Here is a 57,671-nt window from a genome sequence, read left to right on the forward strand (position 1 = left end):
GAGGAGCCGCGGCTGTCGTTGCGGTAGAAGCCGGAGCCCTTGAAGACGATGCCGACGGCCGAGAACACCTTCTTGAGGCGGCCCTGGCAGCTGGGCGCCCGGGCCCGGCGCCGGCGCGTGCAGGTTGCCGTGACCGGCCGGAGCGGTCTCCGTGCGGGACAGATGGGTCTTGTCCACCTGCCGCGCCATCATCCGCTCGACCATGCCGGGCATCATCCGGGACTCCAGCACCATCGACCGGCCCATGGGCCCGACCACGACCTCCCGGCGGGGCACCCGCACCAGGTCCACGACGGCCCGCGCGACCCGCTCGGGGCTGTAGACCGGGGGCATCGCGACCGGCTTGCGGCCGGTGTGGTTCGCGGCGTGCTCGAACAGCGGGGTGTCGATCGTCGCGGGCAGCACGGTGCACACGTGGATGTGCTTCGCCTTCTCCAGCAGCAGCTCCTGCCGCAGGCTCGCCCCGAGCGCCCGTACGGCGTGCTTGGACATGCCGTAGGCGTGGGTGTACGGCTGGCTCACCACGCCCACGATGGACGAGACGTTCACCAGCGTGCCGCGGCCCTGCTCCCGCATCACCCCCAGCGCGGCGCGGGCACCGTGGACGTAGCCCATGACGTTCACGTCGAGCACCCTGCGGATGTCCTCCAGGGGAGTCTCCTGGAAGGGCCCGAACACGGTCACGGCCGCCGCGTTGACCCACACGTCGACGCGGCCGAACCGCTCCACCGCGCGCCAGGCGAGGTCCTCGACCGCGGCGGCGTCCGTCACGTCGGTCGGTACGGCGAGGGCCTGGGCGCCGCGGTGGCTCTCGCACTCCCGCCGCACCGCCTCCAGCGCCTCCTCGTTCCGCGCGGCGAGGACCACCGCGCAGCCCTTGCGCGCGAAGGCGAGGGCGGTGGCCCGCCCGATACCGCTGGACGCTCCGGTGACGACGACCACGGAATCACGTACACGCATGTCGGCCTCTCCTCGGCGGGCGGGTGGCTGGGTCGCCGGGCGAGTACCCCCCTCGCGCCCCGGTCACGCGGCGCCTCGGCGGGCCGCCCGCGGGTCGGGACGGCCGGCTCGCCCGCGTCCGCCAGGTTGTGGGTCCGGTCGCGGTTGGGGCGTCGCGACAGGGGGGTACTCGTGGGCCGGACGAAACCCACGGAGCTTGGGAGGTGAGGGGCGTGACAACCTCTCCGAGGTCGTCGATGGAGACCCATCCCGACATCATCGACATGCGCAACCGCCACGAGATGGCGGAGCGCGCCACCAGCACGCCCAGGGCGCAGGCCATCGAGGCGATGGCCCTGCTCACCGGGGTGTACCTGGCGGCCTCCCCGTGGATCGCGGGGTTCAGCAATCTGACGACACTGGCGATCACGAACCTGATCGTCGGCATCGCCTACGCCGTGCTCATGAGCGGCGGTTTCGGCCGTGCGTACGAGCGTACGCACAGCATGGCGTGGGCGGCCTGCGCGCTGGGCGCGTGGACCATCGTCGCGCCGTGGGTCGTCGCCGGCGACGTCAGCACGCCCAGGACGATCTGGAACAACATCATCGTCGGTGTCATCGCGATGCTGCTGGGCCTGGCGGCCAGCGCGGCCTCCGGTGAGCGGCGGTCGTCGCGGGGCCAGGACCGTATGGCCTGAGCGCAGCACCGCGACAACCGATCCCGTGGCAGGGCGACGCGCTGGACCACAGACGGTCGGGATCCGTGACCGGATCCCCGGACGTGCTGCCGGTCCGGCGCGTCCGCCGTGACGGGAGCCGGCCGGCGTGGACCCCGTCGAGCCGGCGGCGGGACTCCGCCCCCGCGCGCCGCAGGGGCATACCCGCGCACCGCCTGGGAACTCAGTGCACTGCACAGCCGAGCCGAGCATCCGCCCAGGGCCGGTCCTTTCCCCTGGACGCGGGCGCCCGGCACATCCGGGAGTGACGTGATCTTGGGCATACGAGTGTGGGAAGAGACCGATGTCCACCAGCCGTACGCGAAGCGACACGCGCGCCGACGCGTGAACCGGTACCGCCGACGACGACCCGGTGCCGCGTGGACGGGAGGCGGTGCGCCATGTGCGGTCTGAGCGGCGAGATCCGCTTCGACGGCCGGTCGCCCGACACGGCGGCCGTAGCACGCATGACGGACCGGCTCGCCGACCGCGGCCCCGACGGGCAGGGCGCCTGGACACGCGGCGCGGTCGCGCTCGGGCACCGGCGACTGAAGATCATCGACCTCTCGGACCGCGGGGCGCAGCCCATGACGGACGCCCGGGACGAGGTCACCGCCGTCTTCAACGGCTGCGTCTACAACTATCCGGAACTGCGGGACGAGCTGCGGCGGCTCGGCCACCGCTTCACCTCCACGTCCGACACGGAAGTCGTGCTCAACGCCTACCTGGAGTGGGGCACCGCGTGCGTGGAGCGCTTCCGCGGCATGTTCGCCTTCGCGATCGTCGAGCACCGCACCGGCCGCGTGGTCCTCGCCCGGGACCGGCTCGGCATCAAGCCCCTCTACCTGGCGCGGACACCGGGCCGGCTGCGGTTCGCCTCCACGCTGCCCGCCCTCCTCGCCGCCGGAGACGTGGACACCTCCCTCGACCCGGTGGCCCTCCACCAGTACCTGAGCTGGCACGCCACGGTCGCGGCGCCCCGCACCGTCCTCAACGGCGTGCGCAAGCTCCCCCCGGCCACCGTCCGGGTCGTAGAACCCGACGGCAGCCACCGGGACCACCGCTACTGGCAGCCCTCGTACACCCGCCGCCCCGAGCACGCCGGCATGGGCGCCGACGAATGGCGTGACGCCGTCCTGGACGCCCTGCGCACGGCCGTGCGCCGCCGGATGGTGGCCGACGTGCCGGTGGGCGTCCTGCTCTCCGGCGGCCTCGACTCCAGCCTGATCGTCGCCCTGCTGGCCGACGAGGGCCAGCGCGACCTGAGGACGTTCAGCGTCGGCTTCGAGGCGGAGGGCGGCGAGAAGGGCGACGAGTTCCGCTACTCCGACCTGGTCGCCCGCGAGTTCGGCACCGACCACCGCCGGCTGATGGTGCCCTCCGAGCGCGTGTCGACGGCGCTGGACGCGGCGGTCGCCGCCATGAGCGAACCCATGATCAGCCACGACGTCGTCGCCTTCCACCTGCTGTCCGAGCAGGTCTCCCAGGAGGTCAAGGTCGTCCAGAGCGGGCAGGGCGCCGACGAGGTGTTCGCCGGCTACCACTGGTACCCGCGGCTGGCCGAGGTCCCCCGCGAGGAGGAACCGGAGCGGTACGCCGAGACGTACTTCGACCGGCCGCACGCGGACATGGCCCGCATCCTGCGGCCCGAACTCCTCCTCGACGAGAACGTCTCGGCCCGCTTCGTACGGGAGCACATGGCGGCGCCCGGCGCGCAGACCGCCCTCGACGCGGCGCTGCGCCTCGACACGCACGTCATGCTCGTCGACGACCCCGTCAAGCGCGTCGACAACATGACCATGGCCTGGGGCCTGGAGGCCCGCGTCCCGTTCCTCGACCACGAACTGGTGGAACTCGCGGCGGCCTGCCCGCCGGAGCTGAAACTCGCCGACGGCGGCAAGGGCGTGCTCAAGGAGGCGGGCCGCAAGCTGCTGCCCCATGAGGTCGTCGACCGCCCCAAGGGATACTTCCCGGTGCCGGCCATCCGGCACATGGCGGGACCCGTCCTGGAGCGGGTGCGCGAGGCGCTCCACGCCCCGGAGGCGAAGCAGCGCGGGCTGTTCCGCGACGAGTACGTCGCCGAACTCCTCGCGGCACCCGACGAGCACCGCACCAGGCGCGGTGCGAACGCCCTGTGGCAGACGGCTTTGCTGGAGATATGGCTACAGACCCACGGCATCAGGTGACCGGCGGCCACCACGACATCCAGGCCGGCGCCCCGGACACGCGGACCGGCGACCAGGGGGGCGTCGGGCTCGGCGACCACGGGAGCGCCCGGTCCGGCGACCAGGGGGGCGTCGGGCTCGGCGACCACGGGAGCGCCCGGTCCGGCGACCAGGGGGGCGCCCGGCTCGGCGACCACGAGGACGCCCGGTCCGGAGCCCGGGGCACGGGGGCGGCGCCCCGCCCGGCGCCCGCCCGCGCCCCCGCGGCCAGGCTCGGCCCGGAGTCCGCCACCCCGCTCGACCCGGACCCCTCCGGGACACTCGGCCCGGACCCCGCCGCGACACTCGGCCCGGACCCCGCCGCGACACTCGGCCCGCAGTCCGTCACCCCGCTCGGCCCGGAGCCCGCCACCCGGCTCGCCCAGGCACCCGTCCGGCTCGCGGACGGTCCGGCGCCGGACGCGCACGACGCCGCTCACACTCTGGTGCCGGCGCCCGCGCCCGCCCCCGAGCTCCTGCCGCTGCCCGACGCGGGCGGCCCGCGGGACGCCGTCACCCGTCTGCGCGCCCACGGCTGCTGGTACCCCTCGGCGAACCCCCAGGGCACCGAGACGGCCTTCATCTGCGACCGGGGCGGCGTCCCCCAGCTGTGGGCCGGTCCGGTCGACGGCGACGCGGTACGGCTGCTCGACGCCTCGCCGGATCCGGTCGTCGAGGTGTCCTGGTCGCCGGACGGCCGCTGGATCGCGTACACCACCGCGCCGGGCGGCGGCGAGCACACCCGGGTGCTGTGCGTCCGGCCGGACGGCACCGGCCGCCGCATCCTGGCCGGCGCCGACCCGGCCGGCTCCGCGCACCTGGGCTGCTGGGCACACGACGGCTCGGCCGTCGCCGTCACCTTCGCCGCTCCCACCACCGGCGGGTACGGCGGTGTCACGGGACAGTTCCCGGCGGACGACGGACGCACCGGCGGCCGGCTCCCCGCCCCCGTCACCCGGCCACCCGCCGACTGGGCGGAGCGGGACGGCCACGCGACCCTCCTCGGCCCGGCCCCGGACGGACCACCGGCCGGCACCGCACCGTCGACACCCTCCCCGGCGGCCCGCCCGGAAGGCGGCCTGTCCGTCTACCTGATCGACCCCGACGGCCTGGCCTCGCCCGTGCTCCTCACCACCGAGACGCACGCCGCCTCCCTCCGCGCCTGCGACCTCAGCCCCGACGGCACCCTCGCCCTGCTGCGGCGCGGCCCGCGCGGACGCCGCGAGGCGGTCGTGCTGCGCACCGCCGACTCGGTGACGACGTTCGCCCTGCCGGTCGCCGACGGCGACCCGTGGATCGGCCGGTTTTCGCCCGAGGGCCGGACCCTGTGGCTGCGCAGCAATGCCGACCGCGAGTTCGCGGCGCTCCTCGCCGTCGCCCTGGACCCCGACGGCCGGCCGCTCGGCGTGTCCGTGCGGGCCGAGCGCGAGAACAGCGACCTCGAACTGCTGGCGCTGGACCACGACGGCCGTACGGCCGCCCTCGCCTGGAACAAGCAGGGCGCCAGCGAACTCGAACTCGTCGAGACCTCCCCGGCCGGACGGACGGCCCCCGACGCCGACGCCACCGGCCCGGCACGCCCCCTCCCGCTGCCCCACGAGGTCGTCACCCGCGTGACCGCCGCCGGCACCGGACGCCTCCTGCTCGCGCTCTCCGGCTCCCAGCGCAAGCCCGGCGTCTGGTGGGCGCACGAGGGCGTGTCCCTGCTCCGCACCCCGTGGTCCTCCCTGGACGAGGACGCCGTACCGCCGGGCCGCCCCCCGGTACGCCCGGTCCCGCTGCGGCTGACGGCCCGCGACGGCCTGCCCCTGAGCGGCTGGTACTACCGGGCACCCGGGCGCTCACCCGACGAACCGGCACCCTGCGTGATCCATCTGCACGGCGGGCCGGAGGAACAGGAACGCCCCGTGTTCCACCCGCTCTACCACGAGCTGACCGGGCGCGGCCTGGACGTCTTCGCCCCCGACGTGCGCGGCTCCCTCGGCCACGGCCGGTCGTTCGTCGACGCCGACCTGGGCGCGGGCCGCTTCGCCGCGCTCGACGACGTCGCCGACTGCGCCGCCCACGCCGTCACCGCCGGCCCCGCCGACCCGACCCGGCTGGCCGTGATGGGCCGCTCCTACGGCGGCTACCTCACCTTCGCCTCGCTGGTCTGGCACCCGGACCTGTTCCGCACCGGGGTCGCCGTCTGCGGCATGTCGGACTTCCTCACCTTCTTCGCCGGCACCGAGCCGTGGATCGCGGAGTCGGCGGCGCACAAGTACGGCCACCCCGAGCGCGACCGGGAGCTGCTGCGCGCCCTGTCACCGATGACCCGCATCGACGCGCTGCGCGCCCCGCTGCTGGCCGTCCACGGCGAACACGACACCAACGTGCCGCCCGGCGAGTCCCGGCAGTTCGTACGGGCCGCACGGGAACGCGGCGTCCACGCCGAACTCCTCACCCTGCGCGACGAGGGCCACGACTTCCTGCGCGCGGACAACCGGCGCCTGTTCCGGCGGGCCGCCGCCGACTGGCTGGAGCGGCACCTGCAGTGAACGGCACACGGGTGAACCGTGACCCGGCAAGGGGAGTCAGCCGGGCCCCGGCACTGGCGGGAACGTGCCCCCGCGCCCACGGGAATGTGCCCCGGCACCCGCGTGAACGTGCCCCGGGGCCCACGGAAACGTGCCCCGGCACCCCCGTGAACCTGCCCCGGCACCCGCGTGATCGTGCCTCGTGGGGCCCGCCGGTTCAGTAACCGCTCTCGCGGACGATCAGGTCGACGGCGGCCCGCGGACCGCCCGCGGCGAGCGCGGCGCGCTGCCGGTCCGCGCCGGTGCCCTGCTGGAGCAGCCGGTGGACCAGCGCGGTGACCTCCCGGGTGTCGCCGGAGGCGTCCAGCGCCGGGCCGATGTGCCGCAGCAGCCCGCACAGCACGTCCCCGGCGCGGCGCGCGCCCTCCGACGGGTCGATCAGGGTGCCGCTCAGGCCGTGCCGCGCCGCGTGCCACATCGCGCCCTGCAGGTACTCCGGCGGGCAGTCCGGCACGGGCTCACCCGCGGTGGCCTGCGTCAGGGCCGTCTCCACGAGCGCCCGCACGACACCGGCGAACATCACCGCCTCGTCGGCGCGCAGCTGTACGTCGAGACAGCGCACCTCGATGGTGGGGTAACGCTCGGAGAGCCGCGCCTGCCAGTACAGCTGGCCGGTGTCCGAGATCAGCCCGCAGTCGAGCAGGCGCCGCACGCGCCGCTCGTAGTCCTCCAGGTCCCGGAAGACGGGAGGCAGGCCGGACACGGGCCAGCGGCCGAAGATGACCGTGCGCCAGCTGGCGAAGCCGGTGTCGTGGCCGTCCCACAGCGGGGAGTTCGCCGACATCGCCGTCAGCGTGGGCAGCCACAGCCGCAGCCTGTTCAGCACCTGCACGCCCGCTTCCCGGCTGGGTACCGCCACGTGGACGTGCATGCCGTTGACCAGCTGCTCGGCGACCAGTTGCGGGGCCTGCGCGAGCATGGCGCGGTAGCGGGCGTGGTCGGTGACGGCCACGGGGTGCTGCGCGTCGCGCAGCGGCGGCGTCGCCACGGCCGCGATCCGGCAGCCGTGCGTCTCGGCCGCGGCGGCCATGGCGTGCCGCAGCCGCAGGAGATGCCCGCCGACCTCGTCGAGGCTGCCGCACACGGGTGTGGCCACCTCGACCTGTGCCTGGAGCAGCTCGCACTGCACCTCCCGCCCACCCGTCAGACGAGCCACGTCCGCGGCCACGCGCACCTTCTCCGCGAACGGCACCGGCACGCCCGTGACGGGGTCGAGCAGCAGGTACTCCTCTTCCACACCGATCGTCGCCATCGCTCGCCCTTCGCTCGGCGCCCGAGTGCCACCCCCCACCGCGTCGCAAACGAAACCGGCCCGGCCGCTCCGGGCGTTTCCGCCGGCCGGGCGAGGGGGACTCGCCGGACCGTGGTGGCGTACGTCGCGGAGCAGCGGGTACGGCTGCCGGTGCTGTGGGCGGCCTGGCGGACGCAGACCTTCCTGAACTGGTCCTTCCCGGCGCAGGCGGTGCAGGCACTGCTGCCCGAGCCGCTGGTCGTGGACGCGTACGACGGCGCCGCCTGGGTGGGGCTGACACCGTTCGTGATGGCGGACCTGCGCCTGCCCGGCGTACCGGCCGCGGCGCCGGCGCTCCCGGCGTTCGCGGAGACCAATCTGCGGACCTATGTCCGCTACCCCGGCGGCCGGGACGGGCTGTGGTTCTTCTCCCTGGAGGTCGCCTGCCCGCTGATGCTCGCGGCCCGCGGGATCGGCGTGCCGTACCACCCAGGGAACCTGAAGGTCGCCAGGAGGGACGGAACGGTCGTCTACTCCGGCCGCAGGTGGACGGGCGGTGCCTCCTACCGCGTGGTCGTCCGCCCCGGTGCCCCGATCGCCCGCCCGACCGGGCGGGACGTGTGGCTGACGTCGCGCTGGCGGGCGTACTCCCGCCGGCTCGGTGTGCTCTGGGAGACGCCCGCCGAGCACGAGCCGTGGCCGCTGGCCACCGCCACCGTCGAGGAGCTGGAGGAGACGCTCACCGCTTCCGCGGGCCTGCCCGCCCCCACCGGCGAGCCCGTCGTGCACTTCTCGCCGGGGGTCCGGCACGTCCGGCTGGGGGCCTCGCTGCCCCGCCCGCCGAAGGGAGCAGGCCGATGAGCCGGAAGAACCAGGTGGACGGGACGCGCCGGCTCCGCTTCGACGGCTGGATCGCGGGCCTCGGCACCACCTCCGGCACCCGGCTGGTCCTCGGCCACTGGCAGCGGTCACCGTTCGGCACCTTCAGCGACGTGATGCTCGAGCGGGCGGACGGGGAGCGGCTGCTGCTCGCGCCCACGCCCGAGACGGCGGACTTCGTCGCCGCCACCTACGTCTTCGACACCGTCCGCGTCGTCCCCGTGCGGGTCGGGGTGGCGGACGACACCTGGACCGTGGCCGCGGGCCCGCTGGACCTGCGTTTCGTCACCGGGCGGCGCCGGCCCCTGGGCCTGCTGCTGCGCGCCGTACCCGACACGCTCGCCGGGCGCCCGGCGTGGAGCGCGCTCATGGACGGCCCGGCCCGGCTGCTGCTGCCCGGCGTGCGGACGCGGGGCAGCGCCCGCGAGGGGCGCCACGAGTGGTACGGCGCGCGGGACCTGCGGTCGGTCCGCGAGGTGTCCGCCACCTTCGAGGGCGCCGACCTCGGGGGCACCGCGCCCGTCGCACCACCCGTGCGGTTCGGCTTCGGCTCGGTGCCGAGGAGACCCTCGCTCACCCGGGTCACGACGACGGTGGCCGTCGCGGCGAAGGGAGCCCGAGCGGAGCGTGAGTGATCACCGGCCCCTGGGTACTCGGCGGGCCGTGCCACGGAGGGAGACGCCTTGAGAGTCACGACAGCGCGGAAGTCCGCGACCGGCCTCGCGCTCGCGCACGGCGCCTTCAACGTCGTGGGCGGCCTGTGGCCCCTGGTCCACCTGCGCAGCTTCGAGTGGGTCTTCGGACCGAAGACCGACGACTGGCTGCAGATGACGACGGGCGGACTGCTGGCCTCCGCCGGCCTCGCCCAGCTCGCGGCGGCATCCGACCCCTCGGGCGGCCCCGCCCATGCCCGCCGCGTCGGCCTGGGCACCGCCCTGACCCTGCTGGCCGTCGACCTGGTCTACGTCCCCAAGGGCCGGATCCGGCCCACGTACCTCCTCGACGCCGCCATGCAGACCGGCTGGATCACCGCCTGGCTGCGCACCCACCGAAGGGCCTGACCCACCGGCCGCACACCGGCACCCGATCTCTGCACCCCCACACCCCGACACGGAGGACCGGTCATGACCGAACACACCCCGTCGCAGGCCGAGGGCGAGCCCGAGCCGACGACCGCCGCGAACGGCGAGCCGGAGACCACCGGCCACCGCGACGCGCCGCGCACCACCCCCTCACAGGCGGAGGGCGACGAGGACGACGAGGACGGCGAGGACGACGAGGACGCAGACTCGACCGGGACCGGGACCGGGAGCCGGACCGACGACGCGGAGTGGGAGGCCGGCTGGTCCGGTCCCTGACCGGCGAGATCAGCGAGACACTCCCTGGCGCCCGCTCACCTCACGATCCGGGGTGGGCAGGCGCACCTCCACATGGCCGTCGACGATCCGGGCGTCGAACGCGGGCTGCGGAGCGGTGGCCGGGCCGCGTACGTTCCAGCCGTCCGAGAGCCGGAAGACGCTCCCGTGCCACGGGCACCGCACACACCCGTCCTCGATGGTGCCCTCGGACAGCGGCCCCGCCAGATGGCTGCACCGGTCGGCCAGCACGTGCAGCTCCCCGCCGGACTCGCGCACCACCAGGACGGGCACGTCGTCCACGCTGCGCCGCACCGCCTGCCCGGCCGGGAACTCGGCCACGGCCCCGATCCGGTGCCAGCCCGGCGAGACGACGTGCGGAACCTCCTCGGCGTGGTTCGCGCCGGACGCCTGCCGGTAGGCCAGGTGGCCGCCGAGCAGGCCGCCCGTCGCGACAGCCGCCATTCCCAGGAAGCCGAGGCTCCGGCCGGCGCCCGCGCGGCCCTTGACGCGGCAGGCGAGCGAGGCGGCGTACAGTCCGACGGCCGCCGTGTTGGCCAGCGCGTGCACCAGGCCGACCCGCTGCTGCGGCCGGTGCAGCTCCGCCCAGTCCACGGCCCCCGCCAGCGCGGCGGGCACCGCGGCCGCCAGCCCGACGCCGATCAGCAGCCCGGCCTCCCGCGAACGCCCCGGACGCAGGTCCAGTACGCCCGCGGACAGCCAGCTGCCGATCGGCACCTGCACCATCAGCGGATGCACCGGATGCCCGAGCCACCTCCCGTGCAGCGCGTCCCGCACACCGCCCAGCGGCAGCGCCCGCACCCCCCGGCCGACCGCGTCGATCACCGCATCGGCGCGCCCGTCCCGCTCCAGCCCGTCCAGCACCCGCAACAGCCGGTTCTGACCCATTCGACGACGTCCCATGATTCCCATGAGACGCAGGGTCCCCGACAGCGCCGACCCCAAAACGGGCCGAACAGGCGGTCAGAGCCAGTCCCGCCGCTTGAAGACGACGTACAGGCTGGTGCACACGACCGCCATCAGGAGGACGGCGAAGGGGTAGCCGAACGCCCAGTGCAGCTCCGGCATGTGGTCGAAGTTCATGCCGTAGATCGTGCCGACCAGCGTCGGGGCGAAGAGGATCGCCGCCCAGGACGAGATCTTCTTTGAGTTGTCTACCTGGTGGCGCTGGCCTGAATCGATGCGACTGTGCCATCCCTGACCTGCGGATAACTCTTTCAGCGTCTTGCGGTATCCTGCTGCGTTACGCGGCCGGTTTTTCCTACCCGCTCCCCAGGACCGTCGACACTCCCCAGATTCTCCCCAGGGAGTGACGTTGTGGCGGGCCTGGTGGCATGGGGCGTTATGCCACCGGAGGCGCTGCCAAGGGCTGGATGAGTGACTGCCTGCGAGGGCAGGGCCGAAGCCTGGTGCTGAGCGGATGAGCGCAAGGCGTGAATCTGACTCTGCCTGAGCAGGCTTAGGTTCGACCCGCCGTTGGAAGTCGACGCCTTTCCGATGACGGATCCGCTGGTCACCCTGCGTGCCCTTGCTGGCGAGCAGCAGTGGCGTATGAGCGACCGGGTGATCCATGTGTGCGAGCGTCTTGTCGCGCATGTCGCGACGACCGGCGAAGAGCTCACGGTAAGACGAACTTCTCAGTGAGATGGGTGACGGGAACCCGAGACCTTGCACCATGGATCCTGACAGTAAGAAGTTGCTACGTCCGCCTGCAGAGAGCGGTGCGTGTCAGAGTCACCCCGAACCCAGCAAACCGCCATAGGTCGCTGACCGTTCCTCAGCTCGCAGAACTCCTCAACGGCCGCACGAATGTCGGGGATTGGAAGCGTGTTACAAGGCTCGAACAGCCTCCAATCTTCGAAATTAGCGACAACGTCCTGGTTCGACACCGGAGGTTCCGGATTTCTAGAAATCCAGACACTTCTCGAGATATCCTGTTCCACTCGAACTTCAGAACCCTCGGGAACCAGCCACTTCAAGGCGCCGTACTGCGTAAGCGGATTTATCGAGACCTGAAGATAGCTGTCAAAATACCGATCCGAGGCCATCGGGTCTCTATGCGGCGCCAAGAGTACGAACTTCGCAAGAACGCCACCCCTTGACCGTCCAACCATTCCCGAGTCTCGGTTGGATCCGCCCCCCATCAGCTCATCAATCAGACGCCTGAGAGCAGCTTCTGATACTGCATGATATGTTGTGTCGCCAACGAAAACGGTCAGAATCATCGAAATCCCCAAACGTTCGAGGGCGAGCCTATGGCGTCGACCTCTCCTTTGGATAGCTTACCCTCAGGAGAGGTCGACCAGATACTACCCCATTGCTGATCAACCACCGCCGAGCATGGTTACGCCGTGCCAGCCTTCTTCGGTGCGCCACACGGCTGTCAGGCTAGACCCTCTCGGCAGAATTGCCGATACCCCGACCATGCATGAATAGGGTCCAGAGCAAACCCCATCAGGTTTATTGATCACGACCGTTGCCCTCGTAATGCCGTTGCTTCTCATGGCCAACGCTATCTTGGTTTCGACATGAGAGGCTGCCGCGAAGCCCCCCGCAGGATCGTGAGGCAGGCCGGAATCTCTGATCGCATCCCTAACTTGCGAGAAAGAACCGTTTTCGCCACTTGACACGGGGGCGCCAACTCTGTTTCCAGCATCATCAACGACTTGACCAGTCGTGATTTTGCTGTCTGCCAATTCATCCGCGATTTCATTCAGCGGATCGCAGTTATGAACTAGTACCGGCGTGGCTCCCGCCAGCACATAGTACGCGTGGATGTCAGTGATGGTGAGGTCGTGCGTCTGCTGGCGTTTGTCGAAGTGGCGGTTGCCCGTGAGTTCGACCGTGTCGCCGGACGGGGTGCGCAGCTTCATCCCCGGTTCGAGGTCGCCGGCCTGGATCCACTCTTGCTCGGACTCGACCCAGAAGGGGTGCGTGGTCGTGGCGACCAGCATCTGCTCGGCACCGGAGTCCGTCTTCACCGTGAGGTCGGAGAAGTGCTTGTCGTCCTCGGTGACGATGGTTCCCGCGACCTCGCGGACGGTGGTCTCCCCGGTCTCCGGGTCAGTGACCGTCACCTTGTCGCCGAGTTCGATGTCCTCGATCGGCTTTGTGGAGCCATCGGCCAGGAGGACCTTGGTGCCGGGTAGGAAGCTGTGGCACTTGTCCTTTCTCAGTTTCCTCAGCGCATCTGTGGCCTTCTTGCGAGCCGCGGCCAGGCCGTCCTTGGCCTTGGTCAGGGCCTTGCTTGCCTTGATCGAGTCCTTGATTCCACCGATCAGATCACCGACGAGACCCACGACCCGCTTGGCGAGCTTGACGCCCTTCGCCCAGTTCCAGGGCATGCCGTACTTCGCCATGATCTTGCCGGCGAGGCCGCCGGCGAAGCTGCCCGCGATGTTCAGCAACGTTTCGCCGCAAGCACCCACGTCACCTGTGGATATGCAGTCGAGGGCCGCGTCGACGCCGAGGATGTCTCGGACGATCTTGACCAGTTCCTTGCCGGCCGCCTGGACACGCTTGTTGGCCGACGACTGTTGCTTCTGGGCCTGGTTGACCTCGTTCTGCGCCTCGGTGACCTTCGCCCCTTCGGAGTCGGGCGCACACAACATGCCGCAGTCCGGCGAACACGTCGACGGGAAGAGGCTGCACGTGACTTCCGACACCAGTCCGCTCGGGTCGGACAACGTGACCGGACTGTTGTTGGCGTAGGCGTAGCCGTTGATCTGCTGCGGCTGCGTGTAGTCGATGATCGGGTCGACCGAGATGAACTTGCCGATAGCCGAGTCGTACTCACGCGCTCCTAGGTGTGTCAGGCCGGTCGACGCGTCGATCGTGCCGCCGACGAACCCCTTCTCACCCGGCCAGACGCCGGTGGCGCTGCCCCGCTCGAGGCCGTACGGGTCGAAGCGGCGCTGGGAAACCGCACCCGTTGCCGCCTCGATGGCGAGTTCGCCCGTGCCGTGGTGGTCGGACGCCAGGAACGACAGATTCCCATCGTCGGTGCGGACCGCGACGGTCTGGCCGGCGTGCGAGTAGTACCGGGTGGCGGACTTCTTGGTGCCGTCGGTGGAAAGCTTCAGCTCCATGCCGGGCAGGTACACCGTGGTGCCCGAGGAGTCCTTGCGCTGAATCCGGTTGCCTGAGGCGTCGTACAGGTACGTCGTCTCGGAGCCGTTCGCCTCCTTCACCTTGGTGAGCCGACCTGCGTCGTCCCACTCAAGTATTTGGGCGTCGCCGCCTATCGTCCGCTTGGTGGTCGCCCCTGCGTCGTTGTACTCGTAGGTGTACTGCTTGTCGCCGGTCGGGGTTTTCTCGGTGATCTTGGTGACCTGGTGCGGCCCATCGCCCAGGGCGCCCGCGCCGCCGTACTCATAGCTGCGCGTGACGTCCTTGGACGCGTTCAGTCCGGTGTCGTGGACGGTATCCGACGTCCGGTTTCCGATGGCGTCGGTGACATACGACTTCCAGTAGGGGGCCGCACCACCTAGCGCGCTGGTGCCCGGGGCCGCCTCGCAGGCGTTCGGGCGGGAGCCATCGACGGGCGTGGTCGAGCCGACTGTGCCGGAGCCGGTCGCATTCGCCGCTGAGGACGCAGGCGTCCATGCCTCGGACAGTCGCTGCTGGCTGTCGTAGGCGAAGCACTGCACATCTGGAGAAGAAGCGTTCGCCGTGTCCGCGATCGACAGGACGTTGCCGGCCTGGTCGTAGGAGTACGACGACTGCTTCGCCGGCGCCGTCGCTCCATAGACGTCCACGGTGGAACGGGTGAGGCGGTCCGTGCCGGTCTCGTAGTCGAAGGTCTGCCACACCTTCTTACCGGAGCCGGCGTACAGCTCCAGTTGCTGGAGTTGGCTTCTCCTTGAGTAGACCGTGTTGGTGACGTACGGGGTCGTGCCCGTCATCGTGGTCGGACGCTGCAGCGCGTCGTACCCGTAGGTCACTGCCTCCGCGGACAGTCCGCCGGCCGCGGGCAAGCCCGTCGACTGCAGTGTGCCGTCGCGATTGAAGGTCGACGTGAAGACGTAGGTGCCGGCCAGGGAGCCCTGCGAGGCGGGCACGGAGTACGCGGTCTTCAGCGGCTGGTAGAACTCGTCCATCGACTGCACGACCGACGCGAAGTACTCGGTCGGGGAGACATAGCTGAGCTCGGCGTAGGGCTTGCCGAGCCAGCCCGCCTTGTCGTAACGGGTCTCGGTCAGCTTCGTCCCGGTGCCGACGTCACCGGTCCAGGTGCTGGTGACGCGGCCGAGCGCGTCGTAGGACGTGGAGGTCTTCTTGTTCCGGCCATCGTAGGAAACGATCGGCCGGTCCAGCTCGTCGTACTCGATGCGGGAGGTTCCGGCGTCAGGGTCGACTGAGGTCTTCTTGCGGCCGAGCTGGTCGTACTCGTACCGCCACACGGTGCCCTTGGCGTCGGTGACCGTCTCCAGCTTGCCGGCATGGGTGTAGGTGTACTTGGTCGTGTCGTACGGGGTCAGAGGGCTCGGGGACGCTCCCTTGTAGTGCCGGATCTCAGTGGTTCTGCCCTCAGCGTCCGAGACGATCGTCGTGGGCACACCGCCGATCGGCGGGTCGACATGCGTGAGTTCACCGTCGTATGTGGTCGTGGTACGCCACTGCTCGGCGCCCCCAACGGCGAAGATGTCCGCCGTAGTGCGGCCGAGGCCGTCGTACTCGACCCGGGTCTGCGCACCGACCTCGCTGTTGGCCACGGGCAGCAGTTCGCCCTCGGCGGCACCGGACGCGTTGTATGTGGAGTTGGTCTTTTTGACCTGGCCCGCGCCATCGTAAAACGTGTCCGCGACCATACGGGTGCCGTCTGGGCCCTCGGTCTGGATCTGGCGGGGACGCAGCATGCTGTCGTAGAGCTGGTACTCGGCACCGTAGGAGCCATCGCTCTCGATCTTCTCGGTCTTTATCGAGGTGACCTTGTCCTTGCGGACGTTGTACGAGTACTTGATGCTCGGTGTCTGCGTCTTCGCGCGATCGGGAAGCCAGACGGAGATCAGCCGGCCGAGGCTGTCGTAAGCGAGGTCGGTTCGCCTGCCGTTCGGATCGGTTTGACCGGTGGACAGACCCCACGCGGAGGCGTAGTCAGTGGTCGTGACGTGACTGAGAGCGTTTGTCAGCTTGGTCTGCGTGAGCAAGCCGTTCGTCTGGACGTAGTCGGTCCGCGTCGAGTTCTGCTTCGCGTCCTTCTGCACCAGCGGACGGCCGAAGTCGTCGTACGTCGTGGTGCCAGTGACCTGGTACGTGGCGGTGGTGCCGTCGTGCGAGGTCATGCGCTCCGTCTTCGTCGCGTCACCCTTCGTGGGCGCGGCGTCGAAGGCGAGGTTGTCGTACGAGGTGCGCTCGTCGGCCAAAACTTGAGTCTTGCGGTTCGGAGTCTCTGCGCAGCGCACGCTGAGAGATTCGCTACGCGAGGGTAGCGTCAGGATGTTTTTGGCGGTGTTGTCCGCATACCAGAGGCGTGTGCAGGTGTCGTCGTCCGTCTTCGACACGTCGGCCTGGTCGTCGATCTCGGTCGCCCGGCCGGTGCCGAGAGCCGTCTCGTACTTCGTGGTCGACTTCGTCTCGCGCCACGTGCCGTTGGACAGTCGGCTGTACCCGCGTTCTGTGTCCGCCTTGACGATGTTGGCACGCGTTGTGCCCCAGCTCTTCGTCTGCGTCGCGGTCGTGTGCTTCCACGGCTCGCTGATCGCCTTCGAGATCAGCTTGTCACCGTCGTAGGTCGCGACTTCCAGTTCGTGTCCGGTGAACTCCTCGTGATCGGTGTAGCCAACCCCGGTGGAGTCCGTCACCGTCACGGTCCGCGTGCCGCCATTCGGGTCCGCGTCACCGTTCATGCCCTGCATGTACGTGTAGTCGACGCGGGTCTTCTGGTGGTCGGCGCTGCCGGAAGTCACGGTGACCTTGCCGTAACCCTGCCAGCCGCCCCAGGTGAGGTACTTGGCGTCGGTGATACCGTCCGGCTTCGCCTTTCGCCACGCCGCGTCGCCCTGGTAGCTGTAGCGGGTGACGAGTTGGTCGCTGCCGCCGGTGCGGTCGGTCTCGACGACTGCGGCAACCACGTACTTGTGGAACCAGTCAGTGGTCGGCTCGACGTAGCCGGGCGGGGACCACTTGACCGGGTAGCACCGCTTGGTGGACTCGCCTGGCTTCGGTAGGGCGTCCTTGGTGCAGTTGGTTGCCGCGTAGTTGACGTCGAGCTGAGCGCCGGTCTCGCTGAGAACCAGCGACAGGCGGAAGCGGTGGAACGGCGCGATGTTGTCGCCGACCGCGTCGACGCGGTTCGCCAGTTGCTCACCGAACAGATCCACAGACGGCAGCTTCACCGGCGTGCCGGCACGGCCCTCGTGTTCGATCTTCGACAACCACAGTGTCTTGGAATCGTCACCGTTGTCGGTGAACAGGTGCGTCAGGGCCCAGGCGTCCACATCCTGGTAGGTCGTGGCGTCCTTGCGCATCTGTGTGACGACGGACGTCAGTCGCTTGGTCGTCCAGAACGTCTGGACGGCCGAGGTGCACTTGGTGCCGGCCTTGCACTCCTGGTCGACCGGGACATCGGGCCAGCGGGAGGCATTCGCCTTGGTGCGCTTGGTCTCGGCACAGTCGAAGTCGGCTGTGGGAAGACAGCGTTCGGCGACGTTGAAGGCAATTCGAGCCGGCGCCTTGGCCGCGTAGACCTGGCCGTCTCGCTGGCCGTAGTCGACGCGCTTGAGGTAGCCGCCGCGGTGGTAAGCGGTGCCGTTGACGTCGGTCTTTCCGTTGAGCGCGTAGTAGTTCGTCTCGCGCTCGTAGAAGTAGGACATCACGTTGCCATGGGTGTCCTTGACGTAGTCGAGGCTCCAGCGCCAGGCCTGCTGGCAGTGGGCATTGGCGAAGGTGGCGTTGTAACAGGGCTCACCCGAGTCGTCACCGAAGACGGGCGCCGTCCATACGGAGTTGGTTTCTTCGTTTCCGGTGGCCCAGCCCGGCAGACGATTGAGTCCGAAGTAGTACTCGGTGCCGTCTGGAGTCGTGATCTTCCAGTGCTCGCCCTTGTCGTCCGTGCTGCCGTCGTCACCGTTGGTGGCACCGAGGAGCCTCTCGACCTTCGTGCCGTTGTCGGACGACATGTGCCACTTACCGGTCTTGTCGTCCTTGACCAACTCGCCGGAGGTACCGTTGAGCATGACGGTGGCGTTGTGGAACGCCCAGCATTGTTCGCCGGAAGTGTCGTGGCCGTCCTCGGAGCAGGGCTTGTAGCGACGCTCGATGTAGCCGGGGTCGTAGGAGAAACCCTCGCCGATCCAGGAGCCCTGGTTGTTGGTGGCCGAGGTGCGGCCGTCTGCCGATTGGGAGGAGTAGCCGAGGCCCACGGTAGGGGCCAGGCCGCCCGGGGTCGGGACAGTGCGCAGCGGGTAGTTCCAGTTGAAGGCGCCGGAGGAGTTCGAGACGTTCCAGCTGGCTGATGGGGACAGCGCGGTCGCCTTGTAGGTGCCCTGCGCGCTGGACGGGCCCGCCGCCACTGCCAGCAGGGAGGTCGTCGTGCCCGCCATCGTGGAGACGCCCTTGGCCGAGGCCGGCGCGGCGGTCACGTCGGCGGCGACCGTACCGGCACGCACGTTGTTCACCGTCGGCAGCACCTTGGGCTGCTGCGGGCACTTCTTGCTGCCGGGCAAGGCATAGGCAGCGCACGCGGGCAGCTGTACCAGGCGCAGTCGGGAGGCGTAGGAGCCACCGTAGCCCTCGGCGAAGTCGGAGTAGTCCACGGTCAGGCGCACCTTGGCAGCCTTGCCGCCGCCGTCCGCCCGCTCTACGCCGAGGAGGACACCCGCGCCGAGCTGCGCGGCGCGGGCAGGGGCGAGGACGTCGACCTGTACCTCGGTGGGGGCGGCCTTCGCGGCCTTGGCGTTCCTCGGCTTGACCACCTTCACCGGCAGGCCACCCGCTTCTGCGGTAGCCCCCAGCTTCACTTCGGTGCCGCCCTGTTTGGGCCACACCGCCTTGTCGAGTCCCTTGACCGCTGACTTGCGGGCCGGGTCGGACGGGCGGGGCTTGGACTTGGCGTCGCCTCGTCCCTTGACGGGCTCGCCGTCGTCCTGGACGCCGGGGCGGCTGGTGCGGCCCCGGGCGCCGTCGTCGAGCACCACTGCCTGGACGGTCGACGCGGACAGTGCGAGGGAGAGCCCCATCACTGTCGCGACGACCGCTTGTCTCGGCATGCGGCGGCTCAGTGAGCGGCCACGAAACATACGGTCGGTTCCCTTTCATAGGAGAACATGATGAAAATCTGGGGGAAGCAGCAGGAGATGGGTGTGCCGGGACCACGAGGACCCGGCACACCCGTAAATGTGACGGTATGTCACATGTCCGGCACGGCAGTCAGCGCGGCCATCTGCTGCACCGCGGTCCGGTCTGCGGCACCGCTGTAGACCCGGACTTCGTCGAGGGCGCCGGCGAAGTACTCGCTCGCCCCGCGCAGCGCACGGCCAACTTGGAGACCCCCGGTGGCGGGCCACAGGGTGTTGTTCTCGCCGTGAGCAGCGGCCACGAGCTGACCTTCTACATAGAGCCGGATCGAGTTGGCGACTGCGTCATAGACCACCGCCAGGTGCTGGCCGGACCCGCCCGTATCCGCCAATTCCTGGTCGTCGGTGAAGGTGACGATCGCCGCGGTCGCTGAGTCGGCCTTCGCCACCGCCAGCTCCCACTGCTTGGTGGCGGCTTGGTAGCGGACTTGCACGCGGTTGGCATTTGCGCCCGGCAGGGACAGCACCGTCTGTGACTTGACCGGGTCCAGTGAAGTGAGCTGGGCGCGGGCGGAGATGGTGAAGCTGCTGTTGCCGGTGACCGGGGCGGTCGCGGTGGACGCGTAGTCCCCGTCGCCGTCCAATACCAGGTTCCCATCGCCGACCAAGGCGGCCGTATCAAACAACGGGTCGGCCGGGCGGTAGATGGAGGCGTTGCCGGCGAGTGTCAGCGCCTGTCCGCCGCCGGTCTCAGCGGAGGCCCCGGCGCTCGCGTCGTCGAGTTGCCAGTAACCCTTGCGGGTCGGCTTGACCGTCATCAGCTCCGCGACCTGGGCTGCCGGCAGAACACGGTCGAAGACACGGACCTCGGCCAGGTCACCCATGAAGTGGTCGCGGTAGCCGCTCTTGGCGGTGGCGCGGCCGATCTGCAGCGGGCCATACGACTTCCAGGCGGAGCGGCGACCGGCGGTGCTCGCGAGGTCCTTGTTGACGTACAGCTGGAGCTGTGGGCCGTCGCTCTTCTGGGCGTCGTACACGCCGGTCAGCAGCACCCATTGGTCCTTAACCGCGGATGTTTTCGTCGAGACGGCCTTCCACTCGCCCAGCGAGTCGACATCGTTGACCGGGATGGCGAACTTCCAGGCCTGCGCGGACGCATCGTAGCCCAGGGTGAAACCGGGCTCGCCAGTGCCGTCCTGGCTAATCACTGTCATGTTCCGGTCCAACGCGGTGGGCCGCACCCAGGCGCTCACACTGAAGCTGTTGGACGTGTCGAGCACCGTCTCGCTGGTGTCCAGCCAAGCGTCTGCGCTGCCGTCGAAACGCGCCGCCCTGTCGGCTTTGCCGCCCGGACCGTCCACCTCGAAGACGACGGCGGGGCCGGCCGTGGCTGAGAACTCATCGCTCTCGTCGTGCGCCTCGGTATTGCCGGCTCTGTCGGCGAGGTTCCACTGGGCGAGGACCGGTGTTCCCTCGCTGACCAGGAAGTGATAGGGAGTGCGGCTGGCGTGGTCCGCCTTGTCGACTGCGATCACCTCAAGCACGTGGCGCCCGGGCCGGGTCGGCATCCACGGCACGGAGACCGAGCCACCCGGCGTGCTCGGGGCGAGGTCCTTCAGCGCGGCGCCATCGAAGGAGTACTGGTAATCGACGACGTCGGTGTCGGGGATGGAGTCGTTCGGGTTGGGCGAGAAGGTGAAGGTCCCGTAGGAGCCCACGCCGTCGTGGTAGGTGGTGTCCGACGGGTACTGCTTGGACATCACCAGCGGCTTGCCCGGCCACTGCCCGTCGTAGATGAATTCACAGCGTTGGGCGGTATCGCCCTCCCAGCTCCACGGGCCGAAGCCGTCGCCGTCGGTGGCTCGCGCACTCCAGTAGATGGTGGTATTCGACGGGATCGATGAACTGACGGTGTGCTGGAACTTCGTCCCGGTTGTTGGCGACAGCGGGTTTTTTGTCAGATGCGTGTAGGACTTGGCCGTGTTCGTTTTGGGGTCTGTCCACTCGACCTTGAACTCGACCTTGACCTTGTCCGTCTGGCCATTTCCGTGGTCGGGGTCGCTGGCGATGGCCTGAAGCGTCGGCGGCTCGTCGACGTACGCGCGGCTCGAACCCCAACGGCACCGGCCCCCTGGGTCGGTGTACATGTCCGACGTCTTGATCTGTCGCGGCAGGTTGTTGTACTTGATCGACAGGTATGCGTTGCCGCAGACCCGCTTCCACTCGGCGAATCGGGACTCGTCAGCAGCGCGCAGCCCCAGGGTCATGGCGTTCCAGCCGCCCGCGGCGGCCGACTTGATCCTGTTGGTCAGCTCACCGGTCTCACCACTCTCGAAGTGCAGGTTGGCTTGGCTCGAGCAGGAGGTCGGGGAGATCGCCTTGTCGACGGTCTGCAGATGGTCCACCCAGTCGTTGGAGGTGTTGGACCAGTTGCTGGACGAGGTGAGGGCGTAGTCCTTGCCGCCGATCAGGTACAGCCGGGTTGGCTCGGCGGTCGGGGTGGCACTGTAGATGTGCTCTACCCGGGCGGAGAAAGTCGCATCGATGATCTGCTTCCCCTTGTAGTAGGAGAGCGGCATCGTGAACATCGTGCGGCGCACGCCGACGCCGTTGCAGGAAACCGGGTTGTAATCGGTGGGGCACTTGCCGACGCCCGCGCTGCCCGAGTACTTCCAGTCCTGCTCCGTGGGCATCCCGGACATGACGCCGGTCCAGGAGGTACGTGAGGTGGTGCGTTGGATCGGGTCGATGATGACCGGGAAGACGGTGTCCGCGCCCTTGAGAAGCTTCTGATCGGGGACCAGGCTCAATTTGTCCTTGGCCACCTCGACGCCGAGCTCGGCCACGCGTCCGCCGCCGCCCGGTCCTTCGAGAGCGGGTTCGAAGCCTGTTCCGGTCTGCTGGCCGGACGTAGCGCCTTCGTCGACACCGGCTGCGGCGGAACTCAGAGCCTTAGCCACAGCCTTGGGGCCCTGCTTGCGGGCGTCGGCCTCGGTCACGGCGGCCGAGTCCCACATCGCGGGTTCACCCGCCTGGAAGACGGTGCCGCCGACGACAGCGTCCTCGGCGACGATCGCCCCGGCGGTGTCCTCAACGACGTTCAGGCCCTCGGTAGCCATACCCAGGTCAATCCTGACCAGGCGCGGGTCGGCTGCCGCCTCGGGCGACTTGACGACCAGCAGATGGCCGAAGCCGTCGGCCTCGGCGCGCACGGCGAGGTCTACACCGGGCAGGGCATCGACGTAGGTGGCGGTGTCGCCCTCGACGAGCGGTGCGGGAAGCTTGCCGTAGGGCCAGGTCAGGGAGAACTCCCGGCCCGCCCGCTGCATCGTCACGAAGGGCTCGCCTGCCTGACCGGCGGAGAATCTCAGGCCGACGGTGGCGGCCTTCGGGGCCCAGCTGCCATCGGCCGCCTTGACCAGTGTGGGGTCGACCTCCACCCACTTGCCGTTCCGGACAGTGTGAATGGGCTCGGTGTACTCACGAGCCGTGAAGGTGCCGTCAGGCTCGGCGAAGATCTCCCGGCGCTCGGTGCGCAGCCCTACGACCTCGGTCTCCTTGCCGCTTTCCTTCGCGACGGCAAGGGCCTGCTGCTCGGTCTGCATCGGCTGGTCCGCGGCCACTGGCGCCTGGCCCTGCGCGGGGCTGGCACCTCCGCCAGGTAGGACCACCGCGCCGGCTACCACTGCGCCGGTGACGGCCGCCGCCACGGCGGCACGAAGCATCATGCCTCGCCGTATCGGTCTGTGTCTTTTTGCGGACACGCGCCCACTCTCCAGTCAGTTCACGTCTGTCTCAAAAGTCCGGTTGCCGGAACGCCTGGTCCGGCCAGTCACGCGCTGGGCGGACCGCGAGCGGTTCGCCGACCGAAGGCGGCACCACGCGTGGTAACTGCGCCGTCACCGGCTTATGCGTCATCGCGATCGTCGGATGCGGACCGACGATTGTGGACGCGTCATCAGTGGACAGTGGCACCGAAGGCGACGCCGGTTGCCGGAATGCCGTCCTGGCCAGGCTTAAAGGTCTGCGACGGCGCACCACCGGAGGCCACATTCCACGGGAAGCCATAGACCGCCCGTCCCTCGGCTGGGCCGTAGGGCACACCCACGTACAGCAGTGAAGGAGTGGCGCTCAGGGAAAGGCCGGTGAGCATACGCGGCGCGGGTGCGGACGGAACGCCGAACCCGGGGTCGATCGAGATGTCGGAGGCACCGGACGCACCGACCAGCGGGACCATGTGGACGCCGCCCTCGTCCGGGAAATCCTCGGACGTTTCCTCACCAGGCACACCGATCGCGACCCTGGTGGTCGTGGCCGTGGAGGTCGCGTTCGGGGACGTGTTGGCGGCAGCGAGCTGTTTGCCAAAGAGGTCGCCAGCCTCCGCCACGCCGTCGACGTCCGCGGTGTTCTGACTGATCCACGCGGTCTCGGTGAAGGTGCCACTCGCGGTGAACCGGAAAACCTGCACGGCGCCCGCATCCACCGTCGTGCTCCCGTCCTCGCCGGGAACACCGACCGCGAGCAGCGACTCAGTGGTGGCCGAGGCGCCGGACGGCCGGTACGGAACCATGGCAAGTGCGGCGCCGAATTGGTCGCCGGCCTCCTCGCCCCCGCTGATCACGTCCTGATCCTGGCCGAGGCCGCCGAGTGGCTTCGGGTAGCCGGACGTCAGCGTGTGGTTGAACCAGGCCACGCCGCCGGCGAAAGCGGCGGTGCCGAGCGCCTCGCCGGGTGTACCGACCGCGAAGTGGGTGGGGGTCGCGGCAAGCGCGCTACCGAAGCGGTCGTCCCGCTCCGCCACACCGGGAACGGCGCCGCCGGTCTCGCTGTCCTGGTTGATGCCGACGACCGTTTGCGCGGTGCCGCTGACGTAGTAGAAGGTGCCCGCGTCGTCGACGGTGCCGATCGACTCACCAGGCGTACCGATCAGCAGGTACGGCGTGCCGCCCGAGGTCTTCCCGGCCGCAATCGCGTACCCGACCCAGTCATCGGCCTCCGCCGTACCGCCCAGCGGCTTGTCGGATCCCTGATAGATCTCCTTCACGGCTCTGCCGCCAGCGTTGAGCCCGGCGGTAGAGCCATAGACGATCTGGACGCCTCCAGCGTCGGCTGCCGCGCCGATGTCCTCATACGGAGAACCGACCACCAGGTCGCTGCAGCCGTCGAGGTCGGCGTCGTAAACAGCGAGTGCATGGCTGTACTGGTCGCCCGCTTCGGGAACGCCCGGTATGCCGTCAGTGGCCTGCGAGAGTGTGAGGGTGCCCTTTCCGCCTCCGTAGACGACGTGCACCACACCCGCCTTCTGTACGCCGTCGACGCTGGCCTCGGGATCGGCGATAGCCGTGTCTACGAGGCCGTCGCCGTTGAAGTCCGAGCCGGTCCCCGACGGGCACGCAACGGCGGCCTCAGCGGGTGTACCGCCGGTTGCGACCGCGACAGTCAGCAGTGCCCCTGCCAGAACAGTGGCAGCGCTGCGCCGCCATACTTTCCCCACCCTTGACACAGACACCCCGGACATGAAGAGAAATGAAAGAAAACCAGGCGATCATCTCTTCACATGAAGTGCACATGCAATATGCTTTTGAGCCGCCGCAAGTGACAAGAATCACAGGGGTCGCAGCGCCGCCCGCGCAGCGCGCAGGCGGGCCCCTGTGCCGAGAAGGGGATCGCCACCTGCGCCGACCCGGGAATCCTCGGCATCCGGCTGGGCCGAGCGCCCGCGACAGCAAGGAACCGACCTACCTTTGTCCTTCGGGGGTAGCCACCTCGCGAGCGCAGGCAGGTCATGCTATCTTCGCATTCCCTATGGCACCTTCCTTGCGAAAAGTGGCGCCCGCAGCACCGTCGCAGCGGATATCGATGCCATCCAAATGCGGGGTGTGCCCCGTGATTCTTGGAGAGCTTGTCGATGGTTACCCCGGCCGTTACGGTAATTATCGCTGCGTATAATGCGATGCCTTATCTGACGCGTTGCATTACCTCTGTCGCCGAGCAAAGCATCGGGCAGGAAGCGCTGCAGGTCATCGTCGTCGACGACGGCTCAACTGACGGGACGGCAGAGGAACTTGAGCGCTTGGCCGGCGCGTACCCCGGGTTGATCAGCATTTTCAAGCAGAAGAACTCCGGCGGTCCCTCGACACCTCGCAACGTCGGCCTCGACCACGCCCGCGGACGGTTTGTGTTCTTCCTGGACGCCGATGACTATCTGGGCCCGGAAGCCCTCGAACGCATGGTGCGCATGGCCGAGAAGAACGATACGGACGTCGTACTCGGCAAAATGGTCGGCGTCGGTGGACGCGAGGCGCCCACTTCGATGTTCCGGCGAGACCAGCCGAAGACCGATGTCTTCTCGTCGCGCATCTACTGGACGCTCAATCCCATGAAACTTTTCCGCCGGGAACTGCTGGAGCGCCATGGCCTGCGGTTCCCCGCGGACCTGTCCATCGGTGAGGACCAACTCTTCGTGGGATCCGCCTACCTGCACGCGGCGGGCGTCTCCGTGCTGGCTTCCTACGACTGTCTGTACTGGGTGCAGCGCGAGGACGAGGGCAACATCACTCTGCGGACGGGCGGACTGGAGCCCCGGCTGAGGTTCCTGCCGCGCGTGATCGACATGATCCTGGAGAACGTGTCCCCTGGCCCCCGTCGCGACCACTTGGCGCATCGGCACCTCACTGTTGAGGTGCAACAGTTCCTCGATCATCTGGTTCTCGAATCCCGGTCCCGGCAGGAGAAGGCCCTCGCCAGCCTCGCCGAGACCATTGCCCCACTGTGGCACGAGGGTTTGAACGACCGGCTCTCGGCGATGGCCCGGTTGCGGCTGCACCTCGTGCGGCATCGCATGCTCGATGAGCTCCTTGAACTCGTCCGGTTCGAGAAGGAGTTGGCTCAGAGCAAGGTGTCCACGCCGGTCGTCATCCGCGACGGCCGCGCCCTCGCCCGCTACCCATTCCTCCATGATCCGGTGCGCGCCATTCCCGGGAGCTGCTACGACGTCACAACCCAGCTCGGCGTACGCCATCATGTCAACTCGGCGGAACTGCGCGGCACCGCGTTGCACCTCGCCGGGCACGGCTACCTCCACCGCGTCGGCACCGAGGCCGTCACCACCAAGCTTTTGCTGCGCGAGCGCGGCAGTGACACGCGAATCCTGCTTCCCGTCGCGCACACCGCGACGCCCGGACTCGGCACCGACGAAGACGAGGGCGTCTACACCTACGAAAGGGCGGGATTCGAAGTCACCGTCGACATCTCCACCGCCGCCAACGGCAGCCCTCTCGACGACGGCCTGTGGGACATCTCCCTCGTCATCGGCGCGCAGGGCATCACCCGCGAGGTCCGGATCGGCAGCAAGCGGGCCGCCGACATCTCCGGCAGGCCCACGACGCACGTTGTCCACACTGCCGATGGCACCCGCGCCGTCACCCTCTACACCACCCAGCCGCACGGCAACTTGACCCTCGACATCGGTGAGCAGAAGCACAAGGTGCTGCCGCAACTCAGCCTGCACGACACGGTCCGGTGGGCTTCCGACTCCCCAACTGAGCTGGAGTTCACCGGCCGGTGCACCCTTGCGGCGTACCCAGAGGGTGCCCTCATCGTGAACCTGGAGATCGAGGACCACAGCAGGGTGGCCTTCCAAGCCTCAGCCTCCAGCGGCCAGGAGTTCGTCGTACGCGTCCCAGTCACCGAGCTATGCGTCGGAACGTGGCGCGGCGAACTCCGACTCGGCAACTGGGCACTCCCGCTCCCTCAGCTCCCCAAGGACCTGGCCCCGGCCAAGTGGCGCCGCCGCGTCATCCCTTGGTACGCCAAACCCGCACCGGGCGCCTGCGAGGGTTTCGCCCTGCAGGTCGCGAAGACCGACCTCGTCAAGGCCGTGACGCGGCGTCTGAGGCCGTAGCCCCAGATGCCCGCGAATGCTTTACCCGCGTCTCAGTTTGCCCACGAACGCCGCCTCGCGCGGTTGCAGCGGTACTCGGCTGTCCGATCGGCCTGGGTACCCATAAGCGGCCATGACTTGGGTGAACGCTGGTGCGTCTCCTGCCTGGCCGGGTGTGATGACGAACGCGAGCGGCCTGCAGCGGTTGTCGGCGGTGAGGTGGATCTTCGTGGTCAGTCCGCCGCGGGACCGTCCGAGGGTATGGTCGTGCGGCTCGTCGGCCAGGGCCTCCCCTTTGACGGGCCCCGGCGGCGTGCTGATGAGCCTGGACGACCGTGGAGTCGACCGCGACGACCCAGTCGAGGTCGCCCTCGGCGTCGGGGCTTGGGCGAGTTTGGCGGTCAAGACCTTTTCCCTGGTGCCGTCAGCGGCCCACTTCGGAGGTCGGTTTGGTGCGCCTTTCCAGGAGCTGAAGTAATCGGGCAGGTCCATCCACGGCATCCCGGTGTGGTACGCCTAGCCGTGGGCGTTGTCGAGGAAGTTCTGCCAGTCCTGCACGTACCAGCCGGTGCGCACCAGGCGGGCCAGCCGTTCATGATGCCGCGCACCGAGCCGGTGGTGGTCTGGAGGGCGAAGACGGCACCGCCGCCTGCGGCCAGGCTGATCCGCCCGGAGATCAGAAGCCACAGCAGCGCCGCCCACACCGAGGTCGAGACGATCCCGCCGGCCACTGCTCCGGCCAGCCCCATCCAGGCACCGGTGTTCGCGGCGTTGCGGTCGGCCGCGTTGACCGAGGCGGCCAGCCGCCGGTACCGGCCGATCAGGAATGGGCTGGCCAGGCAGGCGTCCATGTCCTCACTGGACTCCTGATAGGGGATGTGCCAGCGCAGCTTGCCCAGCATCCGGCGCCGCCCGGGAGGTTCAGCCCGGCGAGGTAGATCACGCGTGCGGAGCGCACGTAGGCGGCGGCTTGCGGCAGGCGAGGAGGAGAAGGGGAAGGAGCAGCGGGTGCAGGACGGTCAGGATGGTGGCGTCGGCCGCGAGCGTGGCGGTTGCCGCGAGGATGTCCTGCGCTTCTTCGACGAGGTCGGGGGTGACCTGGGCGCCGCGGTCGGAGATGCTGTTGACGTCGAGTCGGGCGACGCTGACGAGGGCGTCGAGTATCCGCGCGGCATGGCGTCCGGCGCGGTCCAGTTCCAGGGCTTACAGGCCCGTCCGGGTCTGGAAGGCGGCGGTCTGCGGATCGGGGTGGGCAAGGAGCTGGACGGCTTCATCAGATGGTGCGGTCGAGGTCAGCTTCGGGGACGGGGGGCGTCGGCGGCCGGCAGTAGGCGTGCAGGAGGAGGGCGACAGTTCTCTTGCAGGGCTCGGTGAGCTGGGTGGTGTCGATCAGTTCGCGGGCCTGCTAGGCCGTGTCCGGAAAGTCGATCGCTCGTTGCTCTGTTCGTGGTGCGTCTGACCTTGTCCGTTGCGGCGGGCGCCTGCGGCGTGTTGATGGGCCCGGCAGATCGTGGAGTCGGCGTTGACCTCCCACGTGATCAGCCCGGCTGCGTCCGCCCGAGCCTGCAGCCTGGTCAGCAGCTCAGACCAGGTGCCGTCACGCTGCCAGCGGCGGAAGAGTCCGTAGACCGTCTGCCACGGCCCGTACTCCGACGCCAGATCCCGCCACGGAGCACCGGTCCGCACCCGCCACCGGATCCCGTCGATCAACTTCCGCCGGCCCAAAGGTGGCTGCCCCAACACCACGACCGGCAACAACGGCTCCAGCACCGACCACTGCTCGCCAGAAAGATCCCCTCGCCCCGCATCGAGATCATCACGACGCAGGACGAGGGAATCGAGCCACTTCCAAAACACGGCCTAGGGGGTGTCCGGAAAGTCATGGGAGCCAGAGCCTGAGGCAGGCGAGGGTGACCATGGCCTGGTAGTGGGTGGCGCGTTTGTCGTAGCGGGTGGCCAGGGCCCGGTTCTGCTTGAGCCGGCTGAAGCAGCGCTCGATGACGTTGCGCCGCCGGTAGGCGGCCCGGTCGAGGCGGCAGAGGGCCTCTCCTCGCCGGATGCGTCCGTTGATCTGGTCGATCCGCTCCGGGATCGTCGCGGCGATGCCGCGTTGGCGGAGATAAGCGCGGATCTTGCGGGCCCGAGTAGCCCTTGTCCGCGACGACGCGGTCGGGCCGGGTCCGGGGCCTGCCCGGCCCCGGCCGGGCGATCCGGACCTTGGCCATGACGGGCTCGAACTGCGTGCAGTCGTTCACGTTCCCGCCGGTCAAGGTGAAGGCGAGTGGCCGGCCCCGGCCGTCGCAGGCGAGGTGGATCTTGCTGGTCAGTCCGCCGCGTGAGCGGCCGAGCGCTTCGCCTTCCCAGGTCCCCCCTTTCGGGCCCCGGCAGCGTGCTGATGGGCCCGGACCGTGGTCGAGTCGACGCACACGATCGCCCAGTCGACCTGCCCGACAGCGTCGGAGTGCTGCTGGACGTGGGCCAGGAGACGGTCCCAGGTGCCGTCGGCGGACCAGTGCCGGAAGCGTTCGTAGACCGTCTTCCACGGCCCGTAACGCTCCGGCAGGTCACGCCAGGCAGCCCCGGTGGACAGCTTCCACAAGATCCCGTTGACGACCTGGCGCCGGTCCCGCACGGGCCGGCCCATCCGGCCCGGCGCCAGCAACGGAGCGATCAACGCCCACGACTCATCCGTCAGTTCATGTCGACGCACCACGAACAGAGCAACGAGCGACCGACTTTCCGGACACGACCTAGTCCGGCCCTGTGCCATCAGGGCCATGATCTTGATCTGGCGGCCGTCGAGGAGCCGATGGCCGATGCCGCGGTGCTGGGCCATGGCGTCGGCCGCGTCGGCCCACCGGATGATCTGGGCTTCCCCACCAGATCGTCAGACCGCAGCGCCATCGTTGGTCCATGCCCCTGCATCCAGCCCTGCCCAGCGGCTCGCCGACCACGTTCAACACCTACTTGGCAGCGGTCCGTTCCCTGGCCCGGCGGATGGACCCACATTGATCGGCGTCCCGAGGTCTGCTCGTTACAGCCAGTCCCGCCGCTTGAAGACGAGGTACAGGCTCGTGCACACGACCGCCATCAGCAGGACGGCGAAGGGGTAGCCGAACGCCCAGTGCAGCTCCGGCATGTGGTCGAAGTTCATGCCGTAGATCGTGCCGACCAGCGTCGGGGCGAAGAGGATCGCCGCCCAGGACGAGATCTTCTTGATCTCCTCGTTCTGCTCGAACCCCGCCTCCGCCAGCGCCCGCATCTCCGCGTTCTGCTGCTGGGTGACGAGGGTGGCGTTGACGGTGAGGATCTCGGTGAGGGCCTGGCGGAAGCCGTCGACGCGTTCGCTGATGTGGGTGACATGGTCGGCGACGTCGCGCAGGTAGCGCTGGAGTTCCTCGTCGGTGCCGTACTTGGAGAAGCCCGCCATGAGGCCGTGCAGCATGCCCACCAGGGGGCGGGTGGCGCGCTGGAACTCCACCATCTCGCGGGAGAGTTCGTAGATGCGGCGGGACACCTCGGGGTCGCCGCGGAAGACTTCCGTCTCGATCTCGTCGATGTCGTTTTGCACGCCGGCGACGACCGGGGCGTACCCGTCGACCACGGCGTCCAGGATGGCGTAGAGCACCGCCTCGGGGCCCAGCTTCAGCAGCTCCGGGGTCTCCTCCATACGGCGGCGCACCGCGGACAGGTCGGGGGCGGCGCCGTGGCGGACGGTGATGACGAAGTCGGGGCCGACGAAGACGTGCAGCTCGGCGAAGTCGACCTCCTCGGGCGCGTCCAGGTAGCGGGCCGCCCGCAGGACGACGAACAGCGTGTCGCCGTAACGTTCCAGCTTGGGGCGCTGGTGGGCCTCCATCGCGTCCTCGACGGCGAGCGGATGGAGGTCGAACTCCTCGGCCAGCGAGTGCAGTTCGCGTTCGGTGGGGCGGGCCAGGCCGATCCACGCCATGCCCGAGGGCTGGGCGCGCAGGGCGCGGTAGGTCTCGGCGAGGGAGGCGGGGGAGGAGACGCGGACGCCGTCCTGGTAGAGGGCCGACTGCACGATGCCCACGGGCTCGGCGGGCGGCCGGCGGACCGCGGGCTCGCGCGCGGGTGCGGGCCCCGGCCGCGGCGGGGACGGGGGCGTGGCGCGGCGCCACACCGGTCGTCGCGGGCTGCGTCCGTTCCCGGAGTCCTTCGCGGCGATGAGGGGCACCTCCCTGGTGGCAGCCGGCGGCCGATCGCTGGTGGCCGGTGGCCGGTTCCGGTGGTCGAGAGTCGGTCGGTCAGCAGGATATACGGGGCAAAACGTGCCCGCCGGGGCGGGTTCGGCGCGGGCTCGGTGCGGCCCCCGCCCGCCCGTCGGCAAGACCGCGCGAGTAGGACCGTATCTGTCCTCATGCCCCGCTAGCGTGCCGTCATGACCAGGACGAAGGCCCAGCCCGCCGCGACCGGCCCCGTGCTCACCACCCGCGCCCTCAACCGGGCCACCCTCGCCCGCCAGCTGCTGCTGCGGCGCTCGCCGATGTCCGCGAAGGCGGCGGTCGAGCATCTGGTCGGACTCCAGGCGCAGGAGGTGAAGCCGCCGTACGTCGCGCTCGCCGCCCGGCTCGACGGCTTCACCACCGGAGAGCTGTCCGGGCTGCTCGCCGGCCGCGAGGCGGTGCGGATCGTCACCCAGCGCTCCACCATCCACCTCCACACCGCCGGCGACTGCCTCGCCCTGCGGCCGCTGGTCCAGCCGGCACGGGACCGGGAGCTGAACATGAAGACGTTTCGGGACGGTCTCACCGGAGTCGACCTCGGCCGGCTCGCCGCCCTCGCCCGCGCGTTCGTGGAGAGCGAGCCGCGCACCATGCGGCAACTGCGCGAGGCGCTCGGCGCCGAGTGGCCCGAGGCCGACCCGCAGGCCCTTGCGGTCGCCGCCCGCTGCACGCTGCCGCTGGTCCAGGTCACACCGCGCGGCATGTGGGGCAGGAGCGCGCAGGTCGCCCTCACCACCGCCGAGCACTGGCTGGGCCGCCCGGCAGGACGGCCCGCCGACCTGGACACCGTCGTCCTGCGCTACCTCGCCGCCTTCGGACCGGCCTCCGTGCGGGACTTCCAGACCTGGTCCGGGCTGACCCGCACCCGGCCCGCCTTCGACCGCCTGCGGCCCTCCCTCGTCACCTTCCGCGACCCCGGCGGCACCGAACTCTTCGACCTGCCCGACGCCCCGCGCCCCGACCCGGACACCCCCGCCCCGCCGCGCCTGCTGCCCGAGTTCGACAACCTGCTGCTCTCCCACGCCGACCGCGCCCGTGTCGTCCCGCCCCCGCACCGCGGGCGCACCTGGCAGGCGAACACCCTGTACTGCCCGCTCCTCGTCGACGGCTTCCTCGCGGGCGTGTGGCGGCTGTACGACGACGCCCTCGTCATCGAGCCCTTCACGGACCTGACGAGGGCGCGCCGCGCGGAGGTGGGGGAGGAGGCGGAGCGGATGCTGAACGTGCTGTATCCGGACGTCTCGTACGACGTCCGGTTCGGGACCGTCCTTCCCTGACCGCATGGAAAGGGGGCGCTGCGGGCCGCTCGTGGAGGCCCGCAACGCCCCCTGGTCGTCGACCGAGGAGTCGTTGCCCTCGGAAGCTTCTCCCGGTTAGGAGGTGACCTGCGCGGTCACCAGGCTGGAGAAGGTGGTCAGCCGGGTGTAGACACCCGGGTAACCGGCCTGGGCGCAGCCCTCGCCCCAGGAAGTGATCCCTGCCAGGACGCCCCCGACGAGCAGGGGACCGCCGCTGTCGCCCTGGCAGGTGTCCACGCCGCCGGAGGAGTATCCGGCGCACACCATCTCGCTCGCGACGAAGTCGGTGCCGTAACTGCTCCGGCAGCTGGTGTCGGAGACGATCGGCACGGTCGCGGTGCGCAGCTGGTTGGAGGAGCTGCCGCTTTGCGACGTGGTGCCCCAGCCGAGCACCCGGGCGGTGGTGCCGGCCGCGTAGACGGAGGTGTCGGTGGAGGAGACGTACTTCGCCGTGGCGTACGGCATCGACGTCGACAGCGTCAGCACCGCCACGTCCTCACCGCGGGTGGCGGAGGTGTAGTTCGGGTGGATCCAGATCTTGCTGACCCGCGCGACGGTGCCGTTGGTGCCGTTCAGGTAGGTGCGGCCGCCGACCACGCGGACGCTGCTCGTCGTCTCGCCGACCATGCAGTGCGCGGCGGTGACGACCTTCGTCGGGGAGACCAGCGTGCCGCCGCAGAACTGGTTCTGCGAGGCGTCGGTGATCTGCATCATGAACGGGTACGCGCTGGTCGTGGTCGTGGTGCCGCCGACGATGGGCTGGGGCGCGGCGACGGCCGAGGGGGCGGCGGTGAGCGCGGTCGCTGCTGCTGCTGCGGTGGCGGCTATCGCGACGGCGGTCTTTCTCGCACGGGTGAGCCCGAACATGAGTCTCCTCAAGGGGGGTTGCCGGTGGGGGGTCGCGCGGGTGTGGGGGTGGTGCACGGAGGTCCGGGACGACCTCCGTGTGCCCGGCGAGCGGCACGGCCCTTACGCTAGGGCCGCGTCCCGCGGCGCCCCAATGAGGGAACCCCCTAAGGGGGTCGGGGAGGGAAAACCCTCGGTCCCGGCCGGACGGAACCGGCCACGGTGGCTCAGCCCGTGCCGCGCCCCGCCGCCAGCCGCACGATGTCCACCCGGGAGCGGATGCCCAGTTTGCGGTAGACCCGCGTCAGGGTCGCCTCGACCGTCTTGACGCTGATGAACAGCCGCGCGGCGATCTCCCGGTTGGTGGCGCCCTCCATGACGAGTGAGGCGACCTGACGCTCCATCGACGCGAGCCCCTCCAGCGCGGCCGCCGCGGGCACGGGCTCCGGGACGGGGGCGGGCGGCGGCTGCGGCGACACGGCCGCCGCCTCCACCTGCCGCAGCCAGGGCAGCGCCCGGCACCGCCGGAACAGCCGCGCCGCCTCGTCGTACGCCGTCCGCCCCGGCCCGGTGCCGCGCAGCTCCGCCAGGGCGAAGGCGGTACGCGCCTCCTCCAGCCCGTATCCCAGCTTCGCCAGCCGGTCCTGAACCGGCGTCAGCCGGACCACCGCGCCCTCGCGGTCCCCGCGCGCCGCCCGCACCAGCGCCTCCGCCCGGTCCAGCACCGCGAGCACGCTCTCCCGGCCCAGCCGCAGCGCCTGCTCCCGGGTGACCTCCACGACGTCCTGCGCCTCGGCGATCTCCCCGGTCCGCACCAGCGCCTCCGCGAGGTCGCCGTGCCAGCGCCCGCGCGCCGGGTCCGTCACCCCGAGCCCCTGCTCCAGCTCCCGCACCCGGCGCAGCGACCGCACGGTGCCGGGGGCGTCCCCGGCGACCAGCTGCACGTAGCCGAGCGCGGCCAGGGCGCGCGACATGTAGATCTGGTCGCCGTCCTCCTCCGCGTGCTCGGCGGCCTCGCGGGCCAGGGCCAGCGCCCGGTCGACGTCCCCGCCGGACGCCTCCGCGAGGGAGGTGAGCACCGCGGACGCCACCTCGCCGATCCCCGAGTCCCGGGCCAGGCGCATGCTCTCGCGGGCCAGGTCGAGGGCGCGCCCGCAGTGCCCGGAGCGCAGCTCGGTCTCGGCGAGCATCCGCAGGAAGTGCACCTCGCTCTCGACCATGCCGCGCCGCCGCACCTCGCTCAGCAGCCGGGTGACCGTGGCGCGGGCCTCGGGCAGCTGGTCGCTCATCAGCAGCCAGCGCAGCCGGGTCGAGCCCGCCCCGTTGTGGTGGCAGGCCACCCGCGGGTCCTGCGGCTCCTCCAGCGCGCGCCGGATGGTGGCGGGGGCGTCCGGGTGGCCCATCAGGGTCTCGGCCTGCGCCTGGAAGGCGAGGGCGAGCAGTTCGGTGCGCCGGTCCCCGGCCCGCGCGGCCAGCGCCGCGGCGTGCGCGGCCTCCTCCCGGCCCTCCGCGAAGTCGCCCTCGACGACCAGGCCCCGCCACGCCAGCTGGTAGTGGACGAGGGCCAGCAGCCGCGGGTCGTCGCCCGCGTCGGCGAGCGCCTGCGGGAAGACCGCGTCGACCTCCCCGAGTGCCTGCCCGGCCGCCTCGATCACCACCATCCAGGCCCGCACCCGGTCGGCGGGCACGGTCGCGCGGGACAGCACCTCCCGCGCGATGTCCCGGGCGAGGTCCACCTCACCGGCGGTGATCGCGTCCTCGGCGGCCTGCAACCGCCGCTCGTCGGCGGCCGGTACGGCGTCGGCGGGGGTGTGCCGGGCGGCGAGCAGCCCCAGCGAGGCCGCCGTCGACGGCGCGCCGCGGTCCCGGGCCAGCGCGGCGGCCTCGGCGAGCCGCGCCGCCACCTCCGGGTCGGTGCCGGGGGTGGCCAGCGCCAGGTGCCGGGCCCGTTCGATCGGGTCGGACGCCGCCTCGGACAGCGCGGCGTGCGCGGCCCGCCGCTGGTGCGCGGGCGCCTCCGCGTACAGCGCGGCCGAGATCAGCGGATGCGCGAACCGTACGGCCGACCCCTCCGACTCGGTGGTCAGCAGCCCGAGTTCGGCCGCCCGCGCGGTCTCCGCCTCGGCGTGGTCGCGGCCGGCCGCGTGCAGCAGGGCCAGCGTGGGACGGGCGCCCGCGCTGGCCACGAGGAGGGTGTGCCGGGCCTCGTCGGACAGCATCCCCAGCCGGCTCAGCACCAGGGCCCGCAGCGAGGTCGGCACCGGCAGCGGCTCGCCCGGCCGGGGCGTGGCCGGGTTCTCGGCGAGGGCGCGGCCCAGTTCCAGCGCGAACAGCGGGTTGCCGCCGCTGGTGCGGTGGATGTCGCGCACCGTGGAGCGGGGCAGGCCGGTGTAGCCGCGGTGGTCGAGCAGCGCGGAGATCTGGGCGCGGGAGAGTGGGCCGAGGCGCAGCGCGAGGGTGTCGGGCGGGGCGGAGCGCAGCTGCCGGTCGTACTCCTGGCCCTCGGAGCGCATCGCGCACAGCAGCTGGACCGGGGTGTCGCCGAGCCGGCGGGCGGCGAAGCCGAGCAGTTCGGCGCTGGCCGGGTCCAGCCACTGCAGGTCGTCGGCGACGACGAGGACGGGTCCCGCGGCGGCGAGCGCGCGCAGCGCCGACAGCACGGCGAGCCGCAGCGCGAGCCCGTCGCGCTGGAGGGTGGACTCGCCGCGGCCGGTGAGCGCGGACTCCAGCGCGGTGCGCTGGGTCGCGGGCAGCGCGCCGGACACCTCGTCGAGGACCAGGCCGAGCAGATCGGCGAGGGCGAGGAAGGGGAGGTGGGATTCGGACTCGGTGGCGGAGCAGCGCAACACGGTCCGGGCCGTCGCGCCGTATTCCGCGGCCAATGCCCGCAGTACGGTCGACTTTCCTATTCCGGCGGGGCCGTGGAGCAGCACACTGCCACCGCGGTCCAGCTGCTCGCGCGCCGCGGTGAACGGCTCCTCCCTGCCGATGACCAGGTCGGGGCGGCATCTGGCAGGCTCCTGGAAGTCCCGTCGCACGGTCACCGCTCCCCTCCGTGTGTCGTGTCCGGGCCAAATTCTAGGCACCAAGTCATGGAAATTCGGAGGGGCGAGACGGTGAGGGAAATAACAGCGACGTGCATGGGGAATTTCAGCTCCGTGGCAATTGCATGACGAACGGCGTGTCGGGAGTGCCCCTTCCGGGCGCGGGCACCGCGCCCGGAAGGGGCGCGGGGAACCGCGCGAGCAACCACGACGAACCCGCAGCCGCCCCACGCCGGAACCCCTGCGGCGCAAACGCCCGAGCCCCTTACGGCAGCACCCCCGCCCGCCGCGCGGCCACCACCGCCTCTCCCCGCGTCCTCGCCCCCAGCTTCCGCATCGCCGAGCGCAGATAACTCTTCACCGTCTCCGGCCGCAGCCCCAGCCGCTGTGCGGCCACCGCGTTGGTCGCCCCGGCCGCCACCCAGACCAGGACGTCCACCTCCCGCGGCGCCAGCCGCACCGCGCCCGGCGCACCACCCGGGGCGAGCAGGGCGCACGCGTCCAGCAGTTCCGCGCGCAGCGCCGGATCGGCGATCCGCGGCGCCAGCGCCCGCAGCGCCGCGTGCGCCTCCCGCATCCGCTCCCGCACGGCCCCCGCCTCCTCGGCCGCCGCGGGCTCCGCCCGCACCGTGTCCAGCAGCCCGCGCGCCTCGTCCCGCGCCACCAGCGCCTGCTCCACGTCCCGCGCCGCCTCCACGGCCGCGTGCAGCATGCGGTCGCCCAGCGGCTGCGCGGTGCGCAGGGCGCCGTAGAGCACACCCCGCACCCGCCGCCGTACGACCACGGGCACCGCGAGCACCGCGCGCAGCCCTTCGACGGCGACCGGCGCGTCGTACTCGTGACTGATCTGCCGGGAGGCCGAGTAGTCGGCCACGGCGCACGGCCGGCCCAGCGCCACCGCCTTGCCGCCCAGCCCGTTGCCCGAGGTCACCGCGAGTGCGCTGAGCGCCGGGGTGCGGGTCCCGGTCAGCTCGGTGATGCGCATCCACGGCCGCCCCGCCTCCACCAGCCCGCCGAAGGCCACCGGCAGGCCGGTCGCACGGCGCAGCCGCAGCAGCGCGCCCCGTATCTCCGCCGTGTCCGCCGCGTCTGCTCCCACGTGCTCGCCCTTCCCCGGCCGCGTCCCGCGGCGCGCACCCCCGTTAAGGGGTAGTGACTTATGCACCACGGATTACACGATGTCCGGGAGCCGCCCGGCAACGGTCCGGACAGAGGGAGAACAGATGACGACGGCGAAGCCGAAGGCGCAGGGGAGCGCGACCGAGGACTTCCGCAGAGCGCGGGACTTCCTGCTGGCACACCGTGAGGACTACGCCACGGCCTACGAGGGCTTCACCTGGCCCCGGCCCGAGCACTTCAACTGGGCGCTGGACTGGTTCGACGTCATCGCGGACGGCAACGACCGCACCGCGCTGCACATCGTCGAGGAGGACGGCACCGAGACCCTGCTCAGCTTCGCCGAGCTCGCCGACCGCTCCGACCGGGTCGCGAACTGGCTGCGCGCCCGGGGCGTCGCCGCCGGCGACCGCGTCCTCGTCATGCTCGGCAACCAGGCCGAGCTGTGGGAGACCGCGCTGGCCGCGATGAAGCTGCGCGCCGTCGTCATCCCCGCCACCCCGCTGCTCGGCCCCGCCGACCTGCGCGACCGCGTCGACCGGGGCCGGGTCCGGCACGTGATCGTGCGCGCGGCCGACACCGGCAAGTTCGACGAGGTGCCCGGTGACTACACCAGGATCGCGGTGGGCGGCGGGCTGGGCGGGACCTGGCTGCCGTACGAGGAGGCGTACGCGGCCCCGTCCGGCTTCACGCCCGACGGCCCCACCCGCGCCGACGACCCGCTGATGCTCTACTTCACCTCCGGGACGACCGCCCGCCCCAAACTGGTCGAGCACACCCACACCAGCTACCCCGTGGGACACCTCGCCACCATGTACTGGATCGGCCTCAAGCCCGGCGACGTGCACCTCAACATCTCCTCGCCCGGCTGGGCCAAGCACGCCTGGTCCAACCTCTTCGCCCCGTGGAACGCCGAGGCGACGGTCTTCCTGCACAACTACACCCGCTTCGACGCGGCCCGGCTGATGACCGAGATGGACCGCGCGGGCGTCACCACCTTCTGCGCCCCGCCCACCGTGTGGCGGATGCTCATCCAGGCGGACCTCGGCGCGCTGCGCACCCCGCCCCGCGAGGCCGTCGCCGCCGGCGAGCCGCTGAACCCGGAGGTCATCGAGCAGGTGCGGCGCGCCTGGGGCGTCACCATCCGGGACGGCTTCGGCCAGACGGAGACCGCCGTGCAGATCGCCAACACCCCCGGCCAGCCGCTGAAGACCGGCTCCATGGGCCGCCCCAGCCCCGGCTACCGCGTCGAACTCCTCGACCCCGTCACCGGCGCCCCCGGCGCCACCGAGGGCGAGATCGCCCTGGACCTCGCCGAGCGGCCGGCCGGCCTGATGACCGGCTACCACGGAGACCCGGAGCGCACGGCGGAGGCGATGGCCGGCGGCTACTACCGCACCGGTGACATCGCCGCACGGGACGAAGAGGGATATCTGACCTACATCGGGCGCAGTGACGACGTCTTCAAGGCGTCCGACTACAAGATCAGCCCCTTCGAGCTGGAGAGCGCCCTGCTGGAGCACGAGGCGGTCGCCGAGGCCGCCGTCGTCCCCGCGCCCGACGAGCTGCGCCTGGCCGTCCCGAAGGCGTACGTCGTGCTCGCGGAGGGCTGGACGCCCGGCCCCGACACCGCGAAGGTCCTCTTCGAGCACTCCCGCCAGACCCTGGCGCCCTACAAGCGCATCCGCCGCCTGGAGTTCGCCGACCTGCCGAAGACCGTCTCCGGCAAGATCCGCCGCGTTCAGCTGCGCGAGGCCACGGCGGCCGGCTCGGACGCCGAGTACCGCGAGGAGGACTTCCGGTGAACCCGACCGCGCGCGAACCGAAGTCCTACACCCACGGGGTGAGCGACACCCCGCTCCTCGGCGACACCATCGGGGAAAGCCTCGACCGCGCGGTCGCCGCCTGGCCCGACCGGGAGGTCCTGGTCGACGTCCCGTCCGGCCGCCGCTGGACCTACGCCGCGTTCGCCGCCGACGTCGACGCGCTGGCCCGCGCCCTGCTCGCGAGCGGCGTGGCCAAGGGCGACCGGGTCGGCATCTGGGCGGTCAACTGCCCCGAGTGGGTGCTCGTCCAGTACGCCACCGCCCGCATCGGCGCGATCATGGTGAACATCAACCCGGCGTACCGCACCCACGAGGTCGAGTACGTCCTCAGGCAGTCCGGCGTCTCGCTGCTGTTCGCCTCGCTCGCCCACAAGAGCAGCGACTACCGGGCGATGGCCGAGGAAGTGCGCGGCCGCTGCTCCGAGTTGCGGGAGGTGGTGTACGTCGGCGACCCGAGCTGGGAGGAACTGCTGCGCCGGAACACCGGTTTTGCCGCGCTCCCGGACGACCTGTCCTGCGACGACCCCATCAACATCCAGTACACCTCGGGCACGACCGGCTTCCCGAAGGGCGCCACGCTCTCCCACCACAACATCCTCAACAATGGTTACTTCGTCGGGGAGTTGATCGGCTACGGCCCGGCGGACCGGGTGTGCGTGCCGGTTCCGTTCTATCACTGTTTCGGCATGGTCATGGGGAATCTGGCGGCCACCTCCCACGGCGCCTGCATCGTCATCCCCGCCCCGTCCTTCGACCCGAAAGCCACCCTGGAGGCGGTCCAGCGCGAGCGCTGCACCTCGCTGTACGGGGTGCCGACGATGTTCATCGCCGAGCTGAACCTGCCGGACTTCGCGGCGTACGACCTGTCCTCCCTGCGCACCGGCATCATGGCGGGCTCGCCCTGCCCCGTCGAGGTGATGAAGCGGGTCGTCGCCGAGATGCACATGGAGCAGGTCTCCATCTGCTACGGCATGACCGAGACGTCCCCGGTCTCCCTCCAGACCCGCATGGACGACGACCTGGAACACCGCACCGCCACCGTCGGCCGGGTCCTGCCGCACATCGAGGTGAAGATCGTCGACCCCGCGACCGGAGTGACCCAACCACGCGGCCGCGCCGGGGAGTTGTGCACCCGCGGCTACAGCGTGATGCTCGGCTACTGGAACGAGCCCGCAAAGACCGCCGAGGCCGTCGACGCCGGCCGCTGGATGCACACCGGGGACCTCGCCGTGATGCGCGAGGACGGCTACGTGGAGATCGTCGGCCGCATCAAGGACATGATCATCCGGGGCGGCGAGAACATCTACCCGCGCGAGATCGAGGAGTTCCTGTACGGCCACCCGAAGATCGCCGACGTGCAGGTGGTCGGCGTCCCCCACGAGCGGTACGGCGAGGAGGTGCTGGCCTGCGTCATCCCGCGCGACCCGGCCGACCCCCCGACGCTGGAGGACCTGCGCGCGTACTGCGACGGCCGGCTCGCCCACTACAAGATCCCGAGCAGGCTGAGCGTTCTCGACTCCTTCCCGATGACGGTGTCCGGAAAGGTGCGCAAGGTGGAACTGAGGGAGCGGTACGGCGCCTGAAGGAACCGCAACGGCCCGCCAGGGCGTCCGGGCGCCCCGTAAGATCGGATGCCCTGGGGGGTGACAATGGTCAGACGGCGACCCGTGACGACGCCCACGCTCGAGCAGGTGGCCGCGCTCGCCGGTGTCGGGCGCGGCACGGTCTCCCGTGTCATCAACAACGAGGCCGGCGTCAAGGAGTCCACGCGCCGCGTGGTGCAGCAGGCCATCGCCGAACTCGGCTATGTGCCCAACCTGGCGGCGCGGTCCCTGGCCGGGCGGCGCGCCGACGCGGTGGCGCTGGTGATGACGAAGCACGACTGGCGGCTGTTCGGCGAGCCGTTCTTCTCGGAGACCGTCCGCGCCGTCGGGGACGCGCTCACCGACACCTCGGTGCAACTGCTGCTCACCCTGGTGCGGACGGACGCCGAACGGCAGCGGTTCGTCGAGTACGCGCGCGGCGGCCGGGTCGACGGCGTACTGCTGATGTCCGTCCGCGCCGAGGACCGGCTGCCGGACATGCTCGCCGACGCGGGCCTGCCCACCGTGCTGCTGGGCCGCCGCTCCGGCGACGAGCAGATCACCTACGTCGACGCGGACAACGTCGGCGGCGCGCGGGAGGCGGTGACCCACCTGCTGCGCACCGGCCGCCGCTCCGTCGCGGCCATCACCGGCCCGCTCGACATGTACGTCGCCCAGTGCCGGCTGCGCGGCTACCGGCAGGCCCTCGCCGACGCCGGGCTGGCCACCGACGCGTCCTGGATCGCCGAGGGCGACTTCACGGAGGCGAGCGGACGCCGGGCGATGACCGAACTCCTCAAGCGGCACCCCGGCGTCGACGCGGTCCTCGCCGCCTCCGACACCATGGCCGCCGGAGCGCTGACCGCGCTGCGCGCGGCGGGCCGCCGGGTGCCCGACGACGTCGCGGTCGTCGGCTTCGACGACTTCCAGCTCGCCCAGCACACCGACCCGCCGCTGACCACGGTCCGCCAGCCGATGGAGGAGATCGGCCACACCATGGTCCGGCTGCTGCTGGAGGAGATGGACGAGCCGGAGGTGGCGTGGCGCCACGTCATCCTGCGGACGCAGCTCGTCGTGCGGGAGTCGGCGTGAGGCGGCCCGCGGCGGCGCGCTGAGCAGTGCCCCCGCCGGCACCCGACTTCATCGGGCACAGGATGTCGGGTGCGGGCATGCCCCCGCTGCCTAGCGTGGTGACCACAAGGAAGGAAGGCCGGGCGACGCGGCCCAGGAACGAGGAGACCGGCGTGCTGGAGCGGCTGAACCAGGCCATGGAGCACATCGAGGACCACCTCGACGAGCCGATCGACGCGGCGGTGCTGGCGCGGATCGCGGCCACCTCGGAGTACCACCTGCGCCGGATGTTCTCCGCACTCGCGGGCATGCCGCTGTCCGAGTACGTCCGGCGCCGCCGGCTGACCGTCGCGGGCGCGGAGGTGCTCGCGGGGCGCGAGCCGCTGCTGGAGATCGCGGTGCGGTACGGCTACGGCTCGGGCGAGGCGTTCGCGCGGGCGTTCCGGGCCGTGCACGGCATCGGTCCGGGCGAGGCCCGCCGCACCGGCGCCGCGCTCGTCTCCCAGCCCCGGCTGACCTTCCGCCTCACCGTCGAAGGGAGCAGCAGCATGCGTTATCGCGTCGTCGACCGTACGGCCTTCACCGTCGTCGGCCTCAAGACCCGGGTGCCCTTGGTGCACCACGGCCCGAACCAGGCCATCATCGACTTCGTCCGCGGCATCGACCGGCCGGTCCTGGACCACCTGGAGAAACTGTCGGACCAGGAACCGCGGGGCATCGTCGCGGTCTGCGACGACCTGGACCCGAGCCGCGCCGAAGGCACCGAACTCGACTACTACCAGGGCGTGATCACGTCGGGAACGGCCCCCGAGGCCGCCCCCGAGGGCACCACGACCCTCGCCGTCCCCGCCGGCACCTGGGCCGTCTTCACCACCTCCGGCCCGGCCCCGCAGGCCATCCAGGAACTGTGGCGCGACGTGTACACCGAGTGGTTCCCCTCCAACCCGTACCGCACCCGCCCCGGCCCCGAGATCCTCCGCACCCGCCTGTCCCCGGACGGGAGCGAGGCGGAGGGGGAGCTGTGGCTGCCGGTGGAGCGGGAGGGGACCTGACGGGGACCTCGGCTGGTTCTCCTAGTTCTTCTGGAGGGTGCGGGTGACCCCCGCCACGACGGCGGTCGTCAGCAACCACCCGAAGGCGATCAGCAGGTAGGCCAGCCACTGAAGGCCGTCGTCCGTCCAGTACCAGGCGGTGCGCTGCCCCAGGCCGCCGATGGGGATCAGGAGGTCGAGGGTGTAGACGAGGGGCTGGAACGGTGCTCCCTCACCTCGCTCGACGGCGGTGGGGGAGCCCGTGCCGGCCGCTTCCCTCGCCTGTGTTCGTGCCCCGATGGTTCGAGCAGGAGACCGACGACAAGGGCATCCTGCTATGGCGGATGCCGTAGGTAGCCTCGTCCAGTAGGTGCTTCCGCCCACGGCGTGCCGGCCGACGGGAGAGGTGTTCGTGCACGTTGACGCAGGGCGGATCGCGGAGCCGCCCGACTCGAACCGTGCGTAAGGAGAGGGTGACTGGTGATTGCCGTGACGCCGGCTCGCCGCCGGGCCAACAGGAGGAAGAGGCCGTGAGCGGGCGATGGACCGCAGCCGTCCGTCCTGCGGGAGTGGTCGGGGTGGTCTTCTCCCTGCCCCTCACTCTCCTGGCGATGGTGGGTGCCTTCCTCTACGGAGGGACGGGGTACATCGTCATCGCGATCGCTGGAGCAGTCATGACTGCCTTCAACGTCTGGGCCATCACGAGTCGCAGGCGCGAGCAGGAGAGCTGACCCGCGGCGAGGTCGGGGCGTGAAGCGGCCCCATGACGTGGAGACCTGACGGACGCGAAGTGGGCGGTGCGGGAAACGCTGTTGCCGAAGGGCAAGAAGCCTGGCCGGCCGCCGACGTGGGCCAGGCGGCGGCTGATCGACGGCATACGGTTCCGGGTCCGCACCGCTATCCCATGGCGGGACCTGCCCGCCGAGTACGGGCCGTGGGGCCGGGTATACGACCTGCGGCCGGCCGCCGAAGGTCGACCCGCAGGACTACAAGGCTCGGCACGCGGTCGAGTGCGGCATCAACCGCCTCGAAAGGACCGAGCCGTGGCCACGAGGTACGACAAGCTCGCGGTCCGCTACGAGGCGACCGTCCTCGTCGCGGCCATCAACGGGTGGCTGTGAGCAGCATGTTCGCGATTGGCCCGGTGGCCCTTCACATCTTCGCCTCGAATGCCTGGGCGACGGCCAGGCTGTCCTCGTAGACGTGGTGCCGGGTGACAAGGCCGTCTTCGACGGTGAGATGCAGAGCGAACCGCGCCCGGTACGCACGTCCGGTGGGCCGGGCGGTCTGACGGATCTCGCCGAGCACGACTGCGTCGCTTCCGTCGACAAGGATGCGCTCGACCTCAGTCGCCACCGCTTCCGGCACGTGGTACTCGGCAAGCTCGCGATAGTGGGCGGCCGCGTCGGCCCGGGTGGACCGGTGACGGATCCACGGCGTGGCACTACGGCCGTGCTCGGCCTCCGGCCAGTCGAGCTTCCAATCGCCCTGCTCGGCATACAGCTCGGCGATGCGCTCGGGGTCGCCCTCGCCGATTCTGCGCAGCAGCTCCTCAACCACAGTGCGTGTGTTCGTAGCTGGGGCTATGGACATCGCTGACCTCTCCGTCCTGGTCCGCGTCCTCCGACGCGGAGAGATCACCGATCCTGCCAGCGCGGCCACGCCGAGACAATTCACTTCTCACGCAAGGCAAGCGCATCACAGAAATCCACTTTCGATACCTGCCGTAGGCGGCGGGGCGGGCGTCAGGGGGAGATGGCGTATCCCGCTCCTGGCCCGCGGAACGTCTGGGCGGTGTGCCAGACGGCGTGGTCCGTGCCGTGGAAGAACACGTTCAGGCGTCCGTGTCCGTCGGCTTCGACGACGGGCTCACCACCGGTGTGGTCCGCGATCTGCCCCCAGGCGCTCCAGTCGGTGCCACGTGCCGGCGCCCGGGTCCTCCCCCTCGGACCAGCCGCCCGGCAACAGCTGGTGACGGTTCGACAGCGCGTGGTTCGCGCGGCTCCGGATGAACAGAACACCTCCAGCCGGCCGTCCGAGGAGGGCGCTACCGCCGGATCACCCGTCAGCTGCCCGCCGAGCGAGGTCACCGGGCCCCAGGACATTCCCGGTGTCGAAGAACCGTCATGTTCCTCCTTCCTGCTTGATCGCCAGAGTCCCGTATGCGCTCTGGCCGTTGGCGGTGCGGCAGCCGTTCCTCGTGGGGCGGCGTGCGGTGCGACGTGTGGCCGGCCAGGGCCGAGGCGGGCCGGCCGCACGTCGGGTGGAGGTGACGGACTCCGGCACGCGATGGCCGTTCGCCGTGCCGGGCTGGGGCAGTGCTCCGGGAGTTATCGGGTCCTGAAGCGGCGGAAGAGGTTGCGGGCGACGTAGACGCCGGGGCCGCCGAAGCCGACGATGTCGACACGTCCGTCGCCGGTGATGTCGGCGAGGAAGCGGGGGTGGTGTTCGACCCGCCAGGCGCCCGCGTCGTCGTTGTGGCCGAAGCCGCGGCACACCAGCTGAGCCTGCTCGAACCGGCCGTCACCACGATTGCGCGACACCCAGACCCCTTCGTCGCCGAAGCCGACGACGTCGGGGAGGCCGTCGCCGGTGACGTCGGCGAGAAGGCGCAGGTGCTTCCTGCCGGTCCATCCCTGGGCCGTTCCGAAGTCGTTCAGGACGAGCCGGGAGGGCTCGAAGGTGCCGTCGCCGAGGCCGCGTGCGAGGGTGACGCCCTGCGGGCCGAACCCGACGATGTCCAGCGGCCCGCCGTCGGTGGTCCGGACCAGGCACCGGGGGGACTCCTCGGCATCGCTCCACCCCTGGCCGGTCCCGAAGTCTTCGAGGACCCAGAGGGGTTCGGCGAACGCGCCGTCCTCGTCCTGGAGTGACACCCAGACGCCGTCGTCGTGGAAGCCGACGATGTCGAGTCTGCCGTTGCCGGTGGTGTCGGCGAGGAAGCGGGGGTGCCGGTCGGCGAGCCACTCGCCGGCCTGCGGGCCGTGACCGAACGCCTTGAGGACCGGTTCGGCTGCGAGGGATGTGAACTTCCCGTCCTCGTCCTGCAGCGAGATCCACACGCCGTCGTCGTGGAAGCCGACGATGTCGAGTCTGCCGTTGCCGGTGGTGTCGGCGAGGAAGCGGGGGTGCCGGTCGGCGAGCCACCCGCCCGCCTGCGGGCCGTGACCGAACGCCTTGAGGACGGGCTCGCCACTCGCGGGTGCGAACCTGCCGCTCTCGTCCTGCCGCAACACGCGGACGCCGTCGGCGGCGAGTACGACGGCGTCGGGCCTGCCGTTGCCCGTCGTGTCCGCGAGGGTCCACAGGTCCTTGGGGCTCGGGGACGGTGTGGGCGGGTGCAGGACGCGCTCGTCGTCGTCGAAGGTGCCGTCGCCTTGGCTGACGGCCGTCACGGCACCCTTCGCGGGTTTGAGCCCCACGATGTCCGCGCGGCCCGCTCCCGTGGTGTCGGCGAGGAGCCGGTCGCCGAGCCCGGCCCACCAGCCCGGCTGCCCGCCGGGAGCGCGGTGCGTTCCGACGCTCCTCCACGCGCCGGCGTCCTGGTCGCTCCCGAATCCCTTGAGGACCAGCAGCATGTCGCTGAAGGAGGGTGTGGAGCCGGGCGCCGGCCGCAGCGCGGCCGAGCGGGCCAGCCGCCAGGACCGGCGGCTGTTCCAGTGGCTCAGTGGTGCCCAGCGCAGTACGGGGTCGCTGACGCGTTCGGGCTCGGCCGGGACGAATCGCCAGCGCTGGTTTGCCGCGCTCTCGTCGTACTCGCGCAGGACGATGCGAGGCTCGTCCGCATCGGGGTCGGCGAGGTCGAGAACGGCGCCGTCGGCGGCGTACTCGATGAAGTAGAGGCCCGCTTCGTCCTCCACGGGGACGACGTACCACTGCTGGGTCTTCTTGCCTGCGGTGGCGTCCCACTGGCGGACACCGCGGTCGGCGGCGGCGGGGTTGTCGAGGACCTTGCCGCTCACCACGTTGCCGATGACATACGCCTGGCCGTTCTGCGCCGGCCCGCCTTGCGCGGCCGGTACGGGGGTGAGCTGCCACTGTTGCGGGCTCGGGCCGCCCGTGGGGACGTCACGGACGACGAGCGCGCCGTCCGTGCCCGGCGTGGACCTGGCACCGAGGGTCTTCCCTGTGGCGGCGTTGACGATCTCCAGCTTCAGTTCTTGTGTGGGGACGGGCATCGTGCAGCCTCTTCCGGGCGACGCGGGCGTTGGCTCGGGACGGATGTGGCGCGGAGACGGTGGCCGCGGGTCACGTGAAGACGTGGTGGTAGGGGACGCTCCACTCGTTGGGCAGCCGCGGGTAGAACGTGTTGATGACCGTCCCGGTGAAGTCCCCGCCCCAGTTGTAGGTCACCCGCACCTCGCTGTCGGCCGCCACCGCGTGGTCCTTGAACCCGAGGATGGCGTCGGGGTGGGTGATGGGCACGAAGGTGATCCCGCCCCACGGCGTCACCGTGACGACCCACAGCTGGGTGTCCTCGGGCGCGCCGTTCTTCCCGCGCCACAGGTCGCCGACCTTGTCGGGCAGGCCCACCTGGACGGTGTCGGCCGTGCTCTGGGGAGCGTTCTGGTGGACGGTGATGCGTCGGCGCTGCGGCTTGGGCTCGCCGTCGTCACCGCGCCCCGCGTCGGCCTGCCCAGCGGTGGCGGGCTTGGGCGTGACCTGGCCCGCGGCGCTCTCGATGAAGTACAGCGGCCGCTGCCCGAAGAAGCCGGCGGGGGTGATGTACCAGAGGTGGCCCTGCTTCTCCTTGACCGGGTCGAGCTTGGTGGACAGCTGGACGCCCTTGTCGTGGCTGCTCTCCGTCAGCTCGACGGGCCGCAGGAAACCGCCGTTGAAGGCGTGGACGAGCATGACGGGACGGTTCTCGACGAGTGCGGCCACGATCGCGTTGTCGTAGCTGTTCACCGCCACCGGACCGCCGACCACCAGGTTCGACATCGTCGTGCGTTCTTGGGTGTACATCGCGGAAACCTCACCTCTTCCTGAACTGGAGAACAATGCGCCGGCCGCTCAGTGCGGTAATCGATCGCGGTATTACCGCATTCCTTGATCGCGCCGGAGTGAAAGGGCTACGCATTGCCAGGGTGGCCGAATCGAATACCGCTCGACAGCGGCACCAGTAACAGCCGCAACATGAACGACGAAGGTATTCGGGAAACGCCGATCGAGCGATCGACAGCACGCAACTTACCTATTTGGAACGCCAGTTGGGAACTGGTCGCGAATCCGGTTCACCCGATTGAGGGTGATGCGCGACGGCGTCTTCCCGTGAAATGGTGCCCCTGTTAGCGTGGAATTTCGGGAAGCGCACAGCTGCCTGTTTTGCCTTCCGTCAAGCGCGTTTCGGACAGATCAGCCGAGGACGGGGAATGCCTTCCACCGCGTACAACCTGGAACGGTTCAAGCGCCATCCACTGACGAAGACGAACCTGCGGGAGCTGAGCATCGACCTGCAGGCCATTCTGAACCACCCCAACCTGGTCCACACCGACAACAACGGCGTGCGGCACAAGCCCGTCGGCGTCTCCATCAACAAGGCGAAATCCTCAAACGCCTTCCCGGGCTCCGCGTTCGATCTGGGCTGGCTCGCCTATATGAACCTCGGGGAGCCGCTGATCGAGGAGCGGGGCGACATCACTCCGCCCCCGCCCGACACGTTCTCCTCTCGCGCCTACGTCAACCGCAGTCCGACGGACGAGATGACCTTCACGGACTCCGTCGAATTCACCGTGTCGAACGGGGTGACGTGGTCGCTTCACGGGGATGCCAAGCTCACCTTCGGAGGGAGTATCGGCGCGCAGCTGCAACTGCAACTGCAGAACCAGCTCAAGATGGACCTCCAGGCGCAGTTCGGGACCCAGTTGCGCAACGACATGGCGAACAAGAACGCCAACACGGTCACCAACAAGAACAGCAAGGACAGCGTCGGGGTCGACAACGCCAACGCCACCGAAACCGCCACGACGAACTCCGCGGGGAACTCCACGTCGAACTCCGTGACGGACTCGGTGGCGTTCACGACCCAGGGCAGCGCCACCGGCAACGCCTCGCTCAACGCGCAGCTGGCCCTGGGCCTCGCGGCCACCGTCGGCGGGTCCCTGACGACCAGCTGGACCTCGAAATCGCAGATCTCCGGCAAGGTCCCGAAGGACTCCCGCGTGGAGACCATCGCCACGCAGCGGCGTGCCCACAGGCACTACGAGTACGAGATCCCGGTGACCTTCGCCGGCTACCTGGCGGTGCAGTACGCCGTGCCGGTTCCGGTCCTGTCTCCCCCGCAGCCAGGCACCTTCCCCGGCCTCGCCCAGGTGGTCGCCCGGGACATCGCCGGCATCGGCCTGGCCGGCGGCGGATACCGCATGAAGGGGCGCATGGAGATCGTCTCCGCCCTGGACGTCCACCACACGATGTTCGAAGCCGAGAGCCTGACCTTCAGCCAGCGAGCCCTCTACAAGGGGCCTTGACCGGGCGGTGCCACCGCCACGACGACCGGGAGTGACGACCATGGTGTTCGACAACATTTTCGGTTTCGCACAGAACAGCGCGGGGCTCTTCTCGGTGAGGGGCGGCACCGCCGGGCCGCCGCCGGACGCGGATGTCGATTTCGAGGACGCCGAGGAGGGCGCGTACGACGACAAGAGCACGAGCCTGTTCACTGACGCGATCCATGGGGCTTCCTCCCGGGCGAAAGTGGTGCAGGAGCAGTCACCCGAGGCGCGGGTCATCCTGGGCTTCCTCGGCTCCTTCATCCGGACCACGCAGGCGTCGGCCCGTACGCAGTCCGAGTCCCCGCATGCCGGCTCGGTCTCCGACGCGGCATCCGACGGCATGGGGAAGGCGAACGAGAAGGTGAAACAGCAGGGGGAGGAGCACGGCCTGCGGAGGAGCGAGAAACTACAGGCGGACCCGGACAGGGACGCGTACAGCAAGCCCCCCAAGGCCCCGGAGGCCCCCAAGGCCGCAGAGCCCCCCAGGGCGCCTCAGGCGACCACCGAGACCCCGCAGAAGCTGGGGGAAACCCAGACGACCACCGAGAACCCGTCCGGTTCCCAGTAGCACCCGGAACACGAGGGGGCAGGGGTGAACACGCCCCCGCCCCCTCGTGTGTCACACCGGGAGCAGATGCCACTGCCGTTCCGGAAGGTCGCTCTCCGCCCCGTACTGCTTGATCACCGCGCGGGCGTTGGTGTCGACCCCCAGGAGCAGACCGCTGTTGCGGTTCACGATCGTGTACACCGGCGGAGAATCGGACGCCGGAGCCACCGGGGTCAGTCGCCACTGCTGGTGGTGTGCGTCAGCGCCCTCGTAGGCGCGCTGCGCGACCACCGCCCCGTCCGCCTCCTGCGCCCCGACGACCTCCAGGACCTTGCCGCTGCGCACGTTCTCGATCCGGTACAGGACGCCGCCGTCGTCGTAGCCCGCCGCGATCAGCCGCCACCGCTGGTGCTCCCTGGGGGCGGCGATGGTCTGGTGGACCTCCGCTCCGTCCTTGACGGACTCACGCACGACCCCCATCCGCAACCTGCTGCGGACATTCGCCCAGGAGACCACCGTGCCCGTATCGGGCAGCTTGGCCATCTTCTCCGAGCCGACCTTCCGGACCCGGTGGTTGGCGTAGTCGGCGACATAGAGGTTGTCGACGCAGTCCACGGCGAGCCCGTGCGGCGAGTGGGGCGAAGCGGAGGGGCCGTCACTGTCGATCTTCCCGGTGCCCGAGCCGACGACCGTGGTGATCGTCCCATCGGCCGCGACCTTCCGGACCCGGTGGTTGCCGAGGTCGGAGATGTAGAGGGTGCCGGTGCTGTCCAGCGCCATCCCCATCGGGCAGTTCAACGGGGCCGTAGTCGCCTGGACGCCGTCACTGACGTAGGCCGCGGCACCCGTGCCGGCCGCCGTGCTGATCTTCCCGTCGGCCTTCGTGACCTTCCGGACCCGGTGGTTGGCGTACTCGGCGATGTAGAGGTTGCCCGCACTGTCCACCACCACCGCGCTCGGGTGCTTCAGCGGGGCGGCGGTGGCCGTGGCGCCCTCGGCGGCCGAGCCGGCGGCACCCGTGCCGGCCACCGTGCTGATCTTCCCGTCGGCCTTCACGACCTTCCGGACCCGGTGATTGTTGTAGTCGGCGATGTAGACGTTGTCCGCGTCGTCGACCGCCACGTCGAACGGGTGGTTCAGGTGGGCGGCGGTGGGGGAGAGACCGTCGCCGCCGTAGGTCGCGGCGCCTGTGCCGGCGAACGTATGGATCTTTCCGTCGGCCATCGTGATCTTCCGGATGCGGTTGTTGCCGGCATCGGCGATGTAGAGGTCGCCCGCGCTGTCCACGGCCATTCCGCGCGGGTAGTTCAGCGGGGCCGAGACGGCGGGCACACCCTCTGCCCCGCGTCCCGCGACCCCCGTCCCCGCGACCAGGCTGATGCTGCCGTCAGTCGTGATCTTCCTGACCCGATGGCCGGCGTACTCGGAGATGTAGATGGTTCCGTCGCGGCCCACCACGACCCCGTACGGCCCGTTCAACGGGGCTGCGACAGCTCGCTCTTTCTCCCCTTTGGGCTGGCCCGCGACCCCGGTCCCCGCGATCGTGCTGAGCTGACGATCGACGTGCTCGCCCCCTGTGGCTCCCGCCTGGGCAGTGCTCATGATCACCCCTTCACCGTTCATCCAGTCCGCCGGCTTTGATGGTGACGCCGACAGCGGACAATCGGGGACGAACGGCGGGATGTCGGATCACGTGATCGTCTGGAAAGGGAGTGTTTGCCCACTTGCGGCCATGCGCCGCCTCCGGACATGAGGCGAACCTGTCGTCGGCTTGCGACCGAAAGTTCGCTCACCCTCACGAGGTAATGACGAGCGTGACATTGACGAGGTTGGGGTCCGTCGGGACGGCGCCGGTTCGACGCCGTCCCGCGCGTGCTCGTCCGGACCGCACGACCGTCCGGAACGGCCGCGTCGGCGTCGGCAGTTCGAGGGCCTCAGCGTGAGCGGGCTGCCGCACCGGAGAGCGCGGAGCGGTCACCCTCCCCGTCGGCGGCCTCCTGCGCCCGTCCCTGCGGGTGAGGGCGCCGACGCCGCGCAGGCGCCCGCGAGCAGGGCGATGACGGCGGCCTTCGTGTGTCCCGGGTCTCATCGATTGTTGCTCCAACCAGCGGTGCAGCGCGGGCCGAACGTACCGCCAGGGTTTACGACGCTGTACCGGCTTCCACCACGCCTCGTGCGACGCCTCGGCCGCTTCCCTGTACGGCGCGACCCAGACCCACCGGCCGACTCCGCCGGTGCGCGCAAGGCGTGCTGGCTGAGGGCACCGCGTCGCGCGCTCGCCGTCCATGACGGTGGGCACCGGCCGGGCGGGAGCGTCGAACCGGATGCGCAGGGCCGCTGAAAGTCATTCAGGGAGGTCGAGTGAACGAAGCTCGGCGTCCAGCATGCGCATCAATTCACCGACCCGCCCGCCGCCCCCTGGTGCCGCCGGGAAGCGTTTGAGCACCTCCACGACGACCGGTGTCGCACGACGCACCGCTCGCCCGACGTGCTCGGCGGCGACGTCCGGATCGTGGCCGGCGACCAGTTCGGCTGCTGCGGCCGCGTGGGCGCCGGCTCCGAGAATGTGCTTGACCTGGGTGGCCTTGGCCAGCGGATGCAGGTAGGCGGCGCCCGCCGCGGACATCGCTGCCCGAGCCGCCTCGCGGGCGGCCGCGGTGTCCGCACTCTTGGCTGCCCTGAGGGCCGCCCACGCCGTGTCGCGCAGAGCCTTCCCCCGTTCACCGCCACGGGCGAACTCCCACGCGGCACCGACGGCGTCCCGAGGCCGCGAGTCGTCGGGCCGATCGGCCTCGAACACCTCCAGCACCACTTCGGCGCACGCCGCAGCGAACGCGGTGACCTCACGAAGGTCTCGCTTGCTCAGCGCGATCTCGCTCTCGTCCCCTGCCATGAGCCCATCCTCGCCCATTGACGGCCCACACCTCCCCGGTCACCAACTCGGGCCCGCCGCGGAGGCGTTGCGCTCCCATCCGTCCCCTTCTCTTGACACCGCTCCCCCCTGCTGGCTTCATGGCCAGCACGTGGGAGCGCTCCCAAGGTCATGGGCTCCCGGCGTCTGTTCCCGCCTCGCCTCCCCGCGGACGCGAGCCGGCGCCGGGCTTCCACCACGCCTCGCGCAGCCCTCGCGCGACGCCCCGAGGGCCGCTTCCCCGGTACGGCACGACCCAGATCCATCCTCCCGCGCACCCCCGTACGGAAAGGACGATCCGTTGCGCCCGCACCCACTCACCCTGTTCGGCCGCCGCAGACGCCCCGGCACCACCGGCCCCGCCACCACCGGCCCCGGCACCACCAGCGGCACCAAGGACGCCACCGGCACCACCGGAGCCAGCGCCACCAGCCGAGCCACCGGCGCCACCGGCACCACCTCCACCACCGGCCCCGCCACCCCCCTCGCCCTCGCCGCCGCCCTCACCGCCGGGCTGCTGCTGCCGCTCGCCGCCGCCGGCCCCTCCGCCGCCGCGCCCGCGTTCAACTACGGCGAGGCCCTGCAGAAGTCCCTGCTGTTCTACGAGGCCCAGCAGTCCGGAAAGATCCCGGACTGGAACCGGGTCGGCTGGCGCGGTGACTCCGCGCTGGGCGACGGCAAGGACGTCGGCCTCGATCTGACCGGCGGGTGGTACGACGCCGGGGACCACGTGAAGTTCGGCCTGCCGATGGCGTATTCGGCGACCGTGCTCGCGTGGGGCGGCCTGGAGGAGCGCGCCGCCTACACCGATGCCGGCCAGTGGGGCCATCTGAAGAACAACCTCCGGTTCGTCAACGACTACTTCGTCAAGGCCCACCCCTCGCCCAACGTGCTCTACGGGCAGGTCGGGCACGGCGGCAAGGACCACGCCTGGTGGGGGCCCGCCGAGGTGATGCCCATGGAGCGGCCCGCGTTCAAGGTCGACGCCTCCTGCCCGGGCTCCGACCTCGCCGGGCAGACCGCCGCCGCCATGGCGGCCTCCTCGATGGTCTTCAAGGACAGCGACGCCGCCTACGCCGACAAACTGCTCACCCACGCCAAGCAGCTCTACTCCTTCGCCGACACCTACCGCGGCAAGTACAGCGACTGCATCACCGACGCCCAGAGCTACTACAACTCCTGGAGCGGGTACCGCGACGAGCTGGTGTGGGGAGCGATCTGGCTGTACAAGGCCACCGGCGATCCCGCCTACCTCGCCAAGGCCGAGAGCTACTACGACAACCTCTCCACCGAACCCCAGACCTCCACCCGCTCCTACCGCTGGACCCTCTCCTGGGACGACAGCTCCTACGGCGCCTACGTCCTGCTCGCCCAGCTCACCGGCAAGCAGAAGTACATCGACGACGCCAACCGCTGGCTGGACTGGTGGACCGTCGGCGTGAACGGCAGCCGGGTGCGCTACTCGCCCGGCGGGCAGGCCGTCCTCGACAGCTGGGGCTCCCTGCGCTACGCCGCCAACACCGCGTTCGCCGCGCTCGTCTACTCCGACTGGCTCACCGGCGACCCCACCCGCAAGGCCCGCTACCACGACTTCGCCGTCCGGCAGATCGACTACGCCCTCGGTGACAATCCGCGCAAGGCCAGTTACGTCGTCGGGTTCGGGGCCAATCCGCCGACCAAGCCCCATCACCGTACGGCGCACGGGTCCTGGTCCGACCAGATCACCCATCCCGCCGACAGCCGGCACGTGCTGTACGGCGCCCTCGTCGGCGGGCCCAGCGCGGCCGACGACGCCTACACCGACGACCGGCAGAACTACGTCAACAACGAGGTGGCCACCGACTACAACGCCGCCTTCACCGGGGCGCTCGCCCGTCTCCACGCCGAGTACGGCGGCGCCCCGCTGAGCGACTTCCCCAAGCCCGAGACGCCCGACGGCCCGGAGATGTCCGTGCAGGCCTCCGTGAACGCCTCCGGCGCCAACTTCACCGAGATCAAGGCCTATCTCGTCAACAAGTCCGCCTGGCCCGCCCGCGCGCTCACCGACAGCTCCGTGCGCTACTACTTCACCCTGGAGCCGGGCGTCCAGCCGAGCCAGATCAGCGTCACCACCAACTACAACCAGTGCGGACCGGCCTCCGGGCCCACCCGCCACGCGGGCGACGTCTACTACGTCACGGTGGACTGCTCCGGCACCGTCATCGCCCCGGCCGGCCAGTCCGCGTACCGCAAGGAGGTGCAGTTCCGGATCAGTTCCTCCGGCGCCTGGAGCCCCGGCAACGACTGGTCGTACCAGCGGATCGCCACCACCCCGGGCAGCACCCCGGTGGACGCCCCGAACATCGTCCTGCTGGAGGGCGCCCAGCGGCAGTGGGGCACCCCGCCGGCCTCGGACGGAAGCACCCCCGATCCGGAACCGACCCCGACCCCCACCCCCACGCCGACCCCGACTCCCACGCCCACCCCGACCCCCACTCCCACGCCCGCCGAAGGCTGCGCCGTCACGTACACCGTCGGCTCCTCCTGGAACGGCGGATTCACCGCCGAGGTGCGGGTGCGCAACACCGGGACGACGGCCGTGAACGGCTGGAAGCTCGGCTTCTCCTTCAAGGGCGCCGAGAAGGTCACCAACGCCTGGAACGCCACGCTCACCCAGTCCGGAGCCGACGTCACCGCCTCCAACGCCGGGCACAACGCCGCCCTGCCCGCGGGCGGTACGGCGAGCTTCGGCTTCCAGGCGAGCGGGGCACCGGCGGGCACGCCCACCGGGTTCACGCTCAACGGCCGTACCTGCGACGGCTGATGTCCCGACCGCTCCCGCAACTTTTCGGGAGCGCTCCCAATTCCCTTGTCCGGCTTACCCGTTGATCGGGTGAGCCGGACCCACCCCGCTGACCTGCGACTTCGAAATCCATTCGACGGATTCGTGTTCACAGGGTTGTCAGGGACATGGGCTGACTCCTACAGTCGCGACCGAAACCGGTGGGGTGGGAGCGCTCCCATCAGTGGGGAGATGGGAGCGCTCCCGACACCCGAACCCGCACAGCACCCCTGTCGTCATCCGGTTCCCTCGGAGGAAGGCCCCGCATGCGATCGTCACCGCTCCGCCTCCGCACCGCCCGCGCCCTGTTCGGCGCGCTCCTCACCGCTCTGACCACCCTCGCGGCCCTGCTCGCCGGCAGCGCGCCCGCCCAGGCGGACACGCTGATCTGCGAGCAGTACGGCTCGACCGTGATCCAGGGCCGCTACGTCGTCCAGAACAACCGCTGGGGCACCAGCGCCACCCAGTGCGTCACCGCGACCGACACCGGCTTCCGGCTCACCCAGGCCGACGGTTCGGTGCCGACCAACGGCGCCCCCAAGTCGTACCCGTCGATCTTCAACGGCTGCCACTACACGAACTGTTCGCCGGGGACCAACCTCCCCGCGCAGATCAGCTCCATCTCCAGCGCGCCGAGCAGCATCTCGTACGGCTACGTCTCCAACGCCGTCTACAACGCCTCGTACGACATCTGGCTGGACCCGACGCCCCGCACCGACGGCGTCAACCGGACCGAGATCATGATCTGGTTCAACCGGGTCGGATCGATCCAGCCGATCGGCTCCCGCGTCGCCACCGCCACCGTCGGCGGGCGCAGCTGGGAGGTGTGGACCGGCAGCAACGGGTCCAACGACGTGATCTCCTTCGTCGCGCCGTCCGCGATCAGCAGCTGGAGCTTCGACGTCATGGACTTCGTCGACCAGGCCGTCGCCCGGGGCCTGGCGCAGAACAACTGGTACCTGACGAGCGTTCAGGCCGGGTTCGAGCCGTGGCAGAACGGCGCCGGGCTCGCGGTGAACTCCTTCTCCTCCGCCGTGAATCTCGGCGGCGGCGGCGGCCCCGGTGACCCGGGCGACCCGGCGGCGAGCTGCCAGGTGGCGTACGACACCAACGTCTGGCAGGGCGGCTTCACCGCCAACGTGACCGTGAAGAACACCGGCACCACCGCCGTCGACAACTGGAAGCTGGGCTTCACACTGCCGTCGGGCCAGCGGGTCACCAGCGCCTGGAACGCGACCCTGTCCGGGTCGACGGGCGCCGTGACGGCGACCCCCGTCGCGCACAACGCGCGGCTCGCGGCGGGTGCCAGCCAGACCTTCGGGTTCCAGGGCACCTACAGCGGTACCTTCGCCGAGCCGTCCGCCTTCACCCTGAACGGCGCCACCTGTTCCGTCGCCTGACCGGCGGCACACCGACCCGCTCCGGGCTCCGCCCTGCGCCGACAGGGCGGACCCCGGAGCGTTCCACCCCGCCCCTCCGGCCCGCACCCGGAAAGGCCAGCCCCGTCATGACCCCGCACCCGCCCGCACCCCCTTCCCGCTCCGCCGGCCCGGCGCGCCCCGGCCGCCTCGCGCGCCGCCCCGCCCTCGTCGCCGCGCTGTGCGCCGCCGCACTCGCCGTGACCGGGCTGACCGCCGCCGCCCCGCCCGAGCGGGACGCCGGCTCCGCCGCCGCCCTGCCGTACCAGGACCCGTCGCTGCCCGTGCCACAGCGGGTGGACGACCTGCTGGGCCGAATGACGCTGGACGACAAGCTCGGCCAGATGACCCAGATCGAGAAGGACGCCCTCGTCCCGCAGTC

At 70.4% G+C, this 57,671-nt stretch carries 35 protein-coding genes and 8 pseudogenes (1 of these 43 running past the window's edge); 20 read left to right on the top strand and 23 right to left on the bottom strand.

Features of this window, described 5'->3' with window-relative positions; translation table 11 throughout:
• Together AB0K92_RS20885 and AB0K92_RS20890 are read right to left on the bottom strand one after the other, a co-directional pair.
• Positions 1–95, bottom strand: a pseudogene (locus AB0K92_RS20885) (FmdB family transcriptional regulator); the annotation flags it as partial.
• A 19-nt stretch (positions 96–114) separates the two neighbouring features.
• Positions 115–960, bottom strand: a pseudogene (locus AB0K92_RS20890) (SDR family oxidoreductase); the annotation flags it as partial.
• Between the two features lie 236 nt (positions 961–1,196).
• Between AB0K92_RS20890 and AB0K92_RS20895 the strand changes: the two are divergent.
• From AB0K92_RS20895 to AB0K92_RS20905, 3 genes are all read left to right on the top strand, one after another.
• Positions 1,197–1,637 carry an SPW repeat protein gene (locus AB0K92_RS20895; RefSeq protein ID WP_365925032.1) on the top strand — a complete coding sequence of 147 codons (441 nt, stop codon included), beginning with the start codon at positions 1,197–1,199 and terminating at the stop codon, positions 1,635–1,637.
• A 419-nt stretch (positions 1,638–2,056) separates the two neighbouring features.
• The gene (locus tag AB0K92_RS20900; protein WP_365924911.1) at positions 2,057–3,841 is read left to right on the top strand and encodes an N-acetylglutaminylglutamine amidotransferase; all 1,785 of its coding nucleotides are present in this window, start codon (positions 2,057–2,059) and stop codon (positions 3,839–3,841) included.
• Positions 3,814–6,396, top strand: coding sequence for a prolyl oligopeptidase family serine peptidase (locus AB0K92_RS20905; RefSeq protein ID WP_365924913.1), 2,583 nt, complete (start codon positions 3,814–3,816; stop codon positions 6,394–6,396). Before AB0K92_RS20900 ends, AB0K92_RS20905 begins: the two co-directional genes overlap by 28 nt.
• A gap of 196 nt (positions 6,397–6,592) precedes the next feature.
• On the opposite strand, the gene AB0K92_RS20910 is transcribed toward AB0K92_RS20905, so the two are convergent.
• Positions 6,593–7,687: a glutamate--cysteine ligase gene (locus AB0K92_RS20910; RefSeq protein ID WP_365924915.1), complete on the bottom strand. Its 1,095-nt coding sequence runs from the start codon at positions 7,685–7,687 to the stop codon at positions 6,593–6,595.
• Positions 7,688–7,798: 111 nt separating this feature from the next.
• On the opposite strand from AB0K92_RS20910, the gene AB0K92_RS20915 reads away from it, so the two are divergent.
• From AB0K92_RS20915 to AB0K92_RS20930, 4 genes are all read left to right on the top strand, one after another.
• Positions 7,799–8,527 (top strand): DUF2071 domain-containing protein, encoded by a 729-nt coding sequence (locus AB0K92_RS20915; RefSeq protein ID WP_365924917.1) that lies wholly within the window; start codon positions 7,799–7,801, stop codon positions 8,525–8,527.
• Positions 8,524–9,180, top strand: a complete 657-nt coding sequence (locus AB0K92_RS20920) for a hypothetical protein (RefSeq protein ID WP_365924919.1) — start codon at positions 8,524–8,526, stop codon at positions 9,178–9,180. The genes AB0K92_RS20915 and AB0K92_RS20920 overlap by 4 nt, the downstream gene beginning before the upstream one ends.
• Positions 9,181–9,228: 48 nt before the next feature.
• Positions 9,229–9,606, top strand: a complete 378-nt coding sequence (locus tag AB0K92_RS20925) for a hypothetical protein (RefSeq protein ID WP_365924921.1) — start codon at positions 9,229–9,231, stop codon at positions 9,604–9,606.
• A gap of 63 nt (positions 9,607–9,669) precedes the next feature.
• Positions 9,670–9,903, top strand: a complete 234-nt coding sequence (locus tag AB0K92_RS20930; protein ID WP_365924923.1) for a hypothetical protein — start codon at positions 9,670–9,672, stop codon at positions 9,901–9,903.
• 9 nt (positions 9,904–9,912) lie between these two features.
• On the opposite strand, the gene AB0K92_RS20935 is transcribed toward AB0K92_RS20930, so the two are convergent.
• Positions 9,913–10,809: a Rieske (2Fe-2S) protein gene (locus AB0K92_RS20935; protein ID WP_365925034.1), complete on the bottom strand. Its 897-nt coding sequence runs from the start codon at positions 10,807–10,809 to the stop codon at positions 9,913–9,915.
• A gap of 75 nt (positions 10,810–10,884) precedes the next feature.
• A pseudogene (locus AB0K92_RS20940) lies at positions 10,885–11,067 on the bottom strand (CorA family divalent cation transporter); the annotation flags it as partial.
• 330 nt (positions 11,068–11,397) lie between these two features.
• Between AB0K92_RS20940 and AB0K92_RS20945 the strand changes: the two are divergent.
• Positions 11,398–11,565 carry a hypothetical protein gene (locus tag AB0K92_RS20945; RefSeq protein ID WP_365925043.1) on the top strand — a complete coding sequence of 56 codons (168 nt, stop codon included), beginning with the start codon at positions 11,398–11,400 and terminating at the stop codon, positions 11,563–11,565.
• On the opposite strand, the gene AB0K92_RS20950 is transcribed toward AB0K92_RS20945, so the two are convergent.
• The 4 genes from AB0K92_RS20950 to AB0K92_RS20965 all read right to left on the bottom strand — a co-directional run bounded on the left by AB0K92_RS20950 (position 11,559) and on the right by AB0K92_RS20965 (position 24,651).
• A complete protein-coding gene (locus AB0K92_RS20950; protein ID WP_365924925.1) occupies positions 11,559–12,146 on the bottom strand; it encodes an Imm1 family immunity protein in 588 nt (195 codons plus the stop codon). The genes AB0K92_RS20945 and AB0K92_RS20950 overlap by 7 nt on opposite strands.
• A 99-nt stretch (positions 12,147–12,245) precedes the next feature.
• The gene (locus AB0K92_RS20955) at positions 12,246–19,058 is read right to left on the bottom strand and encodes a DddA-like double-stranded DNA deaminase toxin (RefSeq protein WP_365924927.1); all 6,813 of its coding nucleotides are present in this window, start codon (positions 19,056–19,058) and stop codon (positions 12,246–12,248) included.
• A 212-nt stretch (positions 19,059–19,270) separates the two neighbouring features.
• Positions 19,271–22,762, bottom strand: coding sequence for a LamG domain-containing protein (locus AB0K92_RS20960; protein ID WP_365924929.1), 3,492 nt, complete (start codon positions 22,760–22,762; stop codon positions 19,271–19,273).
• A gap of 353 nt (positions 22,763–23,115) precedes the next feature.
• On the bottom strand, positions 23,116–24,651 hold the full coding sequence (locus AB0K92_RS20965) for a VCBS repeat-containing protein (protein WP_365924931.1): 1,536 nt from the start codon (positions 24,649–24,651) through the stop codon (positions 23,116–23,118).
• 414 nt (positions 24,652–25,065) lie between these two features.
• Here AB0K92_RS20965 and AB0K92_RS20970 point away from each other — a divergent pair, with 414 nt between their 5' ends.
• Positions 25,066–27,060, top strand: a complete 1,995-nt coding sequence (locus AB0K92_RS20970; protein ID WP_365925036.1) for a glycosyltransferase family A protein — start codon at positions 25,066–25,068, stop codon at positions 27,058–27,060.
• 135 nt (positions 27,061–27,195) lie between these two features.
• Here AB0K92_RS20970 and AB0K92_RS20975 read toward each other — a convergent pair.
• The 5 genes and pseudogenes from AB0K92_RS20975 to AB0K92_RS20995 all read right to left on the bottom strand — a co-directional run.
• Positions 27,196–27,394: pseudogene (locus AB0K92_RS20975) on the bottom strand (IS5/IS1182 family transposase); the annotation flags it as partial.
• A 164-nt stretch (positions 27,395–27,558) separates the two neighbouring features.
• A pseudogene (locus AB0K92_RS20980) lies at positions 27,559–28,158 on the bottom strand (ABC transporter); the annotation flags it as partial.
• Between the two features lie 336 nt (positions 28,159–28,494).
• A pseudogene (locus tag AB0K92_RS20985) lies at positions 28,495–28,866 on the bottom strand (IS5 family transposase); the annotation flags it as partial.
• A 52-nt stretch (positions 28,867–28,918) separates the two neighbouring features.
• A pseudogene (locus tag AB0K92_RS20990) lies at positions 28,919–29,809 on the bottom strand (IS5 family transposase).
• A gap of 264 nt (positions 29,810–30,073) precedes the next feature.
• A complete protein-coding gene (locus AB0K92_RS20995; protein WP_365924933.1) occupies positions 30,074–31,237 on the bottom strand; it encodes a magnesium and cobalt transport protein CorA in 1,164 nt (387 codons plus the stop codon).
• A 204-nt stretch (positions 31,238–31,441) separates the two neighbouring features.
• On the opposite strand from AB0K92_RS20995, the gene AB0K92_RS21000 reads away from it, so the two are divergent.
• Positions 31,442–32,563: a winged helix DNA-binding domain-containing protein gene (locus AB0K92_RS21000; protein ID WP_365924935.1), complete on the top strand. Its 1,122-nt coding sequence runs from the start codon at positions 31,442–31,444 to the stop codon at positions 32,561–32,563.
• A gap of 96 nt (positions 32,564–32,659) precedes the next feature.
• Here the strand turns inward: AB0K92_RS21000 and AB0K92_RS21005 are convergent, their stop codons facing one another.
• The 3 genes from AB0K92_RS21005 to AB0K92_RS21015 form a co-directional block, all read right to left on the bottom strand.
• A complete protein-coding gene (locus tag AB0K92_RS21005; protein ID WP_166003010.1) occupies positions 32,660–33,451 on the bottom strand; it encodes a serine protease in 792 nt (263 codons plus the stop codon).
• 206 nt (positions 33,452–33,657) lie between these two features.
• Positions 33,658–36,474: an AAA family ATPase gene (locus tag AB0K92_RS21010; protein ID WP_365924937.1), complete on the bottom strand. Its 2,817-nt coding sequence runs from the start codon at positions 36,472–36,474 to the stop codon at positions 33,658–33,660.
• Positions 36,475–36,739: 265 nt separating this feature from the next.
• Complete coding sequence (locus tag AB0K92_RS21015) at positions 36,740–37,573, bottom strand: helix-turn-helix transcriptional regulator (RefSeq protein WP_365924939.1); 834 nt, start codon at positions 37,571–37,573, stop codon at positions 36,740–36,742.
• A 124-nt stretch (positions 37,574–37,697) separates the two neighbouring features.
• On the opposite strand from AB0K92_RS21015, the gene AB0K92_RS21020 reads away from it, so the two are divergent.
• The 4 genes from AB0K92_RS21020 to AB0K92_RS21035 all read left to right on the top strand — a co-directional run bounded on the left by AB0K92_RS21020 (position 37,698) and on the right by AB0K92_RS21035 (position 43,122).
• On the top strand, positions 37,698–39,395 hold the full coding sequence (locus AB0K92_RS21020; RefSeq protein WP_365924942.1) for an AMP-binding protein: 1,698 nt from the start codon (positions 37,698–37,700) through the stop codon (positions 39,393–39,395).
• Positions 39,392–40,999 carry an AMP-binding protein gene (locus AB0K92_RS21025; RefSeq protein WP_365924944.1) on the top strand — a complete coding sequence of 536 codons (1,608 nt, stop codon included), beginning with the start codon at positions 39,392–39,394 and terminating at the stop codon, positions 40,997–40,999. Before AB0K92_RS21020 ends, AB0K92_RS21025 begins: the two co-directional genes overlap by 4 nt.
• Positions 41,000–41,065: 66 nt before the next feature.
• Positions 41,066–42,091 (top strand): LacI family DNA-binding transcriptional regulator, encoded by a 1,026-nt coding sequence (locus tag AB0K92_RS21030; protein WP_166003014.1) that lies wholly within the window; start codon positions 41,066–41,068, stop codon positions 42,089–42,091.
• 152 nt (positions 42,092–42,243) lie between these two features.
• Complete coding sequence (locus AB0K92_RS21035; protein ID WP_365925038.1) at positions 42,244–43,122, top strand: AraC family transcriptional regulator; 879 nt, start codon at positions 42,244–42,246, stop codon at positions 43,120–43,122.
• A 21-nt stretch (positions 43,123–43,143) separates the two neighbouring features.
• Here the strand turns inward: AB0K92_RS21035 and AB0K92_RS21040 are convergent.
• A pseudogene (locus AB0K92_RS21040) lies at positions 43,144–43,347 on the bottom strand (oxidoreductase); the annotation flags it as partial.
• A gap of 530 nt (positions 43,348–43,877) precedes the next feature.
• Here AB0K92_RS21040 and AB0K92_RS21045 point away from each other — a divergent pair.
• Positions 43,878–44,222, top strand: coding sequence for a transposase (locus AB0K92_RS21045; RefSeq protein WP_365925040.1), 345 nt, complete (start codon positions 43,878–43,880; stop codon positions 44,220–44,222).
• Positions 44,223–44,253: 31 nt separating this feature from the next.
• Here the strand turns inward: AB0K92_RS21045 and AB0K92_RS21050 are convergent, their stop codons facing one another.
• The 3 genes from AB0K92_RS21050 to AB0K92_RS21060 form a co-directional block, all read right to left on the bottom strand.
• Positions 44,254–44,694, bottom strand: coding sequence for a nuclear transport factor 2 family protein (locus tag AB0K92_RS21050; protein WP_365924946.1), 441 nt, complete (start codon positions 44,692–44,694; stop codon positions 44,254–44,256).
• Between the two features lie 737 nt (positions 44,695–45,431).
• Positions 45,432–47,279, bottom strand: coding sequence for an FG-GAP-like repeat-containing protein (locus AB0K92_RS21055; RefSeq protein ID WP_365924948.1), 1,848 nt, complete (start codon positions 47,277–47,279; stop codon positions 45,432–45,434).
• A 70-nt stretch (positions 47,280–47,349) separates the two neighbouring features.
• Positions 47,350–48,066: a hypothetical protein gene (locus AB0K92_RS21060; protein WP_365924950.1), complete on the bottom strand. Its 717-nt coding sequence runs from the start codon at positions 48,064–48,066 to the stop codon at positions 47,350–47,352.
• A 407-nt stretch (positions 48,067–48,473) separates the two neighbouring features.
• On the opposite strand from AB0K92_RS21060, the gene AB0K92_RS21065 reads away from it, so the two are divergent.
• A complete protein-coding gene (locus AB0K92_RS21065; protein ID WP_365924952.1) occupies positions 48,474–49,568 on the top strand; it encodes a hypothetical protein in 1,095 nt (364 codons plus the stop codon).
• Between the two features lie 40 nt (positions 49,569–49,608).
• Positions 49,609–50,160 carry a hypothetical protein gene (locus tag AB0K92_RS21070; protein WP_365924954.1) on the top strand — a complete coding sequence of 184 codons (552 nt, stop codon included), beginning with the start codon at positions 49,609–49,611 and terminating at the stop codon, positions 50,158–50,160.
• A 51-nt stretch (positions 50,161–50,211) separates the two neighbouring features.
• Here the strand turns inward: AB0K92_RS21070 and AB0K92_RS21075 are convergent, their stop codons facing one another.
• Together AB0K92_RS21075 and AB0K92_RS21080 are read right to left on the bottom strand one after the other, a co-directional pair.
• Positions 50,212–51,741, bottom strand: a complete 1,530-nt coding sequence (locus AB0K92_RS21075) for an RICIN domain-containing protein (protein WP_365924956.1) — start codon at positions 51,739–51,741, stop codon at positions 50,212–50,214.
• Positions 51,742–52,483: 742 nt separating this feature from the next.
• Entirely contained in the window at positions 52,484–53,032 is a 549-nt protein-coding gene (locus tag AB0K92_RS21080; RefSeq protein WP_365924957.1) for a putative immunity protein, read from the bottom strand.
• 319 nt (positions 53,033–53,351) lie between these two features.
• On the opposite strand from AB0K92_RS21080, the gene AB0K92_RS21085 reads away from it, so the two are divergent.
• From AB0K92_RS21085 to AB0K92_RS21095, 3 genes are all read left to right on the top strand, one after another.
• On the top strand, positions 53,352–55,853 hold the full coding sequence (locus tag AB0K92_RS21085; RefSeq protein WP_365924959.1) for a glycoside hydrolase family 9 protein: 2,502 nt from the start codon (positions 53,352–53,354) through the stop codon (positions 55,851–55,853).
• Between the two features lie 284 nt (positions 55,854–56,137).
• Positions 56,138–57,271: a cellulose binding domain-containing protein gene (locus AB0K92_RS21090; RefSeq protein ID WP_365924961.1), complete on the top strand. Its 1,134-nt coding sequence runs from the start codon at positions 56,138–56,140 to the stop codon at positions 57,269–57,271.
• Positions 57,272–57,378: 107 nt separating this feature from the next.
• Positions 57,379–57,671: the 5' portion of a glycoside hydrolase family 3 N-terminal domain-containing protein gene (locus tag AB0K92_RS21095; RefSeq protein ID WP_365924964.1), read on the top strand. The gene runs 1,957 nt beyond the window's last position; 293 of the gene's 2,250 nt are visible here — the first part of the coding sequence; the start codon lies at positions 57,379–57,381; its stop codon lies off the right edge, out of view.

The sequence above is a fragment of the Streptomyces sp. NPDC052687 genome, from assembly GCF_040678395.1.
Classification (GTDB): domain Bacteria; phylum Actinomycetota; class Actinomycetes; order Streptomycetales; family Streptomycetaceae; genus Streptomyces.

What these genes read in the sequence shown, in the direction of transcription:
- AB0K92_RS21070 (WP_365924954.1), top strand. Translation starts at nt 49,609, where the DNA reads ATGGTGTTCGACAACATTTTCGGTTTCGCACAGAACAGCGCGGGGCTC.
- AB0K92_RS20910 (WP_365924915.1), bottom strand. Translation starts at nt 7,687, where the DNA reads ATGGCGACGATCGGTGTGGAAGAGGAGTACCTGCTGCTCGACCCCGTC.
- AB0K92_RS21080 (WP_365924957.1), bottom strand. Translation starts at nt 53,032, where the DNA reads ATGGCAGGGGACGAGAGCGAGATCGCGCTGAGCAAGCGAGACCTTCGT.
- AB0K92_RS21005 (WP_166003010.1), bottom strand. Translation starts at nt 33,451, where the DNA reads ATGTTCGGGCTCACCCGTGCGAGAAAGACCGCCGTCGCGATAGCCGCC.
- AB0K92_RS20930 (WP_365924923.1), top strand. Translation starts at nt 9,670, where the DNA reads ATGACCGAACACACCCCGTCGCAGGCCGAGGGCGAGCCCGAGCCGACG.
- AB0K92_RS20920 (WP_365924919.1), top strand. Translation starts at nt 8,524, where the DNA reads ATGAGCCGGAAGAACCAGGTGGACGGGACGCGCCGGCTCCGCTTCGAC.
- AB0K92_RS20960 (WP_365924929.1), bottom strand. Translation starts at nt 22,762, where the DNA reads ATGCAGACCGAGCAGCAGGCCCTTGCCGTCGCGAAGGAAAGCGGCAAG.
- AB0K92_RS21060 (WP_365924950.1), bottom strand. Translation starts at nt 48,066, where the DNA reads ATGTACACCCAAGAACGCACGACGATGTCGAACCTGGTGGTCGGCGGT.
- AB0K92_RS21020 (WP_365924942.1), top strand. Translation starts at nt 37,698, where the DNA reads ATGACGACGGCGAAGCCGAAGGCGCAGGGGAGCGCGACCGAGGACTTC.
- AB0K92_RS20905 (WP_365924913.1), top strand. Translation starts at nt 3,814, where the DNA reads ATGGCTACAGACCCACGGCATCAGGTGACCGGCGGCCACCACGACATC.
- AB0K92_RS20900 (WP_365924911.1), top strand. Translation starts at nt 2,057, where the DNA reads ATGTGCGGTCTGAGCGGCGAGATCCGCTTCGACGGCCGGTCGCCCGAC.
- AB0K92_RS21075 (WP_365924956.1), bottom strand. Translation starts at nt 51,741, where the DNA reads ATGAGCACTGCCCAGGCGGGAGCCACAGGGGGCGAGCACGTCGATCGT.
- AB0K92_RS21090 (WP_365924961.1), top strand. Translation starts at nt 56,138, where the DNA reads ATGCGATCGTCACCGCTCCGCCTCCGCACCGCCCGCGCCCTGTTCGGC.
- AB0K92_RS20935 (WP_365925034.1), bottom strand. Translation starts at nt 10,809, where the DNA reads ATGGGTCAGAACCGGCTGTTGCGGGTGCTGGACGGGCTGGAGCGGGAC.
- AB0K92_RS21000 (WP_365924935.1), top strand. Translation starts at nt 31,442, where the DNA reads ATGACCAGGACGAAGGCCCAGCCCGCCGCGACCGGCCCCGTGCTCACC.
- AB0K92_RS21065 (WP_365924952.1), top strand. Translation starts at nt 48,474, where the DNA reads ATGCCTTCCACCGCGTACAACCTGGAACGGTTCAAGCGCCATCCACTG.
- AB0K92_RS21055 (WP_365924948.1), bottom strand. Translation starts at nt 47,279, where the DNA reads ATGCCCGTCCCCACACAAGAACTGAAGCTGGAGATCGTCAACGCCGCC.
- AB0K92_RS20970 (WP_365925036.1), top strand. Translation starts at nt 25,066, where the DNA reads ATGGTTACCCCGGCCGTTACGGTAATTATCGCTGCGTATAATGCGATG.
- AB0K92_RS20895 (WP_365925032.1), top strand. Translation starts at nt 1,197, where the DNA reads ATGGAGACCCATCCCGACATCATCGACATGCGCAACCGCCACGAGATG.
- AB0K92_RS21050 (WP_365924946.1), bottom strand. Translation starts at nt 44,694, where the DNA reads ATGTCCATAGCCCCAGCTACGAACACACGCACTGTGGTTGAGGAGCTG.
- AB0K92_RS20950 (WP_365924925.1), bottom strand. Translation starts at nt 12,146, where the DNA reads ATGATTCTGACCGTTTTCGTTGGCGACACAACATATCATGCAGTATCA.
- AB0K92_RS21030 (WP_166003014.1), top strand. Translation starts at nt 41,066, where the DNA reads ATGGTCAGACGGCGACCCGTGACGACGCCCACGCTCGAGCAGGTGGCC.